The following is a 57,671-nucleotide window of genomic DNA, read 5'->3' as shown; positions in this document are numbered from 1 at the left end:
GATAATGCAGTCGATCGAATCCACCGCCCTTGAGCCGACCCGAGCCGAACTTTCAGGGCTGAGCTATGCGCAAAGGCTCCTGCGCTTCCTGCCGGTTTACGGCCTGGTCATCCTTACCGTTGTGCTGATCGTGCTGTTTTCGCTTCTCCTGCCGCAGACCTTTCCGACGGTTCTCAATCTTCGCTCGATCATCTCCGACAAGGCGATCATCGCTCTCCTGTCGCTGGCGGCCATGATACCGATGGCTGCCGGCCGCATCGATCTTACGGTCGGCTACGGCATCGTGCTGTGGCACATTCTAGCGATCAGCCTGCAAACCGTGTTCGGTGTACCTTGGCCGGTCGCAGTCGTCATCGTGCTTGCGCTCGGCGCCATCACAGGCTTTCTCAATGGCCTTCTGGTGGAGGTCGCGCGCATCGACTCGTTCATCGCGACGCTCGGCACCGGCACGGTCCTCTACGCGCTGGCACTCTGGCACACCGGCGGGCGCCAGATCGTCGGCGTCTTACCGGAGGGTTTTTACTCACTGAACGGCACCATGGTATTCGGCCTGCCGATCACCGGCTTTTATGTGCTGCTTCTTGCCGTAGCTCTCTGGCTTGTTCTCGAATATCTGCCGATTGGCCGCTATGTCTATGCGATCGGCGCCAATCCGAAGGCGGCAGCCCTGAACGGCATCCCGGTCCGTCGCTTTGTCATCGGCGCGTTTGTCTCTTCGGGTACCCTTGCTGCGCTTGCAGGCGTCCTGCTCGCCTCGAAGCTGCGCATCGGCCAGGCCAGTGTTGGCCTCGAATACCTTCTGCCGGCGCTCGTCGGTGCCTTTCTCGGCTCAACGACGATCAAGCCTGGACGCGTCAATGTCTGGGGCACGATGACCGGTGTCACTATTCTTGCCGTCGGTATTTCAGGCATTCAGCAATTCGGTGGTTCATTCTTCGTCGAACCACTCTTCAACGGCCTCACCCTGCTCGTGGCCATCGGCATCGCCGGTTATGCGCAGAGGAAACGGGGTGCAGTCGGAAAAATGGGAGCCACAAGTCTGGCATCTCAAAATTCAACATCGCGGTCGGCACACAATCTTCAAAGGGAGGAAGAACCATGAAACGCAGAACGCTTATCCAGAGTTCCGTCGCCGCACTGGCCCTGATGCTCGCAGGGCCGGCACTGGCGGATGCCATGTCCGACGCCAAGGCGGTGGTGGAAAAATATGCGACCCGAGTCACCACCTGGGACGGACCGAAAACAGGACCCAAGGCGCAGGAGGGAAAGACGATCGTCGTCCTCGCCGGCGATCTGAAGAACGGCGGCATCTTGGGCGTGACCACCGGCATCGAGGAGGCCGCAGCCGCCATCGGTTGGCAGGTCAAGGTTCTCGACGGTGCGGGCTCGATCGGCGGCCGCACCGCAGCCTTCGGCCAGGCCATGGCGCTGAAACCCGCCGGGATCATCATCAACGGCTTCGACGCCGTCGAGCAGGCGCCGGCTCTCGAGCAGGCAAAGTCTGCGGGAGTACCCCTTGTCGCCTGGCATGCCGGCCCGGTCATCGGTCCTGACGAAAAGACCGGCCTTTTCGCCAACGTCAGCACCGACGCGATGGAAGTTTCAAAGTCGGCCGCAGACTGGGCCTATGCAGATGCGAAGGGTAAGCCAGGCGTCGTGATCTTCACCGACTCGACCTATGCGATCGCCATCGCAAAGGCCGACAAGATGAAAGAGGAAATCGAAAGACTGGGCGGCAAGGTTCTTGAATATGTCGACACCCCCATTGCCGAAACTTCCCAGCGCATGCCGCAACTGACGACATCGTTGCTGCAGAAACACGGCGACCAGTGGACCCATTCGCTTGCCATCAACGATCTGTATTTCGACTTCATGGGCCCGTCTCTGGCAGCTGCCGGCAAGGGCGGTACAGACGCGCCAATCAATGTCGCTGCCGGTGACGGCTCGGAATCGGCATACCAGCGCATCCGCGCCGGCCAGTTCCAGAAAGTTACGGTCGCCGAGCCCCTCAACCTGCAGGGCTGGCAGCTGGTCGACGAGCTGAACCGCGCCTTTGCCGGTCAACAGTGGTCTGGCTATCTCTCGCCGCTCCACGTCGTCACCGCCGACAATGTCGAATTCGACGGCGGCCCCAAGAATTCGTTCGATCCGGAAAATGGTTATCGAGACGAGTATAAAAAGCTCTGGGGCAAGATGTAACAGCCTCCCTCCCGGAAACTGGGCACCGCGAATGGTGCCATTTTTTTGCCTATTGTGTCGCAAGCAAGATCAACGGAAGGATGAATAGCCGATCGATTATCGTTTGGTCGTCGTGTTGCCCTGGATGAGCTGGATCTCAGCGCGCCACGATCTGTCCACGTGCACGTTGGCAAGTATATTCAATAGCGATTGAGCCGCCATCTTTCCGATCTCGGCGCGAGGTGTGTCAACGGTTGTAAGTCGGGTTCGGACGGTGTTGGCGATGGACGTGCCGTTAAATCCCACCACGGAGATCTGCTCTGGAACTGGTATACTCGCCTCGTGTAGATAGGACAGGCCACCAAGGGCCATAGCATCGTTCAGGAAGTGAATAGCCTGGATCTCGGGATGGTGACGGATCAATTCCTGGGTGAGGACGCGTCCTGTCTCGGCCTGTCTTGGCCGATTCTCGCAAACCATGCTGACCAGCTCGATGTTGGCGCTCGCAAGCATCGAGCGCAAGGCGCCGTAGCGCCAGCGGGCGCAGAGATCCTTCTCCAGTTCGGCTCCGACATAGGCAACGCGCCTGAGGCCGCGCTCCAGGAAATGTGCAGCAACGAGTTGCCCTGCCTCTTTGTGCGAAGGGCCTGCGCTGAAATCGAGATCATCACTTTCGCAATCCCATAATTGAATGGCCGGGCAGGTGCGCCTTTCCAGCAATCTGTGGCAAACGGCGCTTCGTGCCATGCCGCCGTTTAGCAAAAGCCCTGCCGGACGAAAAGACAGCATCTCGCGGACCAGGTTTTCCTCGATGCCGGGATCGAAATGGGATTCTCCGATGAACGTATGAAGCCCGTTGGGACCGAGGATGGCGTTTACTCCGCTCAGCACTTCGGAAAAGACGATGTCGCTGATCGAGGGGATGATCACTGCCACCATCCGGCTCTTGCGCGAGCTCAATGATCCAGCAATGTTGTTCGGCAGATAACCAAGCTCATCTGCAGCACATCTCACTCTTTGTTGCGTCCCCTTCGAAATGTTGCCGACGCCTCGCATCACCTTTGAGACCGTCATGCTGCTCACGCCTGCCTTCGCAGCCACATCAAGCAGCGTGACGATCTGTGTCCTATCCTTTGCCACTTGCCTCAGCCCCGCGCGTTGAAAAGTAAAAACCTGCTTGACAGCCCAATTGTTATCGATAACATAAAATCAGGTTAACGATAACCCTCGCATGTCTCAGATGCAATGCAAAGTGCGAGGGGCCAGAAGAGGCGAGGCATGGAGCGGTTCTGTTGCTTCAGAAATCGCATGTACGAGCAAAGGCTCGGTCAATTTAGGTGGAGGAATGTAATGAATGTTTTTAACTCTATGCGCGCGGTTGTAACGGCAGCCACACTCGCCATCTCGTCCTTGGCGATGACGGCCGAAGCCGGGGCGGTCACGCTCAATGACATCATATCACGCGGCACGGTCCGGATCGGGGTCCTGACCGGTGCGCCGCCTATGGGGATGGTGGATGAAAAAGGCAATCCGACCGGCTACGACGTTGACGTCGCCAACTTGATTGCGGGATATCTCTCGCTGCCTGTCGAACTCGTCCCACTGACGCCGCCGGCACGTATTCCGGCGCTCCAGACCGGAAAGGTCGACTTCCTCGTTGCGACGCTGGCCCCGACGGGTGAGCGTGCCAAGACCGTGATGTTTACGCAGCCTTACAGCGCCTTTAACATGGATATCATATCCGGGCCCGACCAGAAGTTCGCGAGCCTTGCCGATCTCCAGGGCAAGCGCGTCGCGGTCAATCGCGGTTCGTCACAGGAGACCGCACTTCGCAAGGCAGCGGTTCCCGGGATGGAGATCGTGGTTTTCGAAGACGACTCCACTAGTGCGCAGGCGCTGATCGCCGGTCAGGCCGATGCGGTCGCACTGCCGTCGACCGTGGGAGAAGCGATCATCAAGCAGCGCCCTGACGCTGGCCTCCAGGTCGGTTTCACCTTCTTCCAGCAAGGCAACTCGATGGCGACGAAGATCGACGATTTCGAGCTGCGTCAATGGCTGAATACGTCGATCTATCTGATGAAGATCTCCGGCGATCTCGACAAGATCGCGACGAAATGGACGGGCCGTCCGATGCCGACCCTTCCGTCCTTCTGATTGAGCTTGCAGGAGAGCCTGCCGGTGAGGCACCGGCAGGCTGCGAAACTTCGACGGAGCTCGCTTATGTCCTACACATTCCAATTCGGCGTACTGGCCCAGTATCAGGGCGAAATCCTGAGCGGTATCTGGCTGACGGTCAAGCTGTCGATCCTGTCGATCGTTCTCGGTTCGGTCGCTGGTGTCACGCTTGCATCCTTGCGCTCCATAAAGGGCGGTGCCGTGCGCTATCTCGTCGATGCTTACGTCGAGGTGATCCGCAACACGCCCTTCCTGGTCCAGCTCTTCATCGTCTATTTTGGCCTGCCTGGGCTTGGTATTCGCGTGGGTGCCGACACGGCGGCGCTGATCGGCATGACCATCAATCTTGCCGCCTATTCAACCGAAATCATCCGTGCGGGCATCGAAGCCGTGCACAAGTCCCAGATTGAAGCGGGCGAGGCGCTTGGCTTCTCGCGTTTCCAGATCTATCGCCACGTCATTCTGGTGCCGGCGCTCGCCAAGGTCTATCCGGCCTTGTGCAGCCAGTTCGTGTTGATGATGCTGGCCTCCAGCATCTGCTCGGCGATTTCGACCCATGAGCTTGCCGCCTCGGCCGCTTTCGTCGAATCGCAGACCTACCGGTCGTTCGAAGTCTACATTGTCGTCACACTTGTCTATCTGGCGCTGGCGCTGGCGCTGCGCGCAGCACTGGCATTCATCGGTATGTGGCTCTTTGGCAGGCGGGTTGCACGGCGCACGATGACGGCCCTGCCGGAGGTGCCGGCATGACACTGAGAACGTTTGGTTTCGATGAATTCGGCTTCTTGCTGCAAGCACTGCAGTGGACCATTCTCCTGACGGTCATCGCGCTTGTCGGCGGAGGTCTGCTCGGCTTTGCCCTGGCGCTTGCCCGAACCTCACCCGTCAAGGCCGTGCGCTTTGCCGCAGGTTCCTATATTCAGGTTATCCAGGGCATTCCGGTGCTCATGATCCTGTTTTTGTCCTACTATGGCCTCAGCCTTGCCGGCCTTGAGCTGCCGCCGCTCTTTGCCGCCGGCGCATCGATGACGATCTACGCGTCAGGGTATCTCTCGGAAATCTGGCGTGGCTGCATCCAGGCGGTGCCGAAGCAGCAATGGGAAGCGTCCGAATCGCTTGCCATGACGCGGTTTCAACAATACCGCTACATCATCCTGCCGCAGGCAGTGCGAATTTCGCTGCCGCCAACCGTCGGCTTTGCGGTGCAGGTGGTCAAGAATACGTCGATCGCGTCGATCATCGGCTTCGTCGAACTCGCCCGCGCAGGCCAGCTTGTCAATAACACGACATTCCAGCCCTTCCGCGTCTTCATCGCAGTGGCCGCTCTGTATTTCGTGGTCTGCTACCCATTGTCCCAGCTGTCGCGTTGGCTGGAAAGGAGGCTTCATGCCGGAAGTAATCGTTGAAAATGTTCACAAGAGTTTTGGTGCGCTCGAGGTCCTCAAGGGCGTATCGCTCCGCGTCGGGCGCGGAGAGGTCTTTGCACTGATCGGCCGGTCCGGTTCTGGTAAGAGCACGCTGCTACGCTGCATGAACGGCTTGGAAAGCATCAACTCCGGTCGCATCGAGATCGCCGGCCATGCACTTGGGGGAGACGCAAAGGCATTGCGAAGCCTGCGCACCGATGTCGGCATCGTCTTCCAAAGCTACAACCTCTTTCCCCATCTGACGGTGGGCGAGAACATCATGTTGGCGCCCCGCATTGTCAAAGACGTCGCGAAGGCGCAGACACGGGAGATCGCCCGCGAGGTCCTCCAGCTCGTGGGCCTTTCGGAAAAATTCGATGCCTATCCGGATCAGCTGTCTGGCGGCCAGCAGCAGCGTGTGGCGATTGCCCGTTCCCTTGCAATGCGTCCGAAGGTGATGCTCTTCGACGAAGTCACCTCTGCGCTCGATCCGGAACTGACCGAGGAAGTGCTGACGGTCATGGAAAAACTGGCCGGCGATGGAATGACCATGATACTCGTCACGCATGAGATGGGTTTTGCACGGCGGGTGGCTACCCAGACGATCTTCATGCACAAGGGTACAATCTGGGAAAAGGGAGCATCCAAGGAGCTGTTTGCTAATCCACAGACGCCCGAATTGCGACAGTTTGTGAAATCGGACGTCAAGTAGTCGTGAGGGCGGGCGGACAAGCAGTCTTGTTCCGGCCCGCTAACTTCCTCAGCGGCTTGTTTGGCGCAGAATCAGATCCGGCCGGATCGTTATCACGCTGTCGGACAGCGATCCGTCCATGACGTCGAGAATGAGCCGTGCCGTTTTTGCTCCGATCTCGGCTGCAAAGGCGTTGATCGTTGTCAGACTGGGAACGCAAATTGCGCCGATCTCGTAGTCGCCGAAGCCGCCGATGGCGATCTGGTCCGGCACAGCAATGCCGCGGCGTTGACATTCGGTTAGCGCCCCGAAGGCAGAAAGATCGGAAACGCAGATGACCGCTTCGGTATCCGGGAAATGCTCCAGCAAGCGGCCCATCGCATTCGCGCCCTCGCGCATTGAAATCGGCGGCGGTCCGGCAGCAATCAGGCGCGTCGCATCCAACCCGTGATCCTTCATCGCGCTTAAGAAGCCGGCTCGCCGATCGCTGCCGCGCGTGTCGCGATCAGCATCACCACCAATGAAGGCGACCTTTCTATAGCCGACATCGACAAAATGATCGATCATCTCGCGCACCGCCAATGCGTTGGAGAACCCGACCACGTATCCTATCGGGTCTTCTGGAAGATCCCAGGTTTCAATGACGGGGATGCCTGCATTCGACAGGAGTTTGCGCGCTCGCGATGTATGTTTGCCGCCCGTGACCACGATTGCTTCGGGCTTGCGCCGCAAGAGCTGTTCGATCAGGCGCTCTTCTTCGCGAACATCGTAGTTCGTGTAGCCGAGCAGGACTTGCAGGCCCTTATCCGACAAGCCGTCCGACAGCGCTCGCACCGTATCGGCAAAATTGGCATTGTTGATCGAGGGAATTGTAACGGCCACGAAGTCTGTGCGCTGTGATCGCAGATTGGAAGCCGTGCTGTCGAAGACATAACCCAGTTCCTCGGTTGCGCGTCTGACAGCCTCGCGTGTCTCCTGGCTGACGGAGGTGTCGCGCTTGAAAGCGCGCGACACCGTCATCGGCGAGACGCCTGCCATGCGGGCGACGTCCGCCATGGTCGGTGGTTTACGAAAATTGGGCATCTGCATCCATGTTATCGTTACCAGATCAATACAACCGCTTTATTCATATTTTGCAAGCAGGTTGTGACTTCGCCCCATTCACCCGATGCTTTGGGTCTCGACGCTTCGATCTTTGGGTCTGCTCCCTTGCCGATAGTCGAACAGCCAAGAGCGCAGCTGCCGCCAAGTCCTCAGGCTTAGAGCGGGAATTCGTTTGCCTGGGTCACATGATGATGGATCCGCCCGTCAAAAAAGCGGGCCAACACCGCTTCCGTCGCCGCCTTGGCCGCGGTGCGGGCTGGACTTGCAAGCGCCGCCTCGACGGTTGCGAGGTCGGGATAGTTGATTGCAAGGATCATGGGAATTTCCGGCGCTCCTTCGTCGCGGGCATCGGCGAAGGTTACCCGGACGTCGAGGGCGCCGGGAAAGGCCTTCCATTTCGGCAGGATGTCGTTGAGCACTGCGGCCCGAAACGCCTCCGTTTGACCGTCCTTCACCTTTCCCTCGAAGAGGGCGTAGCGTGTTATCATTGTACGATGTCCTTGTTGGGTCCCTTGAAAAATTCCATGAGGGCGGCTTGGTCCTCACCGCCGAGGCCGGCGGCAGTTAGCATGCGGTGAATTTCGGCGCACAGCGCCGTCAGCGGCATGGCGGTGTTGGTGCGGCGGGCGAGATCCTGCGCCCCGCTCAAATCCTTGACCATGTTGTCGATCCGGCCGGTGCGACGGTAATCTTTGACTACGAAGCGCGGCATGTATTCTTGCAGGATGGCGCTGTCAGCCCGGCCGCCCTTCAAAGCCTGCGGGATCTTTGCCGCATCCACGCCGGCGTCGAGAGCCAACTGCGTCGCTTCCGCCACGGCCAGGAAATTGAGCCCGCAGAGAACCTGGTTGATCAGCTTCGTGGTCTGGCCGGCCCCGGAAGGCCCCATATGTGTGTAATTCGAGGCGACGTGCCGCAGCACCTCATGTGCATCAGCGACGTCTTTTTCCTTGCCGCCGGCCATAAGCGTAAGCTGCCCGACCAATGCCTTGGGCGCGCCACCCGACAGCGGACTGTCGACCCAGCGCAGACCCATCTGCGCCGCCTCGGACGCCAGGGCCTTCGTCGCCTCCGGGTCGATCGAGGACATGTCTATGATGATGGTTCCGGGCCTGGCGCCGCCTGCAACGCCGCCTTCGCCGAAAACGGCGAGGCGGACGATTTTCGCCGAGTTGAGGCTGAGGATGACATAGTCCGAGCCGGCGGCTGCTGCTGCCGCGCTTGCCGCCGGCACAGCGCCTTTGTCGACCAGCTCGCGCATCTTGGTCTCGTCCAGATCAAAGACCGTCAGTAGATTCCCGGTTTCGACGAGCCGGGCTCCGATGGCGCCGCCCATCGCGCCGGCGCCGATCAATGCAACCTTGTTCGTCATGTCTTCATTCCTTCCAATTGCGTGACGATTGCTTCGACAATCGAGCCGAGGGGCCGGTCAATATCCACGCTGAACGCGTTTTCGTCCGCCCCCGGTGGTTCCAGCGCTGCGAACTGGCTCGTCAGCAGGCCGGTTGGCATAAAATGACCTTTTCTGGCATTCATTCGCGCCTTGATGACCTCGGGAGTACCGGCAAGATGAACGAAGGTGACCGTCTCTGCGCAAGTCTGCGTGATATGAATGCGGTAGGCTCGCTTGAGCGCCGAACAGCCGACGATCTGTGGCCCTCCGGAGTTGGACAGTTTCCGGCCGACCAAGGTCAACCATGGCCAGCGATCCTCATCGTCCAAGGCCATGCCGCGGCGCATCTTGTCGATATTTTCCGAAGGGTGAAGGTCGTCGCCATCGAGATATACCGCCCCCAATCGTGCCGCGAGCGCGGCGCCGACCGAGGACTTGCCGCAGCCTGCAACCCCCATCAGCACCAATCTCTGCGAAACCTTAAAGAGAGGCCGTGATGCCACCGTCAACATAAAGCACATGTCCGTTCACAAATGAGGATGCGTCGGAGGCTAGGAACACGCAGGCGCCGACCAGTTCATCCACTTTGCCCCAGCGGCCGGCCGGCGTGCGCTTTTCCAGCCAGGCGGAAAAGTTGGAATCGGCAACCAATGCGGCGTTCAAGGGCGTATCGAAATAGCCAGGCGCAATGGCATTGCATTGCAGTCCATATTTGGCCCAGTCGGTGGCCATTCCCTTGGTCAGATTGCCAACAGCACCCTTGGTCGCGGTGTAGGGTGCAATGCCGGGACGTGCCAATGCAGTCTGTACGCTGGCGATATTGATGATCTTGCCAGCTCCGCGTTTGATCATGTGCCGTGCGACCGCTTGGCCAACGTTGAAAACAGTGGAGATATTGGTCCGCATAAGCTGCTCGAACGCCTCCGCCGGAAAGTCCTCGAGCGGCGTGCGATGCTGCATTCCCGCATTGTTGACGAGAATGTCGATCGCACCGATCGTTGCTTCGAAGCCGTCCACCGCTTCGCGAACGGCCTCATGATCGGTCGCGTCGAATGCCAGTTGATGCGTGCTGCCACCGAGACCTCTCGCAGCTTCCGCAAGTTTTGCAGCGTCGCGACCGTTGAGCACGATTTCGGCACCGGCATTGGCAAGACCGCGTGCAAGGGCAAGGCCGATCCCCTGCGACGATCCCGTGACGAGGGCTCGCCGGCCCGTCAAGTCAAACAAGTCCTGCCCCATTGGTCACCCCCATTTTTTGTCTCGACATTCGCAATGCCCATCTTTATGTTATCGATAACATTAATTGTCAAGTGACGGAGACACCGAAATGAGCAAACCCCAGATCCTTCAAGTCGGGCCCTATCCGGAATGGGATGAGGCGCCTCTTAAAGCTGCATTTTCGGTTCATCGTTACTTCGAGGCCCCCGACAAGCAGGAGTTTCTTGCTGCTGTCGGTCCCAATGTTCGGGCGATCGCCACGCGAGGCGAACTCGGCGCCAGCCGCGCCATGATCGAGGCCTGCCCTTTACTCGAGGTGATCTCTGTCTATGGGGTGGGTTTTGATGCCGTCGATCTGGCGGCTTGCCGGGAGCGTGGTATCCGCGTCACCAACACACCGGATGTGCTGACGAACGACGTAGCCGATCTTGGCGTGGCGATGATGCTTTGCCTGTCGCGCGGCATGATTGATGCGGAAAGCTGGGTAAAGGACGGAAGCTGGGCGCAAAAGGGGCTCTACCCGCTGAAGCGCCGCGTGTGGGGCCGCCGCGCCGGCGTGCTCGGCCTCGGCCGGATCGGGTATGAAGTGGCCAAACGCCTCCAGGGCTTCGATATGCAGATCGCCTATTGCGATGTCGCGCCAAAAGATTTCGCCGCCGATTGGGAATTTGTCGCCGATCCGGTAGCGCTCGCGGCGCGTTCGGATTTTCTGTTCGTCACGTTGGCCGCTTCCGCCGCCACCCGCCACATCGTCGGCCGCGAGGTCATTGCGGCTCTCGGCGGGGAGGGGATGCTGGTCAACATCTCCCGCGCCTCCAATATTGACGAGGAAGCCTTGCTCGATGCACTCGAAAGCGGAGCGCTGGGCTCCGCTGCCCTTGACGTGTTCGAAGGCGAGCCGAAGCTCAATCCACGGTTCCTCGCCCTCGACAATGTGCTCCTGCAGCCGCATCACGCCTCTGGAACCATCGAAACACGCAAGGCCATGGGACAGCTTGTTCGTGACAATCTCATGGCGCATTTTTCCGGTCAGCCTCTGCTGACCCCGGTTCTTTAGGGAGCGCACCGATGAAAGCCATCGTCATTCATGGTCCGAAAGACCTGCGTATCGAGGAACGTCCAATCGAAGCGCCAGGACCCGGAGAAGTGCGCCTGCGCCTTGCGACAGGAGGCATCTGCGGCAGCGATCTGCACTATTACAATCACGGCGGCTTCGGCTCGGTTCGGCTGCGGGAGCCGATGATCCTTGGTCACGAGGTGTCGGCCTATGTGGAAGCACTCGGCTCAGGCGTAGAGGGATTGAGATCGGGCCAGCTCGTCGCCGTTTCTCCGTCCCGGCCGTGCCGATCGTGCCTTTATTGCCAGGAAGGACTTCACAATCAGTGCCTCAATATGCGGTTTTATGGCAGTGCCATGCCTTTCCCGCATGTCCAGGGCGCTTTCCGAGAGGCTCTCGTCGCCGATGCCGTTCAATGCGTGCCGGCAGACGGTCTTACCCCAGCCGAAGCGGCGATCGCAGAACCGCTGGCCGTTACCCTTCACGCCACGCGCCGGGCGGGAGAAATATTGGGTAAGCGGGTTCTGGTGACCGGCTGCGGGCCGATCGGCCTTCTGTCGATCCTTGCAGCACGCCGTGCCGGCGCCGCCGAAATCGTGGCAACGGATCTGTCCGATTTCACCCTCTCTCTGGCACGCAAGGTCGGCGCGGACAGGACCATCAATATGGGAGACCAGCCCGATGCGCTGACCCCTTACGCAGCCCAGAAGGGCTCGTTCGACGTGCTTTACGAGTGCTCCGGTGCCGCACCTGCCTTGGTTGCCGGCATCACCGCCCTTCGACCGCGCGCCGTGATTATTCAGCTTGGCCTTGGCGGGGACATGAACCTCCCGATGATGGCGATCACGGCCAAGGAACTTGACCTGCGTGGTTCCTTCCGCTTTCACGAAGAATTTGCGGCCGGTGTCGGGTTGATGCAAAAGGGGCTGATCGACGTGAAGCCGCTGATCACCCACACACTTCCCCTATCGGACGCTGTGGCCGCCTTCGAACTGGCAACTGATAGAAGCCAGGCGATGAAGGCCCAGATTGCCTTTAACTGATACCAGGCCCTACTCGCCTCCGGCTGTCCTTATAGGAGGGTCTCGTGGATATGGAGAAGAGCGCAATGTCGTTTTTTGAAGTGCTTGATCCGCTGTTTAGCACCTATGTGCTCGGCAATGCGCCGGTCAAGCAGATCGCCACCGGCTTTGACTGAGTCGAGGGCCCGGTCTGGTTCGGCGACGCGGGATGCCTTTTGTTCTCGGACATTCCCAACAACCGCATCCTTCGCTGGTCCGCGGGGGCTGGGGTTTCGGCATTCAGAGATCCGTCGAACTTTGCCAATGGCAATACGCGGGACAAGCAGGGCAGACTGGTGACATGCGAGCATGGAACGCGGCGAGTGACACGGACCGAACTCGACGGTTCCGTCACTGTAATTGCCGATAGCTACAGGGGCAGGCGGCTAAACTCTCCTAACGATGTGGTCGTAAAATCGGACAATTCGATCTGGTTTTCCGATCCGCACTACGGGATCATGACCGAATACGAGGGCTTTCGTGCCGAGCAGGAACTGCCGTGCCATGTCTACCGGGTGGAGCCCTCCGGAAAAATCGAAGCAGTGCTGGCGGATTTTGCCTGCCCGAATGGCCTGGCCTTTAGTCCAGACGAATCTCGCCTTTATGTTGCTGATACCGGGCGGATGTTCAGCTCTGTATCCGGGTCTTTGATGTTGCGCCCGACGGTCGGCTTGCCGGCGGAGAGGTATTTTGCGCCATCAATCCCGGATGCGCGGATGGCTTTCGAATGGATGATGACGGTAACCTGTGGTCTTCGGCAGCCGATGGGGTACATTGTCTCGCCCCGGACGGTCATCTGATGGGCAAGATCCTCGTCCCGGAGACTGTGTCGAACCTTTGCTTCGGTGGTCGTGCGAAACATCAGCTCTTCATCGCTGCGACAACGAGCATTTATGCAATCACGCTTAATCGAAGTGGTGCTCAAAATCCGTGAGTTCACCCCTCGAGCGATCAGATCAGAAATCGAATACTGAGGTTTTTCAGAGCCTCTTCTAGGCGGTGACTTTTCTGGTAAACTGTCTCGCGCACCGTCGATGTAGCTGCCCGTTGCGCCGAACGATTCTGGAGATTGGCCCTCTGGTGACACCCGACTCTCATCGCCTCATGTCGGCGGCCCTGCCAGCCCCCTGTGATGCGCGCGGCCATCGACCTTTTGAAGTGCCGGCGGCCTCAAGAAGCCATCGGGGCACCCACGAATGCGAAATAGAGCCAGACGGCTGCAAACAGAACAAGCGCGCCGACGACAACGAGAATCTTGCGAAGACGGGGATCTCGCTGACGGGGTGGGCTGGGCTTGCGAAACTTGATGACATTGTCGTCCATCTTGCAGCTTTACCGCGATTGTCGGGCGAAGCGCAAGTCGATCGAAATTGCCCGCCGCCTCTCTGAAGGCTCAAAATCCGCCCCGCCAGCCGGAAGGTCGAAACCTATAGCAGATGCTGCTCATCGAAGATGGCGGCAGCCAAGCTCGCAGATGAGGAGTCGTGCGTCGTCAAGAGATCGATAATGCCACCATGAGCGCTGCGGCCCAGAATAGGGCTGACAGTTCAGCTGCCACCATAAAACCAACAGCAGTATCGCTCATGATCTAGACCCTCCTCAGGCAACCTCCATTGCTCTAAGGAAACTATAGGGCACAGCTGAGGGTTCGGCTACCCATCGGGCGTCAACTATTCCTCGAGCAATCGAATCTGGACCCGGCGAGGACGAGTTTTCCGCACTTCTCAGGTCAGCAGGGAGTACATCAGAACGCCGACGGAACCCCAGAAAACAACCATCACGAGTGACATCGCAACCACGAAGACCTTTGCCATAGCGAAAACTCACAACCCTTTTGCGGACAAATCTACTGTAGCTGCCTGGAGGTGGTATCGGCACGAAGTCTGAGAAACGGTCGGACTTTGGTCTGACTCACGCTGTTTTCAGCCATCTGACTGGGCCTGACGCTGTTTCACGCAGCATCTGAAGCCATCAACATGAAGAGGAACGTGGCAAGCTTGGCAGCCGCAATTCTAAAGCAAAGGGCCGGACGACACGCGCACCGGCCCTTCTTGATCAATCGACAACGGCTGCCAGTACATCCGTGGTCAGCCGACAGTACGAATTTGATGAATTCATGTTAGCGTCTTTGATGAGAAAGGCTATTACCCAAGGGTAGTACATTTGGCGGACATACCGGCCACCTCCACCATAGGTCACACGAGTGCCTATCGGGCGTTGGCCCGGGAATGTCCTCATCGGTGCCCGACAGTGTGCTTTGAGCGCATATGCGCCGGTCGCAGCTATCCTGAGCGCAGTACAGGGTGGGTTACTGGACCGGGATTGAGATGCACGCCTGTCTTCACTGAAGGGAACGGATCGGCGATTGAAAAGGGACACGTCTTGAAGAACTAGCTAGATTGGATCAATCGACAACGTTTTCCACACTGGCACAATCTCATTTTAGTTCCCTAAGGCGCATTGGAGAGATCATGAATAAAGCCGGTAATGCAAAGGAACCAAGTGCAGTCGACATCGAGGTCGGCAGGCGAATCCGCATGCAACGACGGGTGCTTGGCATGAGCCAGTCGGCGCTTGCCGAACGGGTCAGCGTCACGTTTCAGCAGGTACAGAAATACGAGAAGGGCAGCAACCGGGTGGGCGCGAGTAGGCTTCAAGGCATTGCCGACTGTTTGAACGTCCCTGTTTCATTCTTTTTCGAAGGAATGTCGGGAGCCGATGAGAGTGAATCAGCTTTAGTAAAGGGCATGGACGATCTGACGGGATTTATATCCACCGCCGAGGGGCTTGCACTAAACCGCGCATTCCTTGCGGTAAAAGACGCTCGAATACGGCAAAAGATCGTGGGTCTGGTAAAGTCGCTGGCGTCCCTGGAAGGCGACGACTGACTCTCGATTTCCGGCCCATGAAGGTTGGAGGCAGCTGTTCAAGCAGTTGCAAAACCGACAACAGCAAGATGCAGCAGTTGGCCCTGAGCTGCGGCGACAGCCGGGCAATTGACATGGCCTGGCGGCCATTCACGCAGTTTCCGCCGCTCAAGCCCGCACCGATCGTTATTCCTCACACCCTTTGATCAGGGTAACCTTGCCGCCAGGAGAGAGATCGAAACGACAAACGACTGGCACGGCGGGCCCGTAGGTAGAGGTGCCCCTCAACTCGACACGAGCCCCGTCCGGCGACAAAGTCAGTTCTGGCGTGCCTATGCTGTAAAAGCCACCCTTAACCAGTTCCACCGAGTGGACGATCTTGGCCTCACCTGTTTCAGTAGGCACTGATTTCCATTCCACCACGACGCGCGACGATACGTGCTCAAAGCCCTGGTTCACAACGATGATACGGTAACTTCCTTCACCGGCGCCGTCTTCTTGCCAGTGTCCACCTTCGATGACAGACACGACATTCGTATCCGCGAAGGTGTCGGCGAATGCCGTCTTTGCAACGAGCAGGAATATGACACCCCAGAGCCTCGGGATCGTTCGATGGCCGCCGCCGGCGCAGTTACCCTTCATCATCATCACCAACGCACCCTTAGCAGAAAGATCTGATCCTAGCACGATCAAGAAGCCTCTCGAAGCGCTAGCTTGCCCGGCAGGGGATCCAAATCAGCCGTCGTCGATCATGCACGCGCAGCACAGCTTGACGGTTGCGGCCCGCGAATCCCGCGCTTTCAAGCGGGGTAAGATGTTCATAAGGCGTGGAAGGCTGCGCTCGATCCGGTGACGCGCCAACGAGCGCCGAAGCTTCTGACGAAGGAGGTGGATGACATCTTTCTGCCGCTCGGCCATGTCCGGAAAGGGGTCCGGTGGCATCGCACCGGCTGCTTGGCGACGACCCTTGTCGATATTAAGAAGAGCCGGTATGGCATGCCTGCTTCATTAACTTTGGCCGAGAGGCAGGGATGCCGACTGGGGCAACTTTCTTCCTGATTTGTTGGGGCGAATGTCCTATAGCGAATTTGGCAGACGAGGCAGTCCGCAGAGGGAATGAGGCCGAGATAGCGAATGACCCAGCAGTTCGATCTGTTTGATGCTAACGGGGCAGCGCCTGCAAAGGGCAAAGGCTCGCCAAACCATTCTCCGGCTGCGTTGAGCGAAGATGATATGGTGCGGCAACTCCACGAGACTGGCCGCTACCGTATCCTGAGGAAACTCGAGCCACGTTTGGTGATCACGGCTGCGCGCCCCGAATTTCCGTTGAAAGGCGTAATCATCGACACTGAAACAACCGGCCTCAATCATCGCAAGAACGAGATTATCGAGATTGGCGCAGTTGCGTTCACGTTCGATGAAGCGGGAAATATCGGTGATGTCATCGGTGTCTATAGCGCTCTTCAGCAGCCCAGCATTCCAATCCCGAAGGAGATCACGCGTCTCACCGGCATCACCGACGACATGGTGGCCGATCAGATGATTGATCCATATGAGCTTCGTGCTGTCGTCGAGCCCGCTGACCTCGTAATTGCCCACAATGCCGGCTTCGACCGGCCGTTCTGCGAGACCTTTTCAACAATCTTTGCTGGAAAAGCCTGGGCTTGTTCGGTTTCTGAAATTGACTGGGCCTCGCGCGGCTTTGAAGGAACAAAGCTCGGTTATCTGATCGGCCAGGCAGGTTATTTTCATGAGGGCCACCGGGCGGTCGATGACTGCTTTGCTCTCCTCGAGGTCCTCGCAGAGGGCGGAGGAGTATCGGGACCAACGCCTTTTGCCGAGCTCTACGAGGCAAGCCAGCGATCACGCGCCCGCATCTTTGCCGAAAACAGCCCCTATGACATGAAGGATCAACTGAAAGCACGCGGCTATCGCTGGTCGGATGGCAGTGACGGGCGTCCGAGGTCCTGGTGGATCGAGGTTGCCGAAGACGCACTCGATGACGAACTCCGCTATCTGCGCACGCATGTCTATCGCTTCGATGACGCAGATCCACCGATCAAGCGGCTCACCGCCTTTGACCGCTTCAGGTACTAGCGCCCGCTGCTCTTGGCGCGATGGCTGGCCAGCGAATACGCGACTGGATTTGCGCCATGACTGCATCTTGAAGACACTTCCCCGCAAATCGTCGAAGAGTGAGCGACCACGACCAGGGTGGTGGGCGAAAGCAACAGTCCTTTTCCACTTCAGGCAGTTGACCAAGGATCTGTGAAGTAACCTGTCGCACCTCCTTGGCAGGCGCGGTGAAACGTCCTGATGCGAAAATCAAGCTGAAAACCGCTGATGCGGCCTATCCAGACGGTGTGAACCCTCGGGACGGAGCCTCTGGCCAATTCGAGAGATCGCGGTCCTGGGCCAGCGCTTGTACCCGCAGTCGGCCGTTGTGAAGCGATCAAGGCTGCCCAAAAATGCCACGGCCAGTGTTTTCCAGCACCTCGGCGCTGGGTCTGCGTCAGCCCGCTTGACTGCACTTGTCAATCGTGTCGTCGCAAGAATGCCGAAACCGTCTCCAGGCAGAGTGCCTTCTCTTCCACATGCGGCATGTGGCTCGACTGCTCGAAGAGCACCCATTCGCATCTCTCGATGCGCTCGACATAGGGCTTGACGACCAGCGGGGTTGCCTCATCAAACTTGCCCGAGATCAGCAGCGTCGGCGCCTCGATGAGCGGCAGCCTATCTTCGATCGCCCAATCCTTCATCGTGCCGATGACATGAAACTCCGTCGGGCCGTTCATGTTGCGGTAGACAGTGTTGTCTTCGTCCATGATGGCGAAGGTGCGGGCGACTTCCGGCGGCCAGGGTACGATGCGGCAGACATGGCGATCATAGAAGACGCGCGAGGCGGCGACATATTCGGGGTCGGTAATCGTTCCGGCCTGCTCGTGTCGCAAGAGCGTATCTTGCACCTCCTGCGGCAGCTGTTCGCGAAGGCGGTTGGCTTCCGCGACCCAGGTATGCATGTTGGCTGGGGAATTGGCGATGACGAGCGCCTTCAGACCCCTCGGTCGGCGCACGGCATGTTCGGCGCCGAGCATGCCGCCCCAAGACTGGCCGAGGAAGGCATACCGTTCGTGAATGCCGACCTGCTTCAGGAGCGCATCCAGTTCTTCCAGAAAGAGCGCCGGCGTCCAGAAATCCGGACCTTTTTCCCGCAGACGGGTGGAATTGCCGTTACCGAGCTGGTCGTAGTGAATGACCGGGCGGCCGTCTATTTCGGTAATTCCGCTGAAGGAATCCACATAGTCATGGGTGCAGCCAGGACCGCCATGGGCGACAACGAGTGGCAACCTGCCGCTGTCGAGCGAGCCGGTTATGCGATACCAGGTCTGGTACTCGCGAAAGGGCAGAAAGGCTTCCTTCGACGCAATTGCGGCCACATGGATCTCCATTCAGATTCGAAGTGTCACAGCCGCCTTTGCGCGCCACGAGTGACACGCGACGCTGCGGCGAGCAATTGAGAAAGCATAGCGCGGTGCTTGGGAGCGCGGCAGCTATCACAAGTTATAGGATGAGCGCTCTTCCAGAAGACGATAATGGGTGGCGCGAACGACGGCCTGCGTGCGGTTTTTGGCGCCCAGCTTCTTGGCCGCGGCGGTCAGATGCATGACCACCGTCGGCACCGATCGATCGATGATGCGCGAGATTTCCTTGGCGGAGTATCCGTCCGCCGAATAGCGCAGGCATTCGCGCTCCCGTTCCGTCAGCCTGGCCTTGCCGACCTGGAAGACGTCGGCATCGAAGAGGCTGTAAGCCGCTTCATGGAACACATGTGCAAGGAGATTGAAATCGGCGATATAGCGCAGGGCGTGCTTTTCGAATTCCTTGTTGCCCCCGAAGCGGATGCCGGTGACTGTGGCATAGTCTCCGCGCGGCATATGAATTGGCACCGTAACTCCGGTCGACATGTCCCTTTCGCTCAGATAGCGGGCGACGGGAGCGGTGTCCTCGGTCATGAAGCGGCGGATCAGCGTGTCGGCGTCGGCATCATAGCTCCAGAAGAAGGGTGTCGAGGTGCGAAGCGCGACCTGCTGCACCGGATCGATGCGGAAATAGCCGCGGTTGAACCAGTAATCATGCATGTCACCGCAAATATTGCGAAGCTTCAGCAGCGACGGAACCATGATCGCACCGTCGAGATCATAAGCCACCGGGGTATAGTCATAAATCAGCGCCTCGAAGCCGATTGCCTTCATCGCCTCGAAGATCTGATCGATGCGGCCATCGAGAGTCTGATGAACAGTAAACTGGCGTCTGATGGTTTCGATTTCGTCAAGCATCGGCTGGCTCCGGCTCGTATTCCTTGGACGACCCTATCACTTCTTATAGCTGGCGCGGACCGTCGTTTGAGATAAAAATTTAGACATGCTCAAATATTGAGCAAGGAGAATCTTCGCCGGAGCGGTCAATGTGGCGTGAAATCGAACCCGAGGCGCGACACCAAATTGGAGTCGATGGCTATAAGGTCGTCGCCTATAGCTTCGGCTCCGGGCCCGAGACGATCTTGTGCCTGAACGGCGGGCCGGGACTTCCCTGTGACTATCTGCGCGATGCGCATTCCTGTCTTATCGACAAGGGCTATCGCGTGGTGGCCTTCGACCAGCTCGGCACCGGCGCTTCGGACCGCCCGACCAGCCCAGAGCTGTGGACGATCGGCCGCTATGTCGAGGAGACGGAGACGGTGCGCAAGACCCTGGGGCTCGGAAAGGTGCATATGCTCGGCCATTCCTGGGGCGGTTGGCTGGCAATCGACTATGCGCTCGCTTACCCACAAAACTTGCAGACGCTGATCCTCGAAGATACGGTCGCCGACATGCCCCATCTCATTACCGAGCTGGAGCGGTTGCGCGCCGCGCTCGGTCCCGAGACGGTGGCCATGATGCAGAAGCACGAGGCGCAGGGCAGCTACGACCACCCGGAATATCTCGCAGCCATCACTATTTTGAACTACCGCCACGTTTGCCGATTGCGGGAGTGGCCGGCGCCGGTGCGCCGGTCGCTCAACGACTGGAACTTGGGGCCATATGCAACCATGCAAGGGCCGAACGAATTCCACTATATCGGCAACCTCAAGGATTGGAGCCGTATTCTCGACCTGCCGCGCATCAACGTACCCACACTGATCACCACCGGCGAGCACGATGAACTGACGCCGGCCTGCGCACTGAAGATGAAGCTTGCCATTTCGAATGCCGAGCTCAGGGTCTTTGCCAATGCCAGTCACATGCCATTTTACGAAAACCCCGGAGATTACTATCCGGTGCTGATCGATTTCTTGTCCCGACACAGGCGCAACTGATGCAGACAATGGCGACCGAAATTCGAACAATACGGAGGCGCTGGCATCGGCATGTATCGCTATAGGTTCGTTCTCACCCGACCCTTGCAGTTTTTGCCCGTCATTTTCGGCATCAGCGTCATCACCTTCATTCTGGTGCGGCTGATCCCCGGCGATCCGGCACGCAACCTGCTCGGCTCGCGCGCCACGCCGACCGCAATAGCCAGTATCCGTGCCCAGTACGGCCTCGATCAGCCTATGTGGCTTCAATATCTGTACTTTCTGAAAAACCTCGCCAATGGCGAAATGGGCAAGTCGATCCTCTACAAGATCGACGTGCTGAGATTGATCGTCACCCGCATCGAGCCAACCGTTGCACTCGTCGCCTCCAGCGTTGTTCTTTCGATCCTGATCGCCGTGCCGATGGCAGCGATTGCCGCGCGCAATGCCGGCAAGAGGCCCGATCATGCGGTGCGTATCGTCTCCACGTTCGGCATCGGCTTCCCGCCCTTTTGGCTCGGGCTGATGCTCATCATCCTCTTCAGCGTCGAGCTCGGCCTGCTGCCGGTCTCGGGCTATGGCGCAACACTCGGCGATAAGCTCGCACATCTGATTCTGCCCAGTTTGACCGTGGCTCTGTCGCTCTCGACTGTTTTGACGCGCAGCCTCAGGGCGGCAATGATCGAATCGCTTAAATCAGACATAGCGACGGCGGCGCGTGCCCGTGGCATGCCCGAACGCATCGTCTTCTGGCGCCATGTCGTACCGAATTCGCTGGTGCCCACCGTCAATCTTCTCGCGGTCAATATCGGCTGGCTCGTCGGTGGCACCGTCGTCGTCGAGAGCGTCTTTGCGCTTCCCGGAATGGGGCAGCTTCTCGTGCGCGCCATCTTCTCGCGCGACTATATGGTGGTCCAGGGCGTTGCCATGGTCTTTGCCTGCGCCACCGTGCTCGTCAATTTCGCCGCCGATATCGTCACCGTCGCGATCGATCCGAGGGTGAGGCTATGACCGTCGATACCCTCACTTCAGGTGCCGTCGGCTGGCGGACGATCTTCAGCAAGCAATTGATGCTTGTGACCGGCGCGGGCCTCCTGCTGTTCTTCGTCCTGCTGGCGACAAGCGCGCCTGTTTTGGCACCCTATGACCCAATCCTTCAAAACGGCGACGCCCGTCTGCAGGCGCCTTCGCTGCTGCATCCCTTCGGTACGGATAACTTCGGCCGCGACGTGCTTTCCCGCGTCATCTGGGGCACGCGGATCGACCTGCAGATCGCGCTGATCGGCGTCGCTTTTCCCTTTCTCATCGGCACCGCGGTTGGCACCATCGCCGGCTTTTTCGGTGGCATCGTCGATGCGCTGTTCATGCGGCTCGTGGATATCATCCTCGCCTTTCCCTTCCTGGTGTTGATGCTATCCATCATCGCCATCCTCGGACCGGGGCTCGGCAGCTTTTACATCGCCATGGCACTGGTTGGCTGGGTCTCCTATGCCAGGCTGATCAGGGCGCAGATGCTGGTGCTCAAGAACAGCGACTATGCGGTGGCCGCCGTAAGCCTTGGCTTTTCGAGGATGCGCATCATGTTCCGACACCTGCTGCCGAACGCGATTGCCGGGTCGATCGTCTTTGCGATGTCGGATGCGGTGTTGGTGCTGCTCAGCGGCGCGGCCGTCAGCTATCTCGGCCTTGGTGTGCAGCCGCCAGTGGCCGAATGGGGTGTTATGGTGGCGGAGGGCCAAAGTTTTATCACCACGGCCTGGTGGATTACCCTGTTTCCTGGGCTTTCCATCGTCTGCCTCGCTTTCGGCTTCAGCATGCTCGGCGATGCGCTTGGCGAGCGCCTCGGAGTGCACGAATGAGCGCATCCGTTCTTTCCGTCCGCGACCTGACCGTGAAAGCGCATCTCGACAGTGGGGTCCGCACTCTCCTCGATGCCGTGTCGCTTGATCTCGCAAAAGGCGACATTCTGGGTCTCGTCGGCGAAAGTGGCTCCGGCAAGAGCCTGTTCTGCCGCTCGCTCGTTCGCCTCCTGCCTTCCTCGCGACTGACGATCGAGAGAGGCACTGTGCTTCTGGAGGGCCGTGATCTCACCGCCGTCAGCGATGCTGAGATGTTGAGCGTGCGCGGCCGCGAAATCGGCATGATCTTCCAGAACTCTACCAGCCATCTCGATCCAGTCATGCGCATCGGCGACCAGATTGCAGAAGGTATCCGCTATCATCAGAACCTCAATGCGCGCGATGGGCGCGCGGCCGCCGTCGAGATTCTGGCGCAGGTCGGCTTTCCGGATCCCGTTCGGCACTTTGACAGCTATCCGCACGAATTTTCGGGCGGCATGCGCCAGCGCGCGATGATCGGCGTGGCGCTTTCCTGCAATCCGAAGATCCTGATCGCCGACGAGCCCACGACGGCGCTCGACGTAACCATCCAGGCACAAATTCTCAACCTTTTGATGGACCTGCGGGACAAGCGCGGGCTGTCCATCATCCTCATCACCCATGATCTCGGCATCGTGGCACAGACATGCGATCGTATCGCCGTTATGCGCGGCGGCAGGCTTTTGGAGGAAGGCCCGAAGCGGGCTATCCTTTCTCGTCCGAAAGACCCCTATACGATCAACCTCATCCATAGTCATCCGTCCATGCCAGAGATTGGCGTCTGCGCCGAAAGCGAGACCCCGCGCTCGGCAGTAGCGTTGAAACCGCTTCTCGAGATCGACGATCTGCATGTGCGCTTTCCTTCCGGCGGCAGGCTCTTTAAAGGCGCTGTCGCCAAGACAGTCAGCGCGGTTTCCGGCGTCAGCCTGCAGATCATGCCGGGCGAGACGGTCGGCATCGTCGGCGAATCTGGCAGCGGCAAAAGCACGCTCGCCCGCGCCGTTCTCGGTCTGACCCCGATCTCTTCCGGCCATGTCAGTTTCGACGGGATTGACCTTGCCCAGCACAGGAAGGCGGGACTGGCTAAGCTGCGGCGGGAAACGGCAATGGTCTTCCAGGATCCGTTCAACGCGCTGAACCCACGGTTGACGATCGGCCAGACGCTGGCTGAGGTGCTGACGGTGCAGGCGACCGTCGCAAAACGCGACATTCCGGCACGCATTGGCGAATTGCTCGATCTCGTCGGGCTCGACCGCGATTTCGCACACCGAAAGCCGCGCAGCATGAGTGGCGGCCAATGCCAACGGGCCGGCATTGCGCGGGCACTGGCTGTAAATCCCAGGATGATTGTCGCTGATGAATGCGTGGCGGCGCTCGACGTGACCATCCAGGCGCAGATCATCGGCCTGTTTAGAGATCTGGCGGCCAAGATGGACCTGACGTTGATCTTCATTGCCCATGACCTGGCGATTGTGCGCCATCTCTGCACACGCACCGTCGTCATGTATCGCGGCGAAGTGGTCGAGGAGGGGCCGTCCGAAGAGGTTTTTTCGCGGCCTCGGCATGCCTATACCGCCGCACTGATCGCGGCGATCCCAGATATCGATCCGGACAAGCCGCGGCTCAAAGGCGTCGAGCCAGCGCTGGGCGAACCGGTGCAGTCCATCAAATGCCTGCCATAACAACGAAGGGAACGACATCATGACCATCAGGTGGAAATCTATCGGGCTTGCCGCCTTCGCCACTGCCCTCACCCTCGGCGCCAGCTATGCGCAAGCGGCTGGCGTCCTGACGATCGGCCGTCGCGAGGATTCAACGACATTCGACCCGATCAAGACGGCGCAGAACATCGACAACTGGGTCTTCTCGAACGTCTACGACGTGCTGGTGCGGGTCGACAAGACCGGCACCAAGCTGGAGCCCGGCCTTGCCGAAAGCTGGAGCACCTCGGACGACGGCCTGACCTATACCTTCAAGATCCGCGACGCGAAATTCTCCGACGGAACGCCGTTGACGGCCGAAGATGCCGTCTTCAGCCTCCTGCGCATTCGCGACGACGAAGGCTCCCTCTGGAGCGATTCCTACAAGGTGATCGACACTTTGACCGCGACCGATCCCCGCACGCTGACAATCAAGCTCAAGAACCCCTCTGCGCCCTTCCTTTCAACCCTCGCGCTTCCGAATGCCTCGGTCATTTCAAAGGCGGGCATGGAATCGGTGGGCGCTGAAGCCTATGGCGAAAAGCCGATCGCTTCGGGCGCTTTCACCGTGGAGGAGTGGCGACGCGGTGACCGCATCATCCTCAAGAAAAACCCGCATTTCTGGCAGGCGGATCGGGTGAAGCTCGACGGAGTCGAATGGATCTCGGTCCCTGACGACAATACGCGCATGTTGAACGTTGAGGCGGGGGAACTGGATGCGGCGATTTTCGTGCCTTTCTCGCGCGTCGAGGAACTGAAGAAGGACCCGAACCTCAACGTGCTTACCGATCCTTCGACCCGCGAGGACCATCTGCTGATCAACCACGCCCATGGCGGTCTCGGCAAGAAGGAAGTGCGCCAGGCACTCGACATGGCGATCGACAAGAAGGCCATCATTGATGCCGTCACGTTCAAACAGGGTACGATCGCCAATTCCTACATACCGAAGGGCGCGCTCTATCACTATGCTGACAACCTTGAGCGGCCCTATGATCCGGAAAAGGCCAAGAAAATGCTGGCGGATGCCGGCTTCCCCAACCTGACACTCACTTATCTGCTGCGTGCCGGCGATGAGGTGGACGAGCAGACGGCGGTGTTGATCCAGCAGCAGCTCGCCAAGGCCGGAATTACCGCAAATCTTCAGAAGGTCGATCCCAGCCAGGAATGGGATATGACTGTCAACGGCGAATACGATATTTCAGTCAACTACTGGACCAACGATATTCTCGACCCGGACCAAAAGACGACCTTCGTTCTCGGACACGACTCCAATAACAACTACATGACCAACTATAAGAGTGATGCGGTGAAGGACCTTGTCGCCAGGGCGCGTCAGGAGCTGGATCCGGCCAAGCGCGAGCAGATGTATTTCGATCTGCAGAAGATGGCCAAGGAAGACGTGAACTGGATCGATCTCTACTACAGCCCCTACATCAATGTCGCGCGCAAGAACGTGGAGAATTTTTACCAGAACCCGCTTGGCCGGTTCTTCCTGGAAGACACCGTGAAGAACCAGTAGTTGTTCTGTTCATGCCCGCGGCTTTAGGGGTCGCGGGCGCTGCGCGATCCTGACTTTCTTACATGACACCAAACCGCTCGAGCATCTTCTTGAGCTCCAAGTTCTGTGCATGAAGCCGTTCAGCCAGTAACCTCTTGAGCCGCCTGTTTTCTGCATCAAGTGTAGTTACTTCCTCGAGGGAAACGGCATTCCGAGCAGTCACCGCATCCGCGCTTTGGGGCTGGTTCCTTCCCATCTCAACATGCGAGGTCGCGCCGGCGAGACCGCGCTTGACACGCTTTCGAGGAGTGCCGTTTGATGTTCTCTTGGGTCGAACCACCGGCTTTCGTATCGGTTCGATAACTTCGGCAGTCGCAACAGTGGTCTCATCTTGTTGTGGAAGGTCGACCTTTTCGCCGTCACGTAATGATGTCGATGCTCCCGCAAAGCTGGTCTCGCCTGCGCTTGCGCCAGCAGAGCCTGAGTTCATCGCATCAGACGCTATGTCTGCGCCCTCGTCAGGCCTGCCAGGTGCCGCATTTGAATTGAACAGATACGGCGCCTTATCTTCCACTTCACGAACCAGCGCCTTGAGATCGGTGTCACCCCAAATTGAGTTCGTCCGCTCCTTCGTCTGTCGTCGACCCGACTTAAATTCAACAACGAATTTCCGTTGTGGCGTTTTCATATGGTTTCAACCTTAAACAAATGGCGGAAATAGCAAGCGTCGATCTGCGTCACTCAGTTCCTGCTGGCGAACCCATATCTCGCCTTGCCGCGCGCTTCAACTGGCCAGTGTGCGAGAGAATGACGAATTCTTCACGCCAACAATCCAATAGGTATCGGTCTTTGCGCAGGAGCCATTCGCTGTGCGATCGCGCTCCTCAACGCAGAGACTGGAGGCAAACAAGCCTTTGGTGGTAAGGAGATGAAGCGGCCAATCGAGAAGTTGACCGCCTCCACGACGTCGGTCCTGGATCAATCCAGACCAAGCCTCTTGCGCAGCTCGGTATTTTCGGAGCGCAACTTATCGGCCAAAAGCTTGCGAAGCTTCTGGTTCTCCTTCTCGAGCTGAACAAGATCTGCTAGCTCATCGCTGGCCGGAACAGGCTTCTCGTTCCTTTGAACGGCGGGCGTCGCGGTCCGTTTCCAGTTATAGTAGGTTTGCTCCGATATGCCGGCGCTCTTGATCGCATCCTTGAGGGTGCTCTTGCCTTCGGTTGTCGCCTTTTCGATCAGCTTGAGCTTACCGGTCTTTTCCTGTTCGCTATACGTCCTGGGCTTGGTGACTTGTGACTTTGCGGCACTTGCCTTGGCCGCGGCTCGCGCCGGTTCGGCGGCCGTCTTCGGACGCTGGTTTGGCTTCTGCTTCTTAGCGGCAGGTGCTTTTGCCTCTGTATCGGTCGCCTCAACTGCAGCAACCGGTCCTGTGGTGTTCTCGTTAGCCATCATTACTTCCTCTCTACTCGATCACCTGTTTTCGGCTGAGTGAACTTCAGAGTCAACACTACCGCGAGCCTCCTGACTTGCAGTCGTTGAAGAAGCCGGAGATATTATGCCGATGTCCGATGCGCGACTGGCGCTTGAACGGAAATATCGACGCCGACGATGCCATCCTCAGGCTCGCCGACGCATGACTGCTGGAGGTGAGCGACGAGTGGGTGGTGCGTTGCCGCCACACGACCCTGGAGACCATCTAAGCAATGAGCGATGACCCTCTTGTCAGCTTGCCTGGGCAGGATTGGCGATCTGATGCGCCTGATCCATTGCCACTTACCAACGCTGCGTGAACCTTCAAAAGGTCCGGTGCCCGACAACTTCAACCGATCATTTTCAAGGTGACAACAGGTCAGCGATCAAGGCAACAATGCCGGGATGGAAGATTCTCATTGCCGGGAGTCCTGATCGGCTAAGTCATTGAGCAGGATATGATCGCTGTGCCGGTTTCTGCACCGCAAAGACAATGCGCTGCTGCATCGTCCAGCTATTTGGAGCGCCATGGCCGCCCCCGGCGTCCTGTCGAGCTTCACGATCATGTCTGTATCGGCTGGCGGCCTCGTCCTGATAGCGCACCCTATCGCTGGGAGTTTGTCGAGACTGGACGTGATTTCAACGTCGCGGTTGATCCCGCGGTCACCACAAACGACATGGGGGTGATGGTCCGTATGGCTTGCGCCGGAGCGGGGGTGACCTTCGGCATGGTGCAAACGTTTCAATCATACTTCGACCGCGGCGAGTTGGTGCCGCTGCTTGAGGATTTCTGTCCACCGTTTCAGGGCTCTTATCTCTATTATCCCAAGCGCCAAAGGCAGCCGCTGAAGCTCCGTGCGCTCGTGGACTATGTGTGTCGATCCAAACCCTACTGAAATGGGCGGAATATTCAGACCAAGGCGGTGGCCATCTTAGACTTTCTGAATGAAGCATCACAGGTCGTTATGTGGCGTCCATTGCGACAATGGAAGACGCGGGAAATTTGTCGATTGCCTTTTGCCACGGTCGTTAAGACGTGCACCGATTTGAGGAGCCTTGTCCTATGGAGCGGCATCCAGCTGAAATAGGTTTTGATGTTGGGCAATTTTCGGGTTCTGATCGATCGGCGCCAGCTGCGGAGGCATGTTCGGATCGCTATGCTGGATGGCTACCCCTAAACATCACTTGAGCTGACGCGAATAGGGCAGGCGGACGATCGGACTTTCAGCCTATCATCGCATCGAGCAGAGACAGCTCAATGCGAGCCTGCGACGATGTCTTGCCGCCCACACACATGGTCGGCGGCCCTTCGGTGCCTGGACCGAGGGGAATGAGGAGCCCCCGGATGCCGTTGCTGGGGGCTTTGGCAAAAAACTAACGCATCAACGATCGTGACGTCGGTGAGAGCCTCAGCACCTCGGTCTCGCGCCAGGTGCGTTGCATGATTTGCGGTTGGATTGTCTCGGTCCACTTCCGCGACGCTGCAAGTGCGCCGAGGTGAGTGGCATAGGCTTGCGGCGTCGCGAAACGGTAAAGAGCGACAAAGACCGATTCTCCTTCTCGGATCGGCAGTCTTGGGAACGTATTGGCGCTGTGTTCGCTCAGGAAGGTTGCAGGGATAGTCGCGCCGCTTTCGAGAAGTGGTAAGCGGAGCTCATTTTCGAAGAAGGCTGAAAAGGCCTCCTCTTTGCCCGGCGCAGCGTAATAGATCGAGCAAAGAAACAGTGCAGACGACTCCAAAGTGCTGCCGGAGCGCGGCCGCTCTGTGGCGGGCAGCTGAAAAGTCGGATCGAAGCTGGCGGGGCGCAGCAGCAGAACATTGTCGGAATTGACCATTGTGCCGTTGGCTGCGTCACGATGGCGAGCCCAGGTGGGGCCATTGTAAAAGCGGCCGAGCGCCTCTCGTCGCGCCTCCATATCCGCAAAGCTGCGCAGCCAGACGAAGCTGTCGGTATCATCGAGATCGCGGAACTGAGCCACGACGCGTATGTCAGCCTCCTCCTGTGTCTCCAGGAACTCGCGGTCGAAAACGGTAATCAAAGTCTCTCGAGCGCCCGGGTGGAGACGGTACTGGCGGAGCTCGAAGACATTGTCGACCGACGAGGCGTGGCGCATCGATTCCTCATAAACAGGATGCATGTCCTGTTTTAATTACAGGTCGGTTGTCCTGTTTGTCAAGCCGTGTTACAAAAACCTTCCATGCCTGGACCTCTGAAGAAACGAAGATCGAATGATCCGGAAGGTGTAAGAAAGCGAATCGTCGACACCGCTTTCAACGCCTTCACCACCCGCGGCTACGGCGTTACGACCGTACAGGATCTCAAGGCGGCGGCGCGCGTAACAGGCGGAGCGTTCTCACATCACTTCCCGACCAAGAAGGAGCTGGGTCTTGCGGTTCTGAACGGCAATGTCACCGACGCGGTCGAGGAAACTTGGATCAAGCCGATATCACAGGCTAAGACGGCATCCGACGGCGTAGAAGCCATATTCACCAAGATCATCCGAGAACTGGATCAACAGGGCTTCGTGTCTGGATGTCCGCTCGGCAACTTGATGAGCGAACCGGCCGCACAAGATGGCGCCATGCGGCAGGCCGCCATCGCAATTCTCGCGCAATGGAGGGGCAAACTTGCGCAAAAAATTCGCGCGGACCAACTCGCCGGACACTACGCTCACCTTGATGCCGAGGCCGCAGCAATCTTCGTAATTGCATCATACTGGGGGGCAATGGGGATCGCGAAGGCAAGCCAGAGCAGTTCTGCTGTCAAAGACTGCGGCCAGGAACTGCTGAGATACCTTGATTTTTGTCCGAGCCAGACATCATGAAACGACAGCGGCGCAAAACGCGCAGCGCGCATCTTGACGGCTCCAAGATACTCAAGCGACGCTTTCAGCAAAGATCGCCTGACTTTGGGCCGCATCTCCTTCGACACGGGGCTGATGGAAGCGAAGAATGACTGCAGCTCTTCTCCGGCACTGTCTGGACCTGTGTCGGCACTGGGGCATATGGATCACCAGAGCTGGTCTGAGCTAAATCGGGAGGCACCATCGTGAACGGCAACGAAGTGGATGTGGCGATCATTGGCGCGGGCGCAGCCGGTATAGCGGCGGGCCGGCACATCATGGCGACGCGACCGGACCTTTGCTTCGTCGTCCTTGAGGCATCCGCACGTATAGGAGGGCGGGCGAGGACGGAGCATTTCGGCGCGGGACTGGGCGCCCTTGACGTCGGATGCGGCTGGCTGCATGGGGCAAGAACGAATGCCTGGACTGCGATCGCCCAAGACCTTGGACTTACGATCGACGAAACCCGCGCTCCATGGGACGAGGGAGGACGCCGCCTCGACACAAACGCTGAGGCCCGCTCCGCAATCGGTGCTCTCGAAGCATTCTTTGAGAGGATCAATTCCCATGAGGGCGAGGATAAGGCGCTTTCGAGCATGCTGCAGGCTGGCGGCAAGTGGAACGAGTATGTCCATGCGGTCGGTGCGTTCATCACGGGAGCCGGACTTGATAGATCGTCGGTTGTCGACCTCCAGCGGTATGAACCCGGTCCCGGACCCGACTGGCGAGTACGTGAAGGCTACGGAACGGTTGTCTCCGCCTATGCCGGACCTCTTGCGATCGAGCTGCAAACCGCCGTGGAACGCATCGACCATCGCGCCGCCGATCATGTCGTCATTTCGACATCGAAGGGCCAATTCCGTGTCAAGGCAGTCATCGTCACCGTCTCTACGAATGTGCTTGCGAGCGAGCGTATCGCGTTTATTCCCCCGCTTCCCGAAAAAATCGATGCAGCTTCCCGCCTTCCCCTCGGCCTTGCGAACAAACTGTTCATGAAGGTGGAAAGCCCACACGCCCTGCCGCTGGACAGTCATCTCTTGGGCTCCTATCGCGAACGTCGCACAGGTGCCTACCAAATCAGGCCCCTCGGAAATCCCGTTGTGGAGGGATATTATGCAGGGGATCTGGCATATGACTTGGAACTTGGGGGGCCAAATGAAGCGTTCCAGTTCGCACTCGGGGAACTGAAACGCGCTTTGGGCTCCGACATCGGACGGCAGCTCTCATTGATCTCCTTTTCGGCATGGAGCTCCGATCCTCACATCGGGGGCTCCTATTCATACGCCAGCCCTGGCGCTTCTAACCTTCGAAGAACGCTTGCCGCTCCGCTTGACAATCGCATCTTCTTTGCAGGTGAAGCCTGTTCGGCCAAACGCTATTCGACTGCACACGGCGCATTTGATACTGGAGTGACAGCGGCGCAGGAGCTTATGAAGACCATCGCCTGAAAGGGAAAGGGCAAGCGCTTCAAACGTTTTCGCCGGACACGCGGTATGCCTTGCGGAATTCAGATTTCCTCAATCTTCCGCTCTTCGAGCGGCAGAACAGCCAGCTCTTTCCAGTCGATCTCCTCAAGCAGCAGATTGTATTCATCGACGTTGAGTTCATTGTCGGAACGAAGACGCTCAAGCTCCATGCGTTGGGCGGCAATCGAGCCCAGCGCGAGTTTGCGGTAAGGTTCGAGCGAGGAGGGTCCTGCAACACTGAAGAGAGCTTGCTGCTCGATCAGAAACTTGCCTCGCAGAAGCTCCGCCTCCGGGCCGGTCTGATCCTCCAGCGCGTGGATGCCGGCCCTTGTAATCTGCGCGCGACGGGCGCGCAGCTCCTCGGCTGCCGCTGCGCGACCGTCGAGACCCAGCCATCGGATCAAGGGTGAAAGCGTCAGTCCCTGAATGACGAGTGTTGCAAGAACCACTGCGAAAGCAGTCAGCACGACTGTATCGCGCTGAGGAAAATCGCTTGGCAGCGCGAATGCTGTCGCAAGCGTGACCAGTCCTCGCATTCCGCACCAGCCGGCGAGAATCGCCTGCTTGAGCGTCGCTGGTTGAGTTCGTCCGCGCCGCCGTGCAAGGCGAGCCAGGATACGATTGTAGCCGATGCAGACTGCAAACCGTACGAGAACGACGATCGCGACGATAAACGCAGCGAATGTGCAGGCCCTCATGAGCTGCCCCTCCGGCATGGCTGCGATGATGCCCTTGATCTGCATGCCCATTAACAGGAATGCCATGATGTTGAGGACGAAGACGACGGCACTCCAGACCGCATAGGACTGGACCCTCATACGCGCAGATGTCGCGACACTGCTTGCCATTGCCATGGCCATAGCCACGACCGCAAGCACCGCCGACAGCCCCAGATGTTCGGCAAGAATCCAAACCAGGTACGTCTGGACGAACTGAAGCAGATTTCCACCCAAGGTGCCGGACACGAAACCGGAAAGATTCTTGCCGACGAAAGCCGCCAAAATACCGAGCAGGATGCCGCCGGGAGCCGCAAGGGCGAAATGCAGGCCGACGGTGACACCAAGGTTCCCCGTTGAGTGTACCGCGAGCGCGGCGCCGAAGATGAGAAGGGCGGCCGCGTCGTTGAAAAGGCTTTCGCCTCGCAGGACGGCATCTGTGCTGCGAGGTATCGCCACCCCTGAAAGGATCGCAGTCGCCGCTGCTGCGTCGGGTGGTGCGACAATCGCCCCAAGGACGAGTGCGGCCGCAAGCGGCAGGCCGGCATACCATGACGCTGCAAGCGCAACGGTGAATGCTGTGACAACCACGCCACCGACGGCAAAGACCAGTAACGGCAACCAGAAACGGCGGGCAGTTCCGACGGGAAAGTCGAATGCCGCGTCCATCAGTGCTGGCGCGATGAACAAAGCAAGGGCGATCTCAGGTTCAAGTGAGACATATGGGATTCCCGGCACAAGCGCAGCTGCAGCGCCCGCCATTGCAAGCAGGGAAGGATAGGGAGCCGACAGACGTCGCGAAACCTGCAGAAGCAGGATCGCCGCGAGGGACAAGACGAGGAGGCTTTCAAAAAAACTCATAAACGAGACCTCCCATCGTATTGCTTTGCCGCTTCTCGTATTAGGACGATGGCCAGTCTGAGTGCTTCAAGAGCATCAAGCGTTTGCTGCCAGGCGCCCCGGTCGGTTTCATCTGTCGTGGTATATTTTGAATCACAAACAGGAACTTGATGTTACAGATAGGCCGGTATTGCGGCCGACCACAATTGTACAATCAACATCCTGCGTCGTAACAAGGCGTTTATGATCGGGAGGAAGGGCAGCGGCTCTGCGTTGAAGCGAACTCTTTCGGCAAAGCTTCGCGCCTTGGAAATCCGCCGCCTGCAAGCTGCGGGAGCTGTTAAAAGAAAAACAGCACGCCAGACGCTTGGCGCAAAGCCCGATCAGTGCATAAGTTTTTGGCGTTCGGCGCGCCGGTGCAGCCACTGGATGGTAGCGAGAAACAGCGTGGAGAATATGATCAGCAGTGTTGCGACGGCAGCGATCGTCGGGCTCAGTGTCTCGCGAACGCCGCTCCACATCTGACGGGGCAGGGTGCGTTCCTCCGAACCAGCGATGAAAAGTGCAATCACCACCTCGTCGAAGGACGTGACGAAGGCAAATAGCGCACCCGACACGACACCCGGCGCGATGATCGGCAGCATGATGTGCAGCACGGCTTCAAGGGGCGTTGCGCCAAGACTTGAGGCTGCACGCATCAGATTGTGATCGAAGCTCGCAAGTGTTGCCGTCACGGTAATGACGACGAAGGGCGCTCCGATTGCGGTATGGGCAAGGACCAATCCGGTCAAGCTGTTAAGCAGACCGACGGCAGCAAACGCATAATAGATGCCGACCGCCGAGACGATGACCGGCACGATCATCGGTGAAATCAGTATGGCAGTCAACGTGGCGCGAAAGGGACATTCCGGCCGGCTGAGGCCAATTGCTGCCAACGTGCCGAGTGCGGTTGACAACAGTGTGGTGCAGACGGCGACGATGATGCTGTTCCTCAGTGCCAGTTGCCAGACATCGGAGGAGAAGAATTCTTCATACCAGCGCAGCGAGAGGCCCGGCATCGGATAGGTGAAGAAAGGTTCTTCGTTGAACGACAGGGGCATGATGGCGATAATCGGCGCGATCAGGAAGACGACGACAGTGCCGCCGGCAACCCATAGGAGGATGGGCAGCAGGCGTTCAACGGAGAGAAAGTGATTCATCAGCCTATCCTCAGACGATCGATGCCGACCATGCGATTGTAGACGGCGTAAAGGATCAGCACGGCGACCAGGAGGATGGCGCTCAATGCCGCCGCCATCCCCCAGTTGGTCACCTGGTTCGAGTAGTAGGCAATGTAGTAACTGACCATTTGGTCGCGCGGACCGCCGACGAGCGCTGGGGTGATGTAGTAGCCGAGGGCAAGGATGAAGACCAGCAGTCCGCCGGCGCTGACGCCTGGCATGCTCATCGGCAAATAGATGCGCCAGAAGGCCGACAGCGGTGGTGCACCAAGCGAGGAGGCGGCGCGCAAATAGACCGGCGGGATGCTCTTCATGACGCTGTAGATGGGCAACACCATGAACGGGAGAAGGATATGCGTCATCGCGATCAAGACGCCGATGCGGTTGTAGATGAGTTCCAGCGGCTGCGATGGATCGATGACGCCAAGCCATGCAAGAGCGGAATTCACCACGCCGCGGCTCTGCAATAGCACGACCCAGGCGCTCGTACGCACCAGCAGCGATGTCCAGAAGGGCAATAGCACGAGGATCAGCAAAGTGTTGGCCGTGCTTCCCTTGGACCGGGCGATCAATGCCGCAAGTGGATAACCAAGCAGCAGGCACAGCAGCGTCACCGAAGCACTGACGGCGAAGGTGCGCAGCAGTACATCGATATGAACAGCGTTTTCGGGTGTGACTGTCGTTATAGCGCCAGTCTCGTCGCGGCTCATGTCCAACGCTGCGAGCAGATAGAAAGCGGTAAGCTCAGGCATTGCCCGCTTGAGAAGATGCCAATAACGGGGCGTTTCCCATTGAGCGTCCGCTGCGACGAAGGCATCCTTGTAGGGCGACTTTGCATTGCGGATCGTGCGCGCGGTTTTCAAAAGCATCGAGCGCGTACCGGCTTCGTAATAATTCAGCCGTTTGGCGATCTCGGCTACATCCTCACGGGACGATGCCTTCAAGTCGGTTGCGAGGGCGGCATAGATCGCTTCGTCTGGTACGGTTCTGCCGTCCCACGAAGAAAGCATCGCGACGGTGTTCGGCAGCGTTCGCGCTACTTCGCGGTTGTCGACGCTTCGGGTAAGAAGCATGCCGATCGGCACGATGAAGATTGCCACCAGGAAGAGCATCAGCGGTGCGACGAGAAGCAGGGCTCTCATCTGCCCCCTCCGTCGCAGGCCACGCAGCCGGCGGGCAAGAGGCGCCGTTTCGATGGAATTGTTGATGACGTCGTCGTTAAGCGTAACCGCCATGGCACACCTTCATTCGCAATACATTGGGCGGGCAGGCCCAGGGAGGAAAAGCCCGCCCGCCGAGCGAGGACTATTGCGCCAGCCACTTGTTGAAGCGTTCGGTCAACTCCTCGTCATGGTCGGCCCAGAATTCTGCCGAGACCACGAAGGCGTTCTTGGTGTTTTCGGGCGCCGTCGGAAGGTCGGGCAGGATGTCGGCCGGAACCTTGGCGATTGCCGCCTTCAGCGTCGGGCCGTAGGAGATGTATTGCGACTGCCGGGCCATGACGTCCGGGTTCATCGTATAGGCGATGAACTTGTCGGCTGCCTCCTTGTGCGGCGATCCCTTCGGCTGGGCCCAAAGGTTGAAGTCCATCCCCTGGCCATCCCAGACGATCTTGAAATTCTTGCCGCTATTTTTGACGGCATCATAGATGCGTCCGTTCCACGCCGTTGTCATCAGCACTTCGCCGTCGGCCAAAAGCTGCGGCGGTTGGGCACCGGCTGTCCACCAGACCTTGACGTCTTTCTTGATCGTATCGAGTTTCTTGAAGGCGCGATCGACGCCTTCGGGCGAACCCAGGACGTCATAGACCTCGGCCGGGGCCACCCCATCGGCGATCAGAGCAAATTCCAGCGTCGTCTTGGGCGCTTTGCGCAAAGCCCGCGGACCGGGGAATTTCTTGGTGTCGAAAAGATCGGCCATCGTCGTTGGCCCGCCATTGGAGAATTTGGACGCATCATAGGCATAGATCGTGCCGAAAACGATGGTGGCTGCCGCACAGTCCATTGCCGCGCCGTCGATGAAGGCCTCCTTGCCGCCGAGCTTGGAGTAGTCGATCTCTTCCAGCCATCCCTCGTCGCAACCCTGCAGCGCATGCCCAGGTTCGACATCGACGACATCCCAGTTGACCTGGGATGTTTCCACCATGCCCTTCAATTTTGCGGTGGATCCATCCCACTCGTCCTGCAGGATCTTGACGCCGGTCTCCTTCGAATAGGGACCAAAGAAGGCATTTTCCTGGCTTTTGGTATATGCGCCTCCCCACGACGTTACCGTGATCGTATCGCCTGCAAGTGCCGGTGCGCTCATGGCAAGACAAAGCATGGATGTGTGTAGCAGTATCGAGATGCGGTTCATGTTGGTTCCCCTGTTCTGGTTGAATGCAATTTCAGCATTTCGCTCTCACGCTAAAGCCAGCGCCCGACAGTCTTCCGGCGCCCAGCTGATGACGATGTTGTCCCTGCAGGTCCGAAACGTGTTCGCCAATGCAGCAGGCAGCTTTATGCGGACGTCATCGCAGCCGCAGGCCTGAACGCGCAGCCGCATGTGATCGCCGTGATAGATCAGTTCGACGATGCGGGCCGGGAAGCGGTTTGGAGTTTCGGCAGGAGACGACAGCGTGATGCGCTCCGGGCGCAATACCAAGGTTGTTCGCGTTCCCTGTTTCAGGCCGTCGCCGGCAAGAGCCGAGATGATGGAGCCGTCGGCGGTCCTGATCCGGCAGGTCTTTCCGACAAGCTCGACCACTTCGCCCGCGATGGCATTGTTCTCGCCGATGAAGGTCGCAACGAACGGGTTTGCCGGCGCTTCGTAAAGGGCATGCGGCGGGGCGACCTGCTGCAGCGTGCCGTCATCGAAGACGCCGACGCGATCCGACATGGTCAGTGCCTCGCTCTGGTCGTGGGTCACATAGACGACGTTTATGCCAAGGCGGCCGTGGAGGTGCTTGATCTCGAGCTGCATGTGTTCGCGCAATTGCTTATCAAGCGCGCCAAGAGGTTCGTCCATCAGGATGAGTTGCGGCTCAAACACCAGCGCACGGGCCAATGCGATGCGCTGCTGCTGGCCCCCGGAAAGCTGGTTCGGCCGGCGCGTCTGGAAGCTTTCCATCCGCACCATGTCGAGTGCGCGGCGCACGCGTTCGGCGGTCTGCGCCTTGCCGAGGCGCCGCATCTTGAGTGGAAATGCCACGTTTTCGCCAACGGTCATATGCGGGAAAAGCGCATAGTTTTGAAAGACCACACCGATGTTACGACGGTGCGGCGGTACGCTATCGATGCGATGGCCGGCGAGCGTGATGGTGCCATGGGTTGGAGCTTCGAAGCCGGCAAGCATCATCAGTGTCGTGGTTTTGCCCGAGCCGGAGGGGCCAAGCAAAGTGAGAAATTCACCTTTTGCGACGCTGAGGTCGAGCCCGCGCACGACGAAGTTTTTGCCGTCATAGGATTTGCGGACGCCTTGGAAGGCGATGAAAGGCTCATTCATGAAAGACCTCCAGTCACCGTCAGGTTCTTTGCCTTTTTGCCGGTGTGCGATTGATATTGTCCTGCTGAAATTAACTTTGTCAAGCAAGACAAATAATTTTGTGTGGCAGTTAACTGCCTCTCGAAATGCATAGAAAAAAATGATAGCATGCAACCAGATAGTGAAGGAAAGCGAGAACGCGTGCTTTACCGCCTGACCTGCGGGTTGGCGCTCTAAAGCAGATACGGAAATTTGTATGCCGATAGAAATGCATGAGGACCACACAAAGGGCGGGGTGCTGAAGCGCTCGCAGCGCCGACCCGCCTATCTCGAGCTTGCCGGCGAGATCGAGGCAAAAATCCGATCCGGCGAGCTTGCGCCCGGGAGCCAGTTGCCGCCGCAAAGGGATCTGGCAAAGGAGCGTTCGGTCAATGTCTCGACCGTGACCAAAGCCTATCGCGAGCTGCAGAACCTCAATCTGGTGGTGGGAAGTACACGCCGCGGGACGATTGTGATGAGGCAAGGCGCTATGCCGCGCGTCGATCGCACAACGCCGCCGAGCGGCGTCATTGACCTTACCGTCAATCGGCCGGCCGTCGATGATTTCCAAAGCCGCCTTGCCGAAACACTTCCTAGGCTTGCGGCCGATCCGCGCTTTTGTGAAATGCAGGATTACCAGCCGCCCGAAGGAGCAGCCTGGGCACGCGCTGCCGGCCGGCGCTGGATCGGGCTCAACGGCTTCGAACCGTCCGCTGCCGATATCGTCGTCACCAGCGGAGCACAGCACGCTCTTCTGGCAGCCGTCAGCAGCCTGATCGAGCCTGGCGACGTGATCGTCTCGGATCGGCTCACCTATTATGGCCTGAAGGCGCTCGCGCAGATGTTTCGCTTTCGCATCGTCGGCATCAGCAGCGATGATGAGGGCATGTCGGCAAGCGAGCTGGAGGATACCTGCCGGCGCGAAACAGTTCGGGCGGTGTTCACCGTTCCTTCGATGCACAATCCAAGTGTCGTGACGATGAGCGAAGCGCGCCGCCGCGAACTGGTTGCGGTGGCAAAACGCCACGACGTGGTGATCATCGAGGACGACGTCTATGGACCGATGCTCGGTACCCGAGTTCCGACGCTCGCCATGCTTGCGCCAGACAGGACCTACCATATTTCGGCCCTGTCCAAGGCGTTGGCACCGGGCCTGCGCGTCGGCTATCTGACCTGCCCGCCGGGCCTTGCGCAGGTGACTGCCGAAGCAGTGCGCACAACGGCCTGGATGCCTGCGCCGTTGCCGCTCCTTATTGCAAGCCGGTGGCTAGAGGATGGCACGGCCCAGGCCATATTGAGGGCCCAGCTTTCGGAACTTCGGGCCCGCCACACGCTTGTTACCACTATTCTGGCAGGCCACTCGTTTGCAGCGGATCCACGTTGCATGTTTGTCTGGCTGCGATTGCCGGCACCCTGGCGGGCGGAGGATTTCGCCGCCAACCTGCGTGCTCACGGCGTCGCGGTGATGCCGGCTGCTGCCTTTGCTTGCGATCGGCAGCCAGTCGAGCATGCCGTCCGTGTCAACATTGGATGTGCCGCCTCGCGCGAAGAATTGACGACGGCGCTGCGGATCATCGCTTCGACGCTCGCCGACCGTCCCCGGGCGTTGATCGGTCATGTATGAGCAATCGCCTGTGTCAAATCTGGAAATCGCGCCGCTGCCGGCAACGGAGCGGCGACATGTTCTCGTGATTGGTGCCGGTTTGGTGGGCCTTGCGTCGGCGCTCTGGCTGCAAAAGGCAGGGCATCGCGTCACCGTCATAGACCGGGAGCCACCGCTCGCCGGCGCATCTTATGAGCAAGCCTGTTCATATGGGAATGCCTGCACGATTGCGCCCCACAGCGTCCTGCCCGTCGCGACCCCCGCCATTGCCTGGCGGGTACCAGCAATGCTTGCAAATCCGCTTGGCCCGCTTGCAATCGTCTGGCGCTATCTGCCGCATCTGGCACCGTGGTTGCGCGCGTTTGTGGCATCGAGCAGCAAGCATGAAGTGGAACGGATCGCCGCCGTACTCTCAAGCCTTCTCATGCAGGCCGATGCCGCCTGGCGGCCGCTTGTCCATGAAGCGGGCGCAAAGGCGCTCGAGCGGCGCCATGGATGCCTTTATCTCTATAAGACAGAGGCGCAGTTTCAGTCGGCGGAGCCTGAAATGTTCTTTCGCGAACGTCACGGCGTTGCCCTGGAGCGGCTGGATGTTGCGGCAATCCGCGATCTCGAGCCCAATCTTGCCCCATTATACTGTCGCGGCGTGTTGTTCCGCGACGCCTATACGTTCTCGAGTCCGAAGTTGCTCGCCTTCGCGCTTGCCATGGTCGTCGGCGAGCGCGGCGGCACATTTGTCGGCGGCGAGGCCAGCGGGCTGGAGATGACAGGGGCAGGCGTCCGCCTCAGGGTCGGCGGTGATGAAATCCTTGCCGATCATGCGGTGGTGGCGGCAGGTGCGTGGTCAGGCATGCTTGCAAGACAGGTCGGCGATAGCGTCCTGCTCGACACTGAACGAGGCTATCACGTCCTTTTCCCGAGGGCTGGGTCGCTCTTGACGCGCCCTGTCTGTTATCCGCAACACGGATTCTACATGACGCCGATGGCGGATGGCCTGCGCGCTGCCGGCACGGTGGAACTCGGCGGCCTCTCGGCCCCACCCAATCCCGCCCGCACGGCCATGATCCGCAAGGGCGTCGAAGCGCTCTTGCCTGGTGCGGGAGAGGCGACCTCGGAATGGCTCGGATTTCGTCCGTCGATGCCGGATTCGCTGCCGGTCATCGGCAACTCGCCGACATCACCGAAAGTGACCTACGCCTTCGGGCACGGCCACCTCGGCTTGACGCTGGCGGCCATCACCGGGCGGCTCGTGGCAGATATCGTCTCAAAACGCAAACCGTCGATCGATCTGACACCGTTCCGTTGCCAGCGCTTTAGCCATTTTGGCGCAAAGCAGAAATAGGTGAGTGCTGGCCCAGGGCTGCGTAATCGGCGCGCTAAGGTGTGCTTGCATGATCTTTTCTGGACACCGTTGCCACCTGATGCGTGGCGGATCGGTGCGGCACCGCACGGCGCTGTCTGACATGCGCTGCCATGGCGGCAGTATCGCCTGCAACTGCGGCTTTGGGACCCTCCAGGGCAGGGCGCAGTGCGGCCGCTACAGCGCCGGATCCTCATCCGGTGAGCGACCTGTGGTACCCAAACCCGGCGCCATGCCCGGAAATGATGGTCAATTGCACCAGCAAAAAAAAGGAACAAGCACGGCGGCCTTGCAGTTAATGCTGAAAAGGTTAGGGACTCACAATGAACACGCGCCCTCAAGTCGTGTCGCGAAGCTCGCAACTTCCGCCGCAGATCTACTACGTGCATCCCCTGATGTTGAAGGGTTTGGCGGCGTGGAAGGAGGTCTTTGGGCATGTAAGAGATCTTGGTTTTGACACGGTTCTGACGGCACCACTTTTCGAACGCCGTCATCACAGCAGTGTCTTTGTCACGAAAGACTTCGATCGGCTCGACCCGGCATTGGGGCTGGGTAGTTCTGTCACGGAGGCCGTCGGAGCCCTGGTCCAAGCGGCGACACACAACAAGCTCAAGATCATGCTCGACCTGGCCATTGATCGGGTGGCGGTCGACGGGGAGGCGCCAGGTTCAGTCGTCGCCGATCCGCGGGTGCCACCGCACAGAGCCGGCAGCCGGCGCGTCGATCCTGCACGTGATCCTGGCCATCTTGAAGATTGGCTCACTCGGATGAGGCTGCTTACCGGTCTCGGAATTTCAGGCTTTCGCTGCCTCGGGATCGAGAACCTTGCGCCGCAAGCCTGGTTCAACGTGATTTTGTCGACCCGCAGATCTGCGCCGGAAACGACCTTTCTGGCCTGGACTCCGGGCAGCGACTTCGAAGTCCGCAAGGCCCTGCAGGGAACCGGTTTTGATGGCAGCTTCTCCTCGCTGGCATGGTGGGACCTCGAGGAACGCTGGATCATGGAGGAATACCAGATCCAGCGGCAGATTGGTTATCAGATCACCTTTCCGGAAGCGCCGTTCGCCAAGCGCGTCGCCCACGGGACCGACAGCAGGGAGGTCTTGCAGCGCAAGGCGGTGAGAGCTTTGCGGCTGTCTTCCACATTTGCCAGCGGCCTGATGATCCCAATGGGCTTTGAGTATGGCGCCGCCGCACCGCTTGATCCGCTGCATGGGGACGGGACCGGCCTGCGCGGCCTTCGCGAACAGGGAGCGTTTGACCTTTCCGGCGATATCCGCGCGGTAAATGCCTGGACGAACAAGACGGCTGCCGGTTTCGCGCGTCGGCCGCTCAAGCTCATCTCCACCAGCCAAACGCCGGCCGTTGCTCTGATGCAGACCGATCGGGAGGATATGCCAAGCTCACAAAAAGTGCGTGTCGTCGTCCTCAATCGTGATCTGCGGCGCAGCGTCGGCGCCCCGTTCAATCTTTTACGGGAGGCCGCATCCTCATTTCTGCCGCTGAGCAATCCGCAGGCCGAAGGCGAGATCCTTGACGCCCGACTGAAGTTGAAACCGGGTGAGCTTCGCGTTTTTGAAGGACTGTCGTCCGTTCCCATCATCGACGCATATGCTGTACCGGCAGCCAGCGACGCTGCGGCGTCTGCAAGACTTGCTATCGAAAAAATCACGCCGGCGGTCGACGAGGGCCGTTTCGTGGTCAAACGCGTTGTTGGCGAAACGATAAGGGTTGAAGCCGATATTTTTGGAGATGGTCATGACCCGCTGTCGGCGGCGCTTCTTTGGCGCCCGGCCGACCAGGGCGGATGGAACGAAGTCCGCATGGAGCTCGTCGAAAATGACCGCTGGCGTGCGGAATTCGTGGCAAAGCGCCTGGGGCGGCATGAATTTGTCGTGGAAGCTTGGCGCAACCCCTTCCAGATCTACCGCTATGAACTGGTCAAGAAGCATGAGGCATGTCTCGATCTCAGGCTGGAAATCCAGGAAGGGATCAACCTCGTACTGGACGCGCTCGATCATGCCGACGGCCAGGTCAAGAGCCGACTGAAGGTCTTGTTCGACGAACTGGCTGAGACGCAGGATGCACGGCGCACCGAAATCCTGCTCGCTACGGAAACTGCCGAGCTCATGGCGGCAGCAGATAGGCGTCCTTACCGGCTCCGGTCTCAGGTCATCCCCCTCGACGCCGAGCGTTCGGCGGCTGCCTTCGCAAGCTGGTACCAGATATTCCCGCGCTCCCAGAGCGGTGATGCGAACCGTCACGGTACGTTCGATGATGTTATCAAGCGGTTGCCGGCCATCCGCGCAATGGGCTTCGATGTGCTCTACTTTCCGCCTATTCACCCGATCGGGACGACAAATCGCAAGGGCAAGAACAACAGCCTGCGTGCAGAACCAGGCGATCCCGGCAGTCCTTACGCAATTGGCTCGCAGGCGGGCGGTCATGACGCAATTCACCCCGAACTCGGCAGCTTCGCGGACTTCCGCCGGTTGGTCGATGCGGCCAAGGACGAGGGCCTGGAGATAGCGCTTGACCTTGCAATCCAAGCTTCCCCCGATCACCCATGGCTAAAACAGCATCCGGGCTGGTTCGACTGGCGACCGGATGGGACCATACGTTATGCGGAAAATCCGCCCAAGAAATACGAGGACATCGTCAATGTCGACTTTTACGCAGGTGAGGCAATCCCTTCGTTGTGGATTGCGCTGCGCCACATTGTTCAGAAGTGGGTCGACAACGGCGTAAAGCTGTTTCGGGTCGATAATCCGCATACCAAGCCCTTCCCGTTCTGGGAGTGGCTGATTGCTGATATCCGCTGCCGGCACCCGGAGGTCGTCTTCCTGTCGGAAGCCTTCACGAAACCAAAGGTGATGTACCGTCTCGCCAAGATCGGGTTCTCGCAGTCCTACACCTATTTCACCTGGCGCAACGCCAAGTGGGAACTCGAACAGTACATGCGTGAGATCACGACGGAAGAACCCAAGGAATTCTTCCGTCCGCACTTCTTCGTCAATACGCACGACATCAACCCCGACTTTCTGCAAAATGCACCTCGCCCGGCCTATCTCATTCGCGCTGCGCTCGCAGCGACACTCTCGGGACTATGGGGTGTCTACAACGGTTTCGAACTTTGCGAGGGTCGCCCGGACGCCAAGCGCAAGGAATATGCCGACTCAGAAAAATACGAGATCCGGGCCTGGGACTATGATCGGCCGGGCAACATCAAGTCCGAAATCACGATGCTCAACCGCATCCGCAATGAAAACCCGGCTCTGCATTCCCACCATGGCCTGCAGCTGCTCCCAGCCGGGAACGACAACATCATGTTCTACGAAAAAGCGAGCCCCGGGCGCGAGAACGCTCTGCTGATCGCCGTCAATCTCGACCCGCACAACGCCCACGAGGCAGATGTGGAAATTCCGCTCTGGTCATGGAACCTGCCGGACCATGCCGCACTCGATCTCGAAGACCTGATCAACGGCCACAAATTCACCTTTACCGGCAAGGTTCAGCGCCTTCGGCTCGACCCGCACGCCGGGCTGCCGTTTTCGATCTGGCGCGTGAGATAAGGGAGGAAAGCAAAATGGACGTCGCAACCGCAGGCCGGAGTCAGACGCAGGCCGGGACGCCGAAAAGCACGCAAGATTCCGATCCCCTCTGGTACAAGGACGCTGTCATTTACCAGCTTCACATCAAGTCGTTCTTCGACGCCAATGGCGATGGCATCGGCGACTTCGAGGGACTGCATGAGAAGCTCGATCACATCGCTTCGCTCGGAGCCAATGTCATATGGCTCTTGCCGTTCTTCCCGTCCCCGCGCCGTGACGATGGATACGATATCGCCGACTACACCAATGTCAGTTCTGACTATGGCACCATGGAGGAATTCGAAGCCTTCGTGGAGGCTGCACATCAACGTGGACTGCGGGTCGTTATCGAGCTCGTCATCAACCACACCTCCGATCAGCATCCGTGGTTCCAGCGGGCGCGCCATGCCCCGGCCGGCTCGCCAGAGCGCGACTTCTATGTCTGGTCGGACACGGATCAGAAGTTCCCGGAAACCCGGATCATCTTTCTTGACACTGAAAAGTCCAACTGGACCTGGGATCCTGTCGCCGGCGCCTATTATTGGCACCGGTTCTATTCCCACCAGCCCGACCTCAATTTCGATAATCCGCTCGTGTTGAAAGAGCTTCTAAATGTGATGCGTTTGTGGCTGGAAACCGGAATCGACGGTTTCCGACTGGACGCAATCCCCTATCTGGTCGAGCGCGAGGGGACAATCAACGAGAACCTGCCAGAGACGCATAAAATCCTGAAGAAGATCCGTGCAGCACTCGATTCCACTCACCCTGGCAAGATGCTGCTTGCCGAGGCCAATCAATGGCCGGAGGATACCCGCGACTATTTCGGCAATGGCGATGAATGCCACATGGCATTCCATTTCCCCTTGATGCCGCGCATGTATATGGCAATTGCCAAGGAAGATCGGTTCCCGATCACCGATATTATGCGGCAAACGCCCGAGATTCCAGAGAGTTGCCAATGGGCGATCTTCCTGAGAAATCATGACGAGCTGACGCTCGAGATGGTCACCGATGATGAACGGGACTATCTTTGGAACATCTATGCCGCAGATCGGCGCGCGCGCATCAACCTCGGAATCAGACGACGTCTTGCGCCGCTGATGGAGCGCGACCGCCGCCGCGTCGAGCTGATGAACGCGCTTCTGCTTTCGATGCCTGGTACGCCCGTGCTCTACTACGGCGACGAGATCGGCATGGGCGACAATATCTATCTAGGCGACCGCGATGGCGTGCGAACGCCGATGCAATGGTCTCCGGACCGCAATGGCGGTTTTTCAAAGGCAAACCCGGCGCGCCTCGTTCTGCCGCCCATCATGGATCCGCTTTACGGCTACGAGGCGGTCAATGTCGAAGCGCAGGGGGCCGATGCCCATTCGTTGCTCAACTGGACACGGCACATGTTGGCCTTGCGCAACAAGCATACTGCGTTCGGGCGCGGTTCCTTACGGTTCCTGTCGCCCGGCAACAGGAAGATCCTTGCTTATCTCAGGGAATACCAAGGTGAAACGATCCTTTGCGTCGCCAACCTGTCGCGCCTGCCGCAAGCCGTCGAGCTGGATCTTGCCAATTTTGCCGGTTACGTGCCGATCGAGCTGACGGGCATGTCTCCTTTCCCGCCGATCGGTCAACTCACTTACCTTCTCACGTTGCCCCCCTATGGCTTCTTCTGGTTCCAGCTCAGCCAGGAGAGTGATGGCCCCGCATGGCGCGCCGAGCCTCCCGAGCAGATGCAGGACATGGTGACGATGGTCGTGCGACGTGACCTGCAGGAACTGCTCGATGAGCCTCGCCTTTCAGGTACGCTTTCGAGCGAGGTGCTGCCGGCCTATCTCGGCAAGCGGCGCTGGTTTGCCGCCAAGGGCGAGAGGTTAAGACGTGCGTCCGTGGTTTCCGCCATGCCGTTTCCATTCGCTGGCAACATCTTGTTTGCAGAACTGGAAGCCGAGCTGGAAGCTCACAATGAGACATATCTCTTGCCGCTTGCCGTGTCGTGGGACGACAGCCAGCCGAGTGCTCTTGCCCAGCAACTTGCCCTTGCCCGTCTCCGTCAGGGCCGCCGCGTCGGCTTCCTGACCGACGGATTTGCGATGGAAGGACTTGCACGCGGCGTCATACGAGGCCTCTGTGACCGTGCCGTCATTGCCGGTCGCGCTGGCAAGATCGAATTTCTAGGGACCGCCCAGCTCGACTGCATGAGCGTCGATGATGACATCCAAGTCCACTGGCTCTCTGCCGAGCAATCCAACAGCTCGCTGATCGTCGGCGACATGGCGATGGTAAAGCTCATCCGCCATATCTTCCCCGGTGTCCATCCGGAAGTCGAGATGACCCGCCGGCTGACCAGCGTCGGATATGCCAATACCGCGCACCTGCTCGGCGAAGTGGTTCATGTCACACCCGATGGCAGCCGCTACACGCTGATTATCGTGCAGAGAGCCATTCGCAACCAGGGCGATGCGTGGAACTGGATGCTGGCCAATCTGCGTCGCTCTACCGACGAGGTCGTGGTGACCGGCGTCGACGGCAAGGCGGCCGACGAGTATTTCAAGCCGCTCGTCGAGTTCGCTGCGACCGTTGGCAAGCGGCTCGGCCAATTGCATGCGGCGTTGGCGCGGCCGACCGACGACGAAGCCTTCAAGCCCGCCCGCATCACCGATGAGGACGCCGCTCGCTGGGCAAAGGCTGTAAGGGAGCAAATTCGCGGCAGCCTTGCCATGCTCGAGGCAAGCGGCGACAGCCTTGCGCCGGCGTTGGCCCAACAGATCCTTTTCCTCGTCGAGCAGCGGGAGGATCTCTTGAATGCTGTTGACGATCTCGCCAAGGCTGCAGTCGGTACGCTGATGATCCGAAATCACGGCGATTTCCACCTCGGCCAGGTCCTGGTTGCAGAAGGGGATGCCTACATCATCGATTTTGAGGGCGAGCCTGCACGCGATCTTGCCGAACGGCGCGCAAAGACCAATCCCCTGCGGGATGTCGCTGGCCTCCTGAGATCGTTTAGCTATTTGGCGGCATCGGCCGATCTTGACCGGGAACGGGTAAGCGAGGTGGAAGACAAAAGACACAGCGCGCTCGTTAGGCGCTTCATCGACCTGGCCGAACAGGCGTTCCTCAGTGCCTATTTCGAAGTGATCGATGATGTGCGCGAACTCAACGTTACGACCAGGTCGCGCGGTCGCATCCTCGATCTCTTCCTGCTGGAGAAAGCCGCTTACGAGATCGCCTATGAAGCGCGCAACAGGCCCAACTGGCTGGCGCTGCCGCTTGGAGGATTCTTTGCCATCGCATCGAGACTGCTGGAGAAAGTCGCATGAGATACGAGCGCACAGACTTGATGATCGGCACTGTCCAGGAGGGCCTTCAGGCTCTGGTCGAAGGCCACCACGGTGATCCATTCGCAATACTCGGACGCCACGAGTATGGCGATCTCACGGTCGTAAGAGCCCTGTTGCCCGGGGCAGCATCCGTCGACGTGATCGAGGCCGACACCGGCCGCGTGGTGACAAGACTGGAAACGATTCATGAAGGCGGGCTGTTTGCCGGAGCGATCGGCAGCACGACGAATTACCTCTTTCGCATCAACTGGCCGGATGCCGTGCAGGAAACGGAGGATCCCTATTCTTTTGGATTGCTGCTTGGTGAGCTTGACCTGCATCTAATCGCTCAAGGCACCCACTATGATCTCGGTCGCACGCTCGGCGCCATTCCGATGGAGATCGACGGCATACAGGGTGTGCGATTTTGTCTGTGGGCACCCAATGCGCGACGGGTTTCCGTGGTCGGCGACTTTAACAGTTGGGATGGTCGCCGGCATCCGATGAGACTGCGTCCTTCAGCCGGCGTATGGGAACTCTTCATCCCGCGTCTGACGCATGGAGAACGCTACAAGTTCGAACTCATTGATGCCAACGGCAATCTCCTGCCGCAAAAGGCTGACCCCGTTGCCCGCGCCAGCGAGGCTGCACCCTCTACGGCTTCGCGTGTCGCGCCTTCAAAACGCTTCCGCTGGAGCGATGAAGACTGGATGCGCACTCACCGTGGCGCACGTGCACTCGAAGGTGCGATCTCGGTTTACGAGGTGCATCTCGGCTCCTGGATCCGGATTGCCGAGGAGGCAAACCGGCCTCTCGACTGGGTCGAACTCAGCCAGAGGCTGATTCCCTATGCCAGGGATCTCGGCTTTACCCATATCGAGCTGTTGCCGATCATGGAACATCCGTTCGGCGGCTCGTGGGGCTACCAGCCGCTTGGTCTTTTTGCCCCGACCGGACGTTACGGCCTTCCGGACGACTTCGCCTACTTCGTCGACCGCTGCCATGCTGCCGGCATAGGCGTCATTCTCGATTGGGTGCCGGCGCATTTTCCAACAGATGTCTGGGGGCTTGCCCGCTTCGATGGCACCGCACTTTACGAGCACGAAGACCCGCGCGAGGGCTTCCACAAGGACTGGAACACTCTGATCTACAATCTCGGCCGCAATGAAGTGAAAGGGTTTTTGATCGCCAGTGCCCTTGAATGGCTGGAGCACTATCACGTCGACGGTCTGCGCGTCGATGCGGTCGCCTCAATGCTTTACCGCGACTACAGCCGCAACGAGGGCGAATGGATCCCCAATGCATATGGCGGACGCGAGAATCTTGAAGCGGTGGAATTCTTCAAGCACCTGAATAGCATCATCCATCATCGGTGCCCGCACGCCTTTACAGCTGCCGAAGAGTCGACCGCCTGGCCAGGGGTCACGGCCCGGCCAGAGGACGGCGGGCTCGGCTTTGATTTCAAATGGAACATGGGCTGGATGCACGACACCCTGCATTATATGCAGGAGGATCCGGTTCACCGCAAATATCATCATACGGCGATGACGTTCGGCATGATCTATGCCTATTCAGAACATTTCATGCTGCCGCTTTCCCATGACGAGGTTGTGCACGGCAAGGGGTCGCTTGTCGCAAAGATGCCCGGCGATCACTGGCAACGGCTTGCCAATCTGCGCGCTTACTACGGCTTCATGTGGGGACATCCAGGCAAGAAACTCATCTTTATGGGTTGCGAGCTTGGTCAGGAGAGTGAATGGAACCACGATGGTTCCGTTCATTGGGACTTGCTCGACGATCCCGCTCACGCAGGAATTCAGCGGTTGATCCGCGACCTCAACAAGCTCTATGCGCAAGAGCCGGCGCTACAGTTCAGCGATCTCAATGCCGCTGGATTCGAATGGGCGGTCGCAGACGACGCGCAAAACTCCGTTTACGGCATGCTTCGCAGTTCGCCCGATCGCTCGTCGCTGGTGCTGATTATGTCCAATCTCACCCCTGTTGCGCGATACGCTTACCGGGTCGGGGTGCCCACGGACGGGCGCTGGCAGGTGGTACTCAATACCGACGCGGCGATCTACGGGGGCGCCAATCTTGGCCAGACTGAGGTCTGGGCAGAACGCCAGCCAAATAACGGCAAGGAATACTCCGTCCTTCTGACACTGCCGCCGCTTGCAACGATCTTTCTAAGACATAAGGAGTAGGCTTTCTTCCATCTGCGCTGGGGTGGCGCCGGACGCCCAGGCGTCCGGCGCCAGGTCATACTTTGAGGTTGTGCTGCGGCGAAGTCTATCAACCGCGAGGATCTGCTGCGCTTTTGTCACGCAAGAAGGGGCCCGGCGACTAGCCCGGCGATCCTTTGCCCAGGAGTTTCTCGACGTGATTGAAAGGCAGAGGTTTTCCGAAGAAATATCCCTGAATTTCGGTGCAGCCGTGCTCCCTTACCTGATCGAGCTGGTCGGTCGTTTCGACGCTTCGGCAGTGGTCGTGATACCCAGTCTGGATCCCAGATCAGCCACCGCCTTCACGATGGCGGCGCAATCCTTGGAATCTCCAAGTTCACGGATGAACGATTGATCGATCTTGATCTTGTCAAACGGGAAAAGCCTTAGATAGCTCAAGGAGGAATATCCGGTGCCGAAGTCGTCCATGGCGATCCTCACTCCGAGTCCCTTGATGTGGTGCAGGGTTGCCAGGGCCGCCTCGCTGTCAGTGAGAAGGACGGATTCGGTAATTTCGAGTTCAAGCCGAACAGCCGAGAGACCGGAGTCAGCAAGAGCAGAAATGATCGTATGGGCAAGCGAGGGGCTTCTGAACTGAACGGGGGAAAGGTTCACCGCAACCCTTACATGCCCTGGCCAGCTTGCGGCATCTTTGCAGGCCTGGCGCAACACCCATTCCCCAAGTGGCACGATCAAGCCGGTTTCTTCCGCCAGTGAGATGAATTCAGCCGGTGAAACCAGGCCCCGCTCGGGATGGTGCCAACGCAAAAGCGCTTCGAAGCCGACAATCTCTGCGGTTCCCGCATTGACCTGCGGCTGATAGTAGATTTCAAACTGGCTGCCTGCGATAGCCTGCCGAAGGTCGAGTTCGAGTTTGCGCCGCTTGTCGATGCCGGCATCCATTGTAGGCTCGAAGAAGCAATAGCTGCCTCCGCCATCGGTTTTCGCTTTGTTGAGAGCGATGTCGGCATTCTTCAGCATACCGTCTGCCGTGTCGCCGTCGTCAGGAGCCATCGCAATGCCGATGCTTACGCCGATTTGAACAGATTGCCCCTCGACGATAAACCGCTCACCGATGGCACTGACAAGCCTTTGCGCCAGGGCAGCGGCGCGCTCCTTCGTTTGGGCCTTTTCCTGAAAGACGACGAATTCGTCGCCGCCCAGCCGCGCAATGCTGTCGCCCTCGCTCAGGCATTTCTTCAGCCGGTCGGTTACCGCCTTCAGCAGGAGGTCGCCAACTGCATGTCCCAATGTATCATTGGCATGTCTGAAGCGATCCAGATCCAGGCTTAACAGCGCGCTGCGCTGAGCCCCGCTACCAAGGGCCAGGTCCTTTTCAAGCTTCTCACGCAAGAGCGTGCGATTGGGCAGGCCGGTAAGCGGGTCGTGACCAGCGATGTGTTTGATCTGTTCTTCGGAACGCACCGATTCGGTGACGTCTTCATGGGTTGCGACATAGCCGCCGTTTTCCATCGGGTTATGCGTGATCTTTATCACCCTGCCATCCGTCAAGACGATATTCTCACTGGCGGCAGAACCCCTTAGCGCGGCTTCGACGACAACATCGAAATACGCATCCCGCTGAACCGGCGCGTTACCAGCTGTTTGCCGATAGTCGAGGATTTTCCAAAGAGGCGTCCCCGGCCGTGTCAAGGTTTCGGGCAGGTCATACAAGCGACAATAGCCTGCATTACACAGCAACAGGTTCTTGTCAGCATCGAACATGCACAGTCCGTGCGGCATGTTTGCCAGTGCCGCATCGAAGCGGCGGTTCTGATCGGCCATATCCTTTCTTATGCTTGCAAGCGCCGAAACGTCATCACAGCTGATCAACCATCCGCCGTCGTCCACCGGCGTGGAGGTCAAGGAGACGATCCGCTCACCAACGCAGATCTCCTGATGCAACAGGGTTGAGCGAGTGAGGAGATGCGTGAGCCAGCTCTCTTGACTGTCGCCGGATAGCTGACTCCGGCCGAGGATCGGAATCTGAGCAGCCATCCCTGTCGCGCTGACGCCGATTTCGATGGCTCCTTTGGGTGCCTGCAACAGTTCCCCCACCCGCTCGTTGAAAATCACAACCCGCAAGTCGGCATCCAGCAGCGCGACACCCTGGTGCATAATCTCCAGAATACGGAAGGAACTCAGCATGATCCACCTCTGCAACAGGCGACACGAAACGCAACCTTAAAGTGCGCCTAGGGTAATCGCAATGCCTTTTCTGCAAAATACTCAACCATGTCGTGCTGGTAAGGGCTTCTTCCCGTGAAATAAGCCGACGCCTGGGCCCGATTGCCGTCGTGCATCGCTGCGCCAGTGCCTATATAAGACCGCAGGTTCTGCCATTGGCAGAACGCTTGAGCTGGAGACCGGCAGAGATGTCGCGAGCCTTAAACGGCTCGACCAGGTCTGAACGGGACAAAGGGTGCGGTCGGGGCATGCTCAGACCAGCTAGCAGTGGCCGCATTGTTGCACAAGGCACCCAGAATTCTCGAAAACGGGTTCGTACTGCCTCCGACGAGCGCACGACGCACCTATATCTATTGGGAGCCACGCAGTGCGTTAAGCGAAGAGGAAGAACTTGAACGAGATCCACATCACCAAGCGAGAGAGGGAAATCCTGACGCTCATGTGCGACGGAAAGAGCGCGCAGGAGATTGCGATCATCCTCGGGTGCTCGGTGCATACCGTGCGAACGCATATCGAAGCGCTGAAGGATACATTTGCAGTCTACAAGGACACAGCTCTGGTGGCCGCGGCGCTGCGGACAGGCGTGATTGAATGATGAAAGCTGAATGCCTGTTCTGGAACGTGCAGCGAAGTGAGCGGCGCGCTCGGGCGGTTTGCCTGTTTCGGGTTGCCGTTTGAGGTGGACGCTATGGCTTCAGTTCACCCGTAAACGCAATTTTTCATTTTGATGTGCGCGAAGACCCGGTATTGCATTGTCGATCGTATCGGGAATGGCTTGATTTGAAAACAGGACGGCGGCTTTCGGTATCTGGTGCATCGAGGGGGCGGGATCGAAATGATGACCGTCCAGGCATCAGCCCGGTCGACATTGCAGATCACAATTCCCGCACGGCCATGGGGCTCCTGCGCCGTTTTGGGCCGCTGACCCGTCAGGAGCTTTCCAGGCATCTTGGCCTGACTGAGCCGGCAATAACGGGAATTATGCGCCGCCTGGCCGATGCGGGGCTGGTCAGCGGGAAAAAGCGTCCCACAACTGCACACTACACGGCACTCGAGTTTTCGTTGCAAGCCGACGCGGCATATTCCCTGGGGATCCGCCTCGGTGCGCATGGCGGCGAGGCGGTCGTCATGGATCTTGCCGGTAGGATCATTCAACAGCGAGCCTTCGCACAGCCTGAAGAAACCAAGGAGGCTGTCTTGCACATCCGGCATGCCGCTGGCCTCGCCGGCAAATTGCTGGGATGCGGCATCGCTCTTTCGGCCGGCGCGCCTTTCGATCGGAAAACCATTGAGGATAGCCTTGCATTGGACGTTGGCCCGCTGTTTTTCCTTGATGACACCGAGGCGGCCGTCAATGCCGAGCATATCCTCGGCATCGGCGACCGCGAAGGCGGGCTGGTGATCGTGATCATCGACGAGACTGTGCGCGCCGGGCTTTTGATCGGCGGGCGGCCGTTTCGGGGTGTCCACGGATTGGCTGGCCAGATTGGCGACATGCGCTCGGGTGTTGATGGCGCGAGCCTGAATGAAGTCGCGAGCCTGCCCTCGTTCAAAGACTACCTTGCAGCCCATCCAGGCGAAACGGATGGCTGGGTGGCGATTGCTGCGCGCCATCTTCATGAGGCGGTTTTAGCGATTTCAGGATTTATCGCCCCGGGCGCCATCCTCGTCGGCGGCGCTCTGCCCGACGATGTTTTCGAGGCAATAATTGCGCGCCTGTCGCGCGAACGGGACGACAAAATTCGCGATCTCGTGATTGCGCCTTGGATACCGACGGTGCAGCGTGCGTCCTTTCCGTGGGCAGGGGTGGCCGTCGGCGCCGCGTTGCGGCCCTTCTCCGAGACACTCCTGCCCGATGACCGTCCATGAGCTTTCGGGCGTCGCCTGGCTCTCCGCTTCAACTCGTCACGCAACGGTGACCGGAATTTGGGACTGTCGGTTGCTGATTGGATTTCGAAACCTCTGACCCGGTTCGGCCGAGGGCAACCCCAGACGATGGGCAAGCGGGATTGCTGCAGCACCGAGAGCAGCGGCATCTTCAGAGCCGGCCGCCCGGTGAAGAGACGGCGCTCGTGCGCCAAGGCGGCTAATTTCCTCGTGGACGTAGACAAGCAGTTCATCAATCAGACGGACAGGAAAGCGGCCACCGATGAGAACGCTCTCCGGATCAACCACCATGCCGATATCGACAATCGCTTGGGCAAGCTTGATGCTGATTTTTCGCAGCCACCTGCTGACGCAGCTGCGGCCTGCATCGTCAAGGTTGAGAAGATCTGCCGGGGTTGTCGCCTTGATGCCGTTGCGCTCAAGATAATCAAACAGGATAAACAGCGAGAACATCTCGCCGAGCGGCTGGGTGCTTCCTTGAAACGGGCCATCATCGAAGACGACCGGCAGCCAGCCAATTTCTCCGCCGATTCCGCTGGCGCCCTTATGACGGACCCCGTCTATGACGAGGCTGCCGCCGAGACAGGCATTGGCGAGGATATAAAAGAAACTGCCGATTTCCGTGCCGAGGCCATACTCGATTTCCCCCAGCGCAGCAGCGTTGGCGTCATTGTCGATGAACACCGCATGATCGGAAATGGCCTCGAGCGCACCGCGCACGTCATAGCCATTCCATTGCCGGTATTCTGATGGAAAGCCGACGACCTTGACCTCTCCGAGCCAGTCGGGAATAGCAAGGCCAATCCCCGCCAGACGAGTTTCTTCGATGACCCTGCGGCGTCGAAAGGACGATAGCGCCTCAGCCATCAAGCACGCGAAGTCGTCCGGCAGCAAGAAGCGCCTTTCGTGATGGATGCGTCCCCGAACCGTGCCGGCTGCGTCTACGGCGACGATCGTCAGGTGATCGCGATCAATATTGGCGCCGACCGAAAACACGCCCTCGGGATCGATCTCCAGCTCGATGGCAGGTTGTCCGCGCAGGCCGTGCCTGCGGCGCGCCTCCATCACGAGTCCTTCATCGAGCAATCGATCGACGATGCGGGTGACGGCCTGCTTTGTCAGCCGCGATTGATGCGAAAGCTCCGTGCGCGAAATCGGAGCCCCGCGATGAATTGCGGCGAGGATCATGGCCCGATTGGCCGCTGCAGCCTGCTCCGTGTTCGAGCCCGACAGTATCAACCCGGTATCCCCTTCGCCGACCTAGTCTCAAAGCAAACTATGCGATTTCAGCGGATGCGAAAAGCGCTCCAGGAGCGCTGTCGCATCGTTCCGCATCAAGACCTGGCTAATCGCCAGCTCTTGACCTCAAAGGGGCGCAAACCGCAATTTGGCACCTCTTCCATCGGCTCTTCGAGAATGCTGACGACGCCCATGTTCTGCCAGCGCGGCGGAAGGCGTAACTCAAAGCTGCCGCGCCGCCCGGCAGGCTCGTACACGCGCACGATGAGGCCATCGCCATCCTCCGAAGGCTTGACGGCGGAAAGTGCCGCATCGATCCCGACAGCGGCGAGCGGCTGCCATCTGCCTGTTGCGCGATCTGTGACGGCGAGCGCCAGCAGCGGTTGGTTTAGATCTTCGGCCTCCTCCCTCACGCCGCCTTCATACCAGGTGCCCTCATGAGGCATCAGCGAATAGGTAAACGTCTGGATGCCTTCGTCGGCGAGCGGATCGGGATAGACCGGCGCGCGCAGGAGCGAGAGGCCCAGGACATTGCCGCGCACGCTGTGGCCATACTTGGCGTCGTTGAGGATGGCAACGCCAAAGCCAGGCTCCGAAAGATCGGCAAAGCGGTGGGCAGGCGCTTCGAACATCGCAGCTTCCCAGGAGGTGTTCGAATGGGTGGGCCGTTCCACGACCCCGTAGGCGCATTCGCAGGTGGCCCTCGCGTGACGTACGGCAACGCCCGTCAGCGTGCGAAGGAAGACACGCCGGTCATGCCAGTCAAGTTCTGTCTGTATGTCCAGCCGTCGCGCGTTGGCACCAAGCGACAGAACCTGCGTAATGCGCGAGTGGCGCCAGGTTCGAACGATCTTGATCGCTGCCCGGTGGGGGCCTTCCTCAATCAATTCGAGGCTGTCGAGACGAGTGACCTCTTCGCCACGAGCCGCGTAGTCTTCTTCGACATCCCAGGCGTCCCAATTGCGCGGCTTATCGGTGGGATAGACGAAAAGGCGATTGCTGCAGCCCTCAAGCGCCTCACGGCCCGTTGGCTTGTGCAAGATGCTGGCGATGGAGCCGTCCTTTGCAAGCCTCACTTTCAGGACAGCGTTTTCCAGATAGTCGCGCCCAGCTGAAAGGCCGGACTTCGGCTGGAGTGCTTCGCTCGCCAGAACAGCAATCCCAAGCGGCGCGATCCGTCCCTCGGCCGCAATTGTGCTGCCATCCGATAGCGTCAGGCGGAGGGGTCGTTCAGACAGCGAGGGATTGACCACCAGAACATTGTTGCCTTCTCCAGCCGGCAGTTGCGCGGCTATGGATTTCATCGCCGCCATTTGAGCCGAGCGCGCCTCTTTCACGACTGCGTCGAGTTCGTTGGCGGCATCGACATAGACCTCGGCAATTGAGGAGCCGGGCAGGATGTCATGGAACTCGTTCTTTAGGACGACACGCCAGGGGCGCTCCATTGATGCCGGCTGCTCGCCCCCCAGAAGATAAGCAAGGCCTGCCAGCGTCTCGGCGGTCACCAAGCCGCGCTCTGCTTTTCGGTGCACCCGCTTGACGGCGCTCTGACTTGTGAGCGTTGCGCGGTGCAGTTCCAGATAGATCTCGCCTTGCCAGACTGTCAGTTCTTTCCTGGCCGCCGTGTCATGCGCATCCCTGAAGAAGTCGTGGACCCGTGTCCAGCGTGCCTGCGGCAAAGCCGGGAAGAATCGCAGTTGCTCTTCCCGCATAATCATTTCCGGCGTTACGCCGCCGCCGCCATCGCCATAGCCCACGGCAAGCAGCGTGGTTTCGTGCTTGTCCTTCTGGCGGAAGTTCTTCCAGGTCGGCACGAAACAATCCGGGCGCACGAAGCCATTGTAGCCTTGCATCGGATTGTCGAATGTGTGGGCGAGCACTCTGCTGCCATCGAGCCCTTCCCACCAGAAGAGGTCGGCGGGGAAGCGATTGGTTTCAGACCAATTGACCTTGATCGTGAAGAAGCTGTTCATGCCGCCTTGACGCAGAAGCTGGGGCAGGGCGCCGGAAAAACCAAAGCAATCGGGCAGCCAGCAGACGGTATGGCGAACCCCGAAGGTCTTTTCGAAATAGCGCTGGCCATAAAGGATCTGCCTGCTGAGGCTCTCGCCGGTCGGCATGTTGGTGTCGGGTTCGACCCACATGCCACCGAGCGTTTCCCACTGGCCTGCCTTTACCCGTTCGACGATACGCGCCAACAAGCCTGGATCGTCCTCGGCTATCTGCGCATAGTAGTGGGCCGTGGACTGATTAAAGCGGAAATCGGACGATTGCTCCATAAGCGACAGCGCCGTGTGGAATGTGCGGCGCATCTTCCGCCGGGTTTCGCTGTATGGCCAAAGCCATGCAAGATCGATATGCGCGTGCCCGGTCAGTGCGATCTCGCCTTGCGGCGGAAATCGCTGGCGCAGTTGCTTGAGCTGTCCAACAAGTGTTTCGTAGGCTTCGAGCACGCTGGCCCGCTGGCTCTGATTAAGACCTTCGGGTGAAATCTCAACTGGCGGCAACTGCCAGATCTTCTGCTGGATCGGCGAGGGCGCCGTACGCGCGACATAGGCGGCGGTGGCCGACGGCCAGTCGAGGGTACGCATGGCCTGTTCGGCGACATCGAGGAGGTGCGGTGTGACCTCGTGGCCGTCGAGGATGTCTGCT

Annotated in this window: 44 protein-coding genes and 2 pseudogenes (1 of these 46 running past the window's edge); 26 read left to right on the top strand and 20 right to left on the bottom strand. The window is 59.0% G+C overall.

Annotated features, from left to right (window positions below):
• The first annotated feature begins 4 nt into the window (after positions 1-4).
• Together AM571_RS32475 and AM571_RS32470 are read left to right on the top strand one after the other, a co-directional pair.
• Positions 5-1,102: an ABC transporter permease gene (locus tag AM571_RS32475; RefSeq protein ID WP_074065038.1), complete on the top strand. Its 1,098-nt coding sequence runs from the start codon at positions 5-7 to the stop codon at positions 1,100-1,102.
• On the top strand, positions 1,099-2,199 hold the full coding sequence (locus AM571_RS32470) for a substrate-binding domain-containing protein (protein WP_074065037.1): 1,101 nt from the start codon (positions 1,099-1,101) through the stop codon (positions 2,197-2,199). Before AM571_RS32475 ends, AM571_RS32470 begins: the two co-directional genes overlap by 4 nt.
• Positions 2,200-2,295: 96 nt before the next feature.
• On the opposite strand, the gene AM571_RS32465 is transcribed toward AM571_RS32470, so the two are convergent.
• On the bottom strand, positions 2,296-3,318 hold the full coding sequence (locus tag AM571_RS32465; protein ID WP_074065036.1) for a LacI family DNA-binding transcriptional regulator: 1,023 nt from the start codon (positions 3,316-3,318) through the stop codon (positions 2,296-2,298).
• A 210-nt stretch (positions 3,319-3,528) separates the two neighbouring features.
• On the opposite strand from AM571_RS32465, the gene AM571_RS32460 reads away from it, so the two are divergent.
• The 4 genes from AM571_RS32460 (at position 3,529) to AM571_RS32445 (ending at position 6,471) form a co-directional block, all read left to right on the top strand.
• Positions 3,529-4,332: a transporter substrate-binding domain-containing protein gene (locus tag AM571_RS32460; protein WP_074065035.1), complete on the top strand. Its 804-nt coding sequence runs from the start codon at positions 3,529-3,531 to the stop codon at positions 4,330-4,332.
• A 66-nt stretch (positions 4,333-4,398) separates the two neighbouring features.
• A complete protein-coding gene (locus tag AM571_RS32455) occupies positions 4,399-5,103 on the top strand; it encodes an amino acid ABC transporter permease (protein ID WP_074065034.1) in 705 nt (234 codons plus the stop codon).
• Positions 5,100-5,759 carry an amino acid ABC transporter permease gene (locus AM571_RS32450; protein ID WP_074065033.1) on the top strand — a complete coding sequence of 220 codons (660 nt, stop codon included), beginning with the start codon at positions 5,100-5,102 and terminating at the stop codon, positions 5,757-5,759. The genes AM571_RS32455 and AM571_RS32450 overlap by 4 nt, the downstream gene beginning before the upstream one ends.
• Entirely contained in the window at positions 5,740-6,471 is a 732-nt protein-coding gene (locus AM571_RS32445; RefSeq protein WP_074065032.1) for an amino acid ABC transporter ATP-binding protein, read from the top strand. Before AM571_RS32450 ends, AM571_RS32445 begins: the two co-directional genes overlap by 20 nt.
• A gap of 48 nt (positions 6,472-6,519) precedes the next feature.
• Here the strand turns inward: AM571_RS32445 and AM571_RS32440 are convergent, their stop codons facing one another.
• The 5 genes from AM571_RS32440 to AM571_RS32420 form a co-directional block, all read right to left on the bottom strand.
• The gene (locus tag AM571_RS32440) at positions 6,520-7,533 is read right to left on the bottom strand and encodes a LacI family DNA-binding transcriptional regulator (protein WP_074065711.1); all 1,014 of its coding nucleotides are present in this window, start codon (positions 7,531-7,533) and stop codon (positions 6,520-6,522) included.
• A gap of 176 nt (positions 7,534-7,709) precedes the next feature.
• Positions 7,710-8,042 (bottom strand): hypothetical protein, encoded by a 333-nt coding sequence (locus AM571_RS32435; protein ID WP_074065031.1) that lies wholly within the window; start codon positions 8,040-8,042, stop codon positions 7,710-7,712.
• Positions 8,039-8,926 carry an NAD(P)-dependent oxidoreductase gene (locus AM571_RS32430; protein ID WP_074065030.1) on the bottom strand — a complete coding sequence of 296 codons (888 nt, stop codon included), beginning with the start codon at positions 8,924-8,926 and terminating at the stop codon, positions 8,039-8,041. Before AM571_RS32430 ends, AM571_RS32435 begins: the two co-directional genes overlap by 4 nt.
• Complete coding sequence (locus AM571_RS32425) at positions 8,923-9,405, bottom strand: gluconokinase (RefSeq protein WP_132551749.1); 483 nt, start codon at positions 9,403-9,405, stop codon at positions 8,923-8,925. Before AM571_RS32425 ends, AM571_RS32430 begins: the two co-directional genes overlap by 4 nt.
• A gap of 22 nt (positions 9,406-9,427) precedes the next feature.
• Entirely contained in the window at positions 9,428-10,186 is a 759-nt protein-coding gene (locus AM571_RS32420; protein WP_074065028.1) for an SDR family oxidoreductase, read from the bottom strand.
• Between the two features lie 88 nt (positions 10,187-10,274).
• Here AM571_RS32420 and AM571_RS32415 point away from each other — a divergent pair, with 88 nt between their 5' ends.
• The 4 genes and pseudogenes from AM571_RS32415 to AM571_RS32400 all read left to right on the top strand — a co-directional run bounded on the left by AM571_RS32415 (position 10,275) and on the right by AM571_RS32400 (position 15,171).
• Entirely contained in the window at positions 10,275-11,222 is a 948-nt protein-coding gene (locus tag AM571_RS32415) for a 2-hydroxyacid dehydrogenase (RefSeq protein WP_074065027.1), read from the top strand.
• A gap of 11 nt (positions 11,223-11,233) precedes the next feature.
• Positions 11,234-12,265 carry an L-idonate 5-dehydrogenase gene (locus AM571_RS32410; RefSeq protein ID WP_074065026.1) on the top strand — a complete coding sequence of 344 codons (1,032 nt, stop codon included), beginning with the start codon at positions 11,234-11,236 and terminating at the stop codon, positions 12,263-12,265.
• A 65-nt stretch (positions 12,266-12,330) separates the two neighbouring features.
• Positions 12,331-13,217, top strand: a pseudogene (locus AM571_RS32405) (SMP-30/gluconolactonase/LRE family protein).
• Positions 13,218-14,754: 1,537 nt separating this feature from the next.
• A complete protein-coding gene (locus tag AM571_RS32400) occupies positions 14,755-15,171 on the top strand; it encodes a helix-turn-helix domain-containing protein (protein ID WP_074065025.1) in 417 nt (138 codons plus the stop codon).
• A gap of 165 nt (positions 15,172-15,336) precedes the next feature.
• Here AM571_RS32400 and AM571_RS32395 read toward each other — a convergent pair whose 3' ends face one another.
• The gene (locus AM571_RS32395; protein WP_074065024.1) at positions 15,337-15,843 is read right to left on the bottom strand and encodes a hypothetical protein; all 507 of its coding nucleotides are present in this window, start codon (positions 15,841-15,843) and stop codon (positions 15,337-15,339) included.
• Between the two features lie 441 nt (positions 15,844-16,284).
• Here AM571_RS32395 and AM571_RS32385 point away from each other — a divergent pair, with 441 nt between their 5' ends.
• Complete coding sequence (locus tag AM571_RS32385; RefSeq protein ID WP_074065022.1) at positions 16,285-17,247, top strand: 3'-5' exonuclease; 963 nt, start codon at positions 16,285-16,287, stop codon at positions 17,245-17,247.
• A gap of 437 nt (positions 17,248-17,684) precedes the next feature.
• Here the strand turns inward: AM571_RS32385 and AM571_RS32380 are convergent, their stop codons facing one another.
• Both AM571_RS32380 and AM571_RS32375 read right to left on the bottom strand, forming a co-directional pair.
• Complete coding sequence (locus AM571_RS32380) at positions 17,685-18,599, bottom strand: proline iminopeptidase-family hydrolase (RefSeq protein ID WP_074065021.1); 915 nt, start codon at positions 18,597-18,599, stop codon at positions 17,685-17,687.
• A gap of 105 nt (positions 18,600-18,704) precedes the next feature.
• Positions 18,705-19,487: a LuxR family transcriptional regulator gene (locus AM571_RS32375; RefSeq protein WP_074065020.1), complete on the bottom strand. Its 783-nt coding sequence runs from the start codon at positions 19,485-19,487 to the stop codon at positions 18,705-18,707.
• A 128-nt stretch (positions 19,488-19,615) separates the two neighbouring features.
• Here AM571_RS32375 and AM571_RS32370 point away from each other — a divergent pair, with 128 nt between their 5' ends.
• The 5 genes from AM571_RS32370 to AM571_RS32350 are packed head-to-tail and all read left to right on the top strand — an operon-like array spanning position 19,616 to position 25,581.
• The gene (locus AM571_RS32370) at positions 19,616-20,506 is read left to right on the top strand and encodes a proline iminopeptidase-family hydrolase (RefSeq protein WP_074065019.1); all 891 of its coding nucleotides are present in this window, start codon (positions 19,616-19,618) and stop codon (positions 20,504-20,506) included.
• Between the two features lie 51 nt (positions 20,507-20,557).
• Positions 20,558-21,496 carry an ABC transporter permease gene (locus AM571_RS32365; RefSeq protein ID WP_074065018.1) on the top strand — a complete coding sequence of 313 codons (939 nt, stop codon included), beginning with the start codon at positions 20,558-20,560 and terminating at the stop codon, positions 21,494-21,496.
• Positions 21,493-22,344: an ABC transporter permease gene (locus tag AM571_RS32360; protein WP_074065017.1), complete on the top strand. Its 852-nt coding sequence runs from the start codon at positions 21,493-21,495 to the stop codon at positions 22,342-22,344. Before AM571_RS32365 ends, AM571_RS32360 begins: the two co-directional genes overlap by 4 nt.
• Positions 22,341-24,044, top strand: a complete 1,704-nt coding sequence (locus tag AM571_RS32355; protein WP_074065016.1) for a dipeptide ABC transporter ATP-binding protein — start codon at positions 22,341-22,343, stop codon at positions 24,042-24,044. Before AM571_RS32360 ends, AM571_RS32355 begins: the two co-directional genes overlap by 4 nt.
• Positions 24,045-24,063: 19 nt before the next feature.
• Positions 24,064-25,581, top strand: a complete 1,518-nt coding sequence (locus tag AM571_RS32350; RefSeq protein WP_074065015.1) for an ABC transporter substrate-binding protein — start codon at positions 24,064-24,066, stop codon at positions 25,579-25,581.
• A 58-nt stretch (positions 25,582-25,639) separates the two neighbouring features.
• Here the strand turns inward: AM571_RS32350 and AM571_RS32345 are convergent, their stop codons facing one another.
• Both AM571_RS32345 and AM571_RS32340 read right to left on the bottom strand, forming a co-directional pair.
• Positions 25,640-26,248 (bottom strand): hypothetical protein, encoded by a 609-nt coding sequence (locus AM571_RS32345; protein WP_074065014.1) that lies wholly within the window; start codon positions 26,246-26,248, stop codon positions 25,640-25,642.
• A gap of 290 nt (positions 26,249-26,538) precedes the next feature.
• Positions 26,539-27,009 (bottom strand): transposase, encoded by a 471-nt coding sequence (locus AM571_RS32340; protein ID WP_074065013.1) that lies wholly within the window; start codon positions 27,007-27,009, stop codon positions 26,539-26,541.
• Positions 27,010-27,473: 464 nt separating this feature from the next.
• Between AM571_RS32340 and AM571_RS32335 the strand changes: the two are divergent.
• Positions 27,474-27,926 (top strand): annotated as a pseudogene (locus tag AM571_RS32335) (LysR substrate-binding domain-containing protein); the annotation flags it as partial.
• A 478-nt stretch (positions 27,927-28,404) separates the two neighbouring features.
• Here the strand turns inward: AM571_RS32335 and AM571_RS32330 are convergent.
• On the bottom strand, positions 28,405-29,145 hold the full coding sequence (locus AM571_RS32330; protein ID WP_074065012.1) for an NIPSNAP family protein: 741 nt from the start codon (positions 29,143-29,145) through the stop codon (positions 28,405-28,407).
• Positions 29,146-29,229: 84 nt separating this feature from the next.
• Between AM571_RS32330 and AM571_RS32325 the strand changes: the two genes are divergently transcribed.
• Both AM571_RS32325 and AM571_RS32320 read left to right on the top strand, forming a co-directional pair.
• On the top strand, positions 29,230-29,856 hold the full coding sequence (locus tag AM571_RS32325) for a TetR/AcrR family transcriptional regulator (protein ID WP_074065011.1): 627 nt from the start codon (positions 29,230-29,232) through the stop codon (positions 29,854-29,856).
• Between the two features lie 224 nt (positions 29,857-30,080).
• Positions 30,081-31,322 (top strand): flavin monoamine oxidase family protein, encoded by a 1,242-nt coding sequence (locus AM571_RS32320; RefSeq protein WP_237358616.1) that lies wholly within the window; start codon positions 30,081-30,083, stop codon positions 31,320-31,322.
• A 59-nt stretch (positions 31,323-31,381) separates the two neighbouring features.
• Here the strand turns inward: AM571_RS32320 and AM571_RS32315 are convergent, their stop codons facing one another.
• The 5 genes from AM571_RS32315 to AM571_RS32295 form a co-directional block, all read right to left on the bottom strand.
• Positions 31,382-32,917 carry a cation:proton antiporter gene (locus AM571_RS32315; protein ID WP_074065009.1) on the bottom strand — a complete coding sequence of 512 codons (1,536 nt, stop codon included), beginning with the start codon at positions 32,915-32,917 and terminating at the stop codon, positions 31,382-31,384.
• 362 nt (positions 32,918-33,279) lie between these two features.
• On the bottom strand, positions 33,280-34,095 hold the full coding sequence (locus AM571_RS32310; protein WP_074065008.1) for an ABC transporter permease: 816 nt from the start codon (positions 34,093-34,095) through the stop codon (positions 33,280-33,282).
• On the bottom strand, positions 34,095-35,258 hold the full coding sequence (locus AM571_RS32305) for an ABC transporter permease (RefSeq protein ID WP_237358694.1): 1,164 nt from the start codon (positions 35,256-35,258) through the stop codon (positions 34,095-34,097). The genes AM571_RS32310 and AM571_RS32305 overlap by 1 nt, the downstream gene beginning before the upstream one ends.
• A gap of 163 nt (positions 35,259-35,421) precedes the next feature.
• Complete coding sequence (locus tag AM571_RS32300) at positions 35,422-36,438, bottom strand: ABC transporter substrate-binding protein (protein WP_420493408.1); 1,017 nt, start codon at positions 36,436-36,438, stop codon at positions 35,422-35,424.
• A 78-nt stretch (positions 36,439-36,516) separates the two neighbouring features.
• Entirely contained in the window at positions 36,517-37,599 is a 1,083-nt protein-coding gene (locus AM571_RS32295) for an ABC transporter ATP-binding protein (RefSeq protein WP_074065005.1), read from the bottom strand.
• 235 nt (positions 37,600-37,834) lie between these two features.
• Here AM571_RS32295 and AM571_RS32290 point away from each other — a divergent pair, with 235 nt between their 5' ends.
• The 5 genes from AM571_RS32290 (at position 37,835) to glgB (ending at position 49,688) form a co-directional block, all read left to right on the top strand.
• The gene (locus AM571_RS32290; protein WP_245521286.1) at positions 37,835-39,241 is read left to right on the top strand and encodes a PLP-dependent aminotransferase family protein; all 1,407 of its coding nucleotides are present in this window, start codon (positions 37,835-37,837) and stop codon (positions 39,239-39,241) included.
• A gap of 10 nt (positions 39,242-39,251) precedes the next feature.
• The gene (locus tag AM571_RS32285) at positions 39,252-40,562 is read left to right on the top strand and encodes an NAD(P)/FAD-dependent oxidoreductase (protein WP_420493395.1); all 1,311 of its coding nucleotides are present in this window, start codon (positions 39,252-39,254) and stop codon (positions 40,560-40,562) included.
• Positions 40,563-40,903: 341 nt separating this feature from the next.
• Entirely contained in the window at positions 40,904-44,152 is a 3,249-nt protein-coding gene (locus AM571_RS32280; RefSeq protein ID WP_074065004.1) for a maltotransferase domain-containing protein, read from the top strand.
• A gap of 14 nt (positions 44,153-44,166) precedes the next feature.
• Positions 44,167-47,484 carry a maltose alpha-D-glucosyltransferase gene (gene treS, locus AM571_RS32275; RefSeq protein WP_074065003.1) on the top strand — a complete coding sequence of 1,106 codons (3,318 nt, stop codon included), beginning with the start codon at positions 44,167-44,169 and terminating at the stop codon, positions 47,482-47,484.
• Positions 47,481-49,688 carry a 1,4-alpha-glucan branching protein GlgB gene (glgB, locus tag AM571_RS32270; protein WP_074065002.1) on the top strand — a complete coding sequence of 736 codons (2,208 nt, stop codon included), beginning with the start codon at positions 47,481-47,483 and terminating at the stop codon, positions 49,686-49,688. Before treS ends, glgB begins: the two co-directional genes overlap by 4 nt.
• A gap of 237 nt (positions 49,689-49,925) precedes the next feature.
• On the opposite strand, the gene AM571_RS32265 is transcribed toward glgB, so the two are convergent.
• Positions 49,926-51,854: a putative bifunctional diguanylate cyclase/phosphodiesterase gene (locus AM571_RS32265; protein ID WP_074065001.1), complete on the bottom strand. Its 1,929-nt coding sequence runs from the start codon at positions 51,852-51,854 to the stop codon at positions 49,926-49,928.
• A 430-nt stretch (positions 51,855-52,284) separates the two neighbouring features.
• Between AM571_RS32265 and AM571_RS32260 the strand changes: the two genes are divergently transcribed.
• Both AM571_RS32260 and AM571_RS32255 read left to right on the top strand, forming a co-directional pair.
• Positions 52,285-52,488: a response regulator transcription factor gene (locus tag AM571_RS32260; protein WP_022716742.1), complete on the top strand. Its 204-nt coding sequence runs from the start codon at positions 52,285-52,287 to the stop codon at positions 52,486-52,488.
• Positions 52,489-52,673: 185 nt separating this feature from the next.
• A complete protein-coding gene (locus AM571_RS32255; protein WP_074065000.1) occupies positions 52,674-53,762 on the top strand; it encodes an ROK family transcriptional regulator in 1,089 nt (362 codons plus the stop codon).
• Between the two features lie 36 nt (positions 53,763-53,798).
• Here the strand turns inward: AM571_RS32255 and AM571_RS32250 are convergent, their stop codons facing one another.
• Both AM571_RS32250 and AM571_RS32245 read right to left on the bottom strand, forming a co-directional pair.
• Positions 53,799-54,968, bottom strand: coding sequence for an ROK family transcriptional regulator (locus AM571_RS32250; protein ID WP_081377312.1), 1,170 nt, complete (start codon positions 54,966-54,968; stop codon positions 53,799-53,801).
• Between the two features lie 146 nt (positions 54,969-55,114).
• Positions 55,115-57,671: the 3' portion of an alpha-mannosidase gene (locus AM571_RS32245; RefSeq protein WP_074064998.1), read on the bottom strand. The gene runs 467 nt beyond the window's last position; the window shows 2,557 of its 3,024 coding nt (coding positions 468-3,024); its start codon lies beyond the right edge, outside the window; it ends in the stop codon at positions 55,115-55,117.

It is taken from the genome of Rhizobium etli 8C-3, from assembly GCF_001908375.1.
Taxonomy (GTDB): domain Bacteria; phylum Pseudomonadota; class Alphaproteobacteria; order Rhizobiales; family Rhizobiaceae; genus Rhizobium; species Rhizobium etli_B.
Note: the sequence above shows the minus strand (reverse complement) of the source record. Positions and strands in the feature narration are given on the sequence as shown.

Bases quoted from the DNA above. Each gene is read 5' to 3' on its own strand.
- AM571_RS32445 (WP_074065032.1), top strand. From the start codon at position 5,740: ATGCCGGAAGTAATCGTTGAAAATGTTCACAAGAGTTTTGGTGCGCTC.
- AM571_RS32310 (WP_074065008.1), bottom strand. From the start codon at position 34,095: ATGAATCACTTTCTCTCCGTTGAACGCCTGCTGCCCATCCTCCTATGG.
- AM571_RS32375 (WP_074065020.1), bottom strand. From the start codon at position 19,487: ATGCTTGACGAAATCGAAACCATCAGACGCCAGTTTACTGTTCATCAG.
- AM571_RS32360 (WP_074065017.1), top strand. From the start codon at position 21,493: ATGACCGTCGATACCCTCACTTCAGGTGCCGTCGGCTGGCGGACGATC.
- AM571_RS32315 (WP_074065009.1), bottom strand. From the start codon at position 32,917: ATGAGTTTTTTTGAAAGCCTCCTCGTCTTGTCCCTCGCGGCGATCCTG.
- AM571_RS32355 (WP_074065016.1), top strand. From the start codon at position 22,341: ATGAGCGCATCCGTTCTTTCCGTCCGCGACCTGACCGTGAAAGCGCAT.
- AM571_RS32330 (WP_074065012.1), bottom strand. From the start codon at position 29,145: ATGCGCCACGCCTCGTCGGTCGACAATGTCTTCGAGCTCCGCCAGTAC.
- AM571_RS32250 (WP_081377312.1), bottom strand. From the start codon at position 54,968: ATGATCCTCGCCGCAATTCATCGCGGGGCTCCGATTTCGCGCACGGAG.
- AM571_RS32470 (WP_074065037.1), top strand. From the start codon at position 1,099: ATGAAACGCAGAACGCTTATCCAGAGTTCCGTCGCCGCACTGGCCCTG.
- AM571_RS32475 (WP_074065038.1), top strand. From the start codon at position 5: ATGCAGTCGATCGAATCCACCGCCCTTGAGCCGACCCGAGCCGAACTT.
- AM571_RS32430 (WP_074065030.1), bottom strand. From the start codon at position 8,926: ATGACGAACAAGGTTGCATTGATCGGCGCCGGCGCGATGGGCGGCGCC.
- AM571_RS32305 (WP_237358694.1), bottom strand. From the start codon at position 35,258: ATGAGAGCCCTGCTTCTCGTCGCACCGCTGATGCTCTTCCTGGTGGCA.
- AM571_RS32295 (WP_074065005.1), bottom strand. From the start codon at position 37,599: ATGAATGAGCCTTTCATCGCCTTCCAAGGCGTCCGCAAATCCTATGAC.
- AM571_RS32280 (WP_074065004.1), top strand. From the start codon at position 40,904: ATGAACACGCGCCCTCAAGTCGTGTCGCGAAGCTCGCAACTTCCGCCG.
- AM571_RS32290 (WP_245521286.1), top strand. From the start codon at position 37,835: ATGCCGATAGAAATGCATGAGGACCACACAAAGGGCGGGGTGCTGAAG.
- AM571_RS32435 (WP_074065031.1), bottom strand. From the start codon at position 8,042: ATGATAACACGCTACGCCCTCTTCGAGGGAAAGGTGAAGGACGGTCAA.
- AM571_RS32350 (WP_074065015.1), top strand. From the start codon at position 24,064: ATGACCATCAGGTGGAAATCTATCGGGCTTGCCGCCTTCGCCACTGCC.
- AM571_RS32410 (WP_074065026.1), top strand. From the start codon at position 11,234: ATGAAAGCCATCGTCATTCATGGTCCGAAAGACCTGCGTATCGAGGAA.
- AM571_RS32425 (WP_132551749.1), bottom strand. From the start codon at position 9,405: ATGGGGGTTGCAGGCTGCGGCAAGTCCTCGGTCGGCGCCGCGCTCGCG.
- treS (WP_074065003.1), top strand. From the start codon at position 44,167: ATGGACGTCGCAACCGCAGGCCGGAGTCAGACGCAGGCCGGGACGCCG.
- AM571_RS32415 (WP_074065027.1), top strand. From the start codon at position 10,275: ATGAGCAAACCCCAGATCCTTCAAGTCGGGCCCTATCCGGAATGGGAT.
- AM571_RS32460 (WP_074065035.1), top strand. From the start codon at position 3,529: ATGAATGTTTTTAACTCTATGCGCGCGGTTGTAACGGCAGCCACACTC.
- AM571_RS32365 (WP_074065018.1), top strand. From the start codon at position 20,558: ATGTATCGCTATAGGTTCGTTCTCACCCGACCCTTGCAGTTTTTGCCC.
- AM571_RS32340 (WP_074065013.1), bottom strand. From the start codon at position 27,009: ATGGCTAACGAGAACACCACAGGACCGGTTGCTGCAGTTGAGGCGACC.
- glgB (WP_074065002.1), top strand. From the start codon at position 47,481: ATGAGATACGAGCGCACAGACTTGATGATCGGCACTGTCCAGGAGGGC.
- AM571_RS32455 (WP_074065034.1), top strand. From the start codon at position 4,399: ATGTCCTACACATTCCAATTCGGCGTACTGGCCCAGTATCAGGGCGAA.
- AM571_RS32345 (WP_074065014.1), bottom strand. From the start codon at position 26,248: ATGAAAACGCCACAACGGAAATTCGTTGTTGAATTTAAGTCGGGTCGA.
- AM571_RS32420 (WP_074065028.1), bottom strand. From the start codon at position 10,186: ATGGGGCAGGACTTGTTTGACTTGACGGGCCGGCGAGCCCTCGTCACG.
- AM571_RS32380 (WP_074065021.1), bottom strand. From the start codon at position 18,599: ATGGAGATCCATGTGGCCGCAATTGCGTCGAAGGAAGCCTTTCTGCCC.
- AM571_RS32300 (WP_420493408.1), bottom strand. From the start codon at position 36,438: ATGCTTTGTCTTGCCATGAGCGCACCGGCACTTGCAGGCGATACGATC.
- AM571_RS32385 (WP_074065022.1), top strand. From the start codon at position 16,285: ATGACCCAGCAGTTCGATCTGTTTGATGCTAACGGGGCAGCGCCTGCA.
- AM571_RS32400 (WP_074065025.1), top strand. From the start codon at position 14,755: ATGAATAAAGCCGGTAATGCAAAGGAACCAAGTGCAGTCGACATCGAG.
- AM571_RS32440 (WP_074065711.1), bottom strand. From the start codon at position 7,533: ATGCCCAATTTTCGTAAACCACCGACCATGGCGGACGTCGCCCGCATG.
- AM571_RS32370 (WP_074065019.1), top strand. From the start codon at position 19,616: ATGTGGCGTGAAATCGAACCCGAGGCGCGACACCAAATTGGAGTCGAT.
- AM571_RS32325 (WP_074065011.1), top strand. From the start codon at position 29,230: ATGCCTGGACCTCTGAAGAAACGAAGATCGAATGATCCGGAAGGTGTA.
- AM571_RS32265 (WP_074065001.1), bottom strand. From the start codon at position 51,854: ATGCTGAGTTCCTTCCGTATTCTGGAGATTATGCACCAGGGTGTCGCG.
- AM571_RS32450 (WP_074065033.1), top strand. From the start codon at position 5,100: ATGACACTGAGAACGTTTGGTTTCGATGAATTCGGCTTCTTGCTGCAA.